53 protein-coding genes and 1 pseudogene (2 of these 54 running past the window's edge) are annotated in these 56,410 nt (G+C 57.3%); 31 read left to right on the plus strand and 23 right to left on the minus strand.

The genetic code is table 11. From position 1 onward, the window contains the following. The 4 genes in view from AC559G_RS01430 to AC559G_RS01445 are tightly spaced (at most 55 nt apart) and all read left to right on the plus strand, a layout consistent with a single transcriptional unit that may run on beyond the window. Positions 1–95, plus strand: partial view of a fimbrial protein gene (locus AC559G_RS01430; RefSeq protein ID WP_498910719.1) — the 3' portion only. It extends 502 nt beyond the left edge of the window; only the last 95 of its 597 coding nucleotides appear in the window; its start codon lies off the left edge, out of view; it ends in the stop codon at positions 93–95. Positions 96–150: 55 nt separating this feature from the next. Further along, a complete protein-coding gene (locus AC559G_RS01435; protein ID WP_498910721.1) occupies positions 151–846 on the plus strand; it encodes a fimbrial biogenesis chaperone in 696 nt (231 codons plus the stop codon). A 4-nt stretch (positions 847–850) separates the two neighbouring features. Continuing rightward, entirely contained in the window at positions 851–3,283 is a 2,433-nt protein-coding gene (locus AC559G_RS01440; protein WP_498910723.1) for a fimbria/pilus outer membrane usher protein, read from the plus strand. A 2-nt stretch (positions 3,284–3,285) separates the two neighbouring features. After that, complete coding sequence (locus AC559G_RS01445) at positions 3,286–4,353, plus strand: fimbrial protein (RefSeq protein ID WP_498910725.1); 1,068 nt, start codon at positions 3,286–3,288, stop codon at positions 4,351–4,353. A 36-nt stretch (positions 4,354–4,389) separates the two neighbouring features. Here the strand turns inward: AC559G_RS01445 and AC559G_RS01450 are convergent, their stop codons facing one another. From AC559G_RS01450 to AC559G_RS01470, 5 genes are all read right to left on the minus strand, one after another. Next, positions 4,390–5,595, minus strand: coding sequence for a multidrug effflux MFS transporter (locus tag AC559G_RS01450; protein ID WP_498910727.1), 1,206 nt, complete (start codon positions 5,593–5,595; stop codon positions 4,390–4,392). 326 nt (positions 5,596–5,921) lie between these two features. Continuing rightward, positions 5,922–6,890 (minus strand): serine O-acetyltransferase, encoded by a 969-nt coding sequence (gene epsC / locus AC559G_RS01455; RefSeq protein ID WP_498910729.1) that lies wholly within the window; start codon positions 6,888–6,890, stop codon positions 5,922–5,924. A gap of 221 nt (positions 6,891–7,111) precedes the next feature. Then, positions 7,112–7,840, minus strand: coding sequence for an ABC transporter ATP-binding protein (locus AC559G_RS01460; RefSeq protein WP_498910731.1), 729 nt, complete (start codon positions 7,838–7,840; stop codon positions 7,112–7,114). Positions 7,841–7,842: 2 nt separating this feature from the next. After that, on the minus strand, positions 7,843–8,685 hold the full coding sequence (locus tag AC559G_RS01465) for an ABC transporter permease (protein WP_498910733.1): 843 nt from the start codon (positions 8,683–8,685) through the stop codon (positions 7,843–7,845). 1 nt (position 8,686) lies between these two features. Continuing rightward, positions 8,687–9,664, minus strand: a complete 978-nt coding sequence (locus AC559G_RS01470; protein ID WP_498910735.1) for a type 2 periplasmic-binding domain-containing protein — start codon at positions 9,662–9,664, stop codon at positions 8,687–8,689. Between the two features lie 709 nt (positions 9,665–10,373). Between AC559G_RS01470 and AC559G_RS01475 the strand changes: the two genes are divergently transcribed. From AC559G_RS01475 to AC559G_RS01495, 5 genes are all read left to right on the plus strand, one after another. After that, entirely contained in the window at positions 10,374–11,243 is an 870-nt protein-coding gene (locus AC559G_RS01475) for an ABC transporter substrate-binding protein (protein WP_498910737.1), read from the plus strand. Positions 11,244–11,299: 56 nt separating this feature from the next. Beyond that, positions 11,300–12,007, plus strand: a complete 708-nt coding sequence (locus tag AC559G_RS01480; RefSeq protein ID WP_498910739.1) for a M24 family metallopeptidase — start codon at positions 11,300–11,302, stop codon at positions 12,005–12,007. A 40-nt stretch (positions 12,008–12,047) separates the two neighbouring features. After that, positions 12,048–12,818, plus strand: coding sequence for an ABC transporter ATP-binding protein (locus tag AC559G_RS01485; RefSeq protein WP_498910741.1), 771 nt, complete (start codon positions 12,048–12,050; stop codon positions 12,816–12,818). Then, complete coding sequence (locus AC559G_RS01490; protein WP_498910743.1) at positions 12,811–13,608, plus strand: ABC transporter permease; 798 nt, start codon at positions 12,811–12,813, stop codon at positions 13,606–13,608. Before AC559G_RS01485 ends, AC559G_RS01490 begins: the two co-directional genes overlap by 8 nt. A 102-nt stretch (positions 13,609–13,710) precedes the next feature. After that, on the plus strand, positions 13,711–14,763 hold the full coding sequence (locus tag AC559G_RS01495; protein ID WP_498910745.1) for a LacI family DNA-binding transcriptional regulator: 1,053 nt from the start codon (positions 13,711–13,713) through the stop codon (positions 14,761–14,763). 368 nt (positions 14,764–15,131) lie between these two features. Here the strand turns inward: AC559G_RS01495 and AC559G_RS01500 are convergent, their stop codons facing one another. Continuing rightward, positions 15,132–19,328, minus strand: coding sequence for a bifunctional nitrate reductase/sulfite reductase flavoprotein subunit alpha (locus tag AC559G_RS01500; protein ID WP_498910747.1), 4,197 nt, complete (start codon positions 19,326–19,328; stop codon positions 15,132–15,134). Positions 19,329–19,652: 324 nt separating this feature from the next. Between AC559G_RS01500 and AC559G_RS01505 the strand changes: the two genes are divergently transcribed. Next, on the plus strand, positions 19,653–20,174 hold the full coding sequence (locus tag AC559G_RS01505; protein ID WP_498910749.1) for an Exc2 family lipoprotein: 522 nt from the start codon (positions 19,653–19,655) through the stop codon (positions 20,172–20,174). Positions 20,175–20,280: 106 nt separating this feature from the next. Here the strand turns inward: AC559G_RS01505 and AC559G_RS01510 are convergent, their stop codons facing one another. Next, positions 20,281–21,264, minus strand: a complete 984-nt coding sequence (locus tag AC559G_RS01510) for a LysR family transcriptional regulator (RefSeq protein WP_498910751.1) — start codon at positions 21,262–21,264, stop codon at positions 20,281–20,283. Positions 21,265–21,436: 172 nt separating this feature from the next. On the opposite strand from AC559G_RS01510, the gene argH reads away from it, so the two are divergent. The 8 genes from argH to AC559G_RS01550 all read left to right on the plus strand — a co-directional run bounded on the left by argH (position 21,437) and on the right by AC559G_RS01550 (position 28,808). Continuing rightward, positions 21,437–22,879 (plus strand): argininosuccinate lyase, encoded by a 1,443-nt coding sequence (gene argH / locus AC559G_RS01515; protein ID WP_498910753.1) that lies wholly within the window; start codon positions 21,437–21,439, stop codon positions 22,877–22,879. A 15-nt stretch (positions 22,880–22,894) separates the two neighbouring features. After that, positions 22,895–23,761 (plus strand): amino acid ABC transporter permease, encoded by an 867-nt coding sequence (locus AC559G_RS01520; protein WP_498910755.1) that lies wholly within the window; start codon positions 22,895–22,897, stop codon positions 23,759–23,761. A gap of 15 nt (positions 23,762–23,776) precedes the next feature. Further along, positions 23,777–24,541: an amino acid ABC transporter ATP-binding protein gene (locus tag AC559G_RS01525; protein WP_498910757.1), complete on the plus strand. Its 765-nt coding sequence runs from the start codon at positions 23,777–23,779 to the stop codon at positions 24,539–24,541. Between the two features lie 25 nt (positions 24,542–24,566). Continuing rightward, entirely contained in the window at positions 24,567–25,394 is an 828-nt protein-coding gene (locus AC559G_RS01530) for an ABC transporter substrate-binding protein (protein ID WP_498910759.1), read from the plus strand. 63 nt (positions 25,395–25,457) lie between these two features. Further along, on the plus strand, positions 25,458–26,306 hold the full coding sequence (locus tag AC559G_RS01535) for a polysaccharide deacetylase family protein (protein WP_498910761.1): 849 nt from the start codon (positions 25,458–25,460) through the stop codon (positions 26,304–26,306). After that, a complete protein-coding gene (locus AC559G_RS01540; RefSeq protein ID WP_498910763.1) occupies positions 26,296–27,252 on the plus strand; it encodes a polysaccharide deacetylase family protein in 957 nt (318 codons plus the stop codon). Before AC559G_RS01535 ends, AC559G_RS01540 begins: the two co-directional genes overlap by 11 nt. Next, positions 27,245–28,648, plus strand: a complete 1,404-nt coding sequence (locus AC559G_RS01545) for an MmgE/PrpD family protein (protein ID WP_498910765.1) — start codon at positions 27,245–27,247, stop codon at positions 28,646–28,648. The genes AC559G_RS01540 and AC559G_RS01545 overlap by 8 nt, the downstream gene beginning before the upstream one ends. 10 nt (positions 28,649–28,658) lie before the next feature. Continuing rightward, positions 28,659–28,808, plus strand: a complete 150-nt coding sequence (locus tag AC559G_RS01550) for a hypothetical protein (protein ID WP_498910767.1) — start codon at positions 28,659–28,661, stop codon at positions 28,806–28,808. Here the strand turns inward: AC559G_RS01550 and AC559G_RS01555 are convergent. Beyond that, entirely contained in the window at positions 28,805–29,698 is an 894-nt protein-coding gene (locus AC559G_RS01555) for an alpha/beta hydrolase family protein (protein ID WP_498910769.1), read from the minus strand. The two genes, AC559G_RS01550 and AC559G_RS01555, sit on opposite strands and share 4 nt — an antisense overlap. Before the next feature lie 80 nt (positions 29,699–29,778). Continuing rightward, on the minus strand, positions 29,779–30,534 hold the full coding sequence (locus AC559G_RS01560; RefSeq protein WP_413541348.1) for a helix-turn-helix transcriptional regulator: 756 nt from the start codon (positions 30,532–30,534) through the stop codon (positions 29,779–29,781). A 317-nt stretch (positions 30,535–30,851) separates the two neighbouring features. On the opposite strand from AC559G_RS01560, the pseudogene AC559G_RS01565 reads away from it, so the two are divergent. The 5 genes and pseudogenes from AC559G_RS01565 to AC559G_RS01585 form a co-directional block, all read left to right on the plus strand. Continuing rightward, positions 30,852–31,580 (plus strand): annotated as a pseudogene (locus AC559G_RS01565) (ABC transporter permease); the annotation flags it as partial. A gap of 38 nt (positions 31,581–31,618) precedes the next feature. After that, entirely contained in the window at positions 31,619–32,464 is an 846-nt protein-coding gene (locus tag AC559G_RS01570) for an ABC transporter permease (RefSeq protein ID WP_498910772.1), read from the plus strand. After that, complete coding sequence (locus AC559G_RS01575; RefSeq protein WP_498910774.1) at positions 32,461–33,447, plus strand: ABC transporter ATP-binding protein; 987 nt, start codon at positions 32,461–32,463, stop codon at positions 33,445–33,447. The genes AC559G_RS01570 and AC559G_RS01575 overlap by 4 nt, the downstream gene beginning before the upstream one ends. Further along, positions 33,441–34,445: an ABC transporter ATP-binding protein gene (locus AC559G_RS01580; RefSeq protein ID WP_498910776.1), complete on the plus strand. Its 1,005-nt coding sequence runs from the start codon at positions 33,441–33,443 to the stop codon at positions 34,443–34,445. The genes AC559G_RS01575 and AC559G_RS01580 overlap by 7 nt, the downstream gene beginning before the upstream one ends. Positions 34,446–34,456: 11 nt before the next feature. Next, positions 34,457–35,971 (plus strand): ABC transporter substrate-binding protein, encoded by a 1,515-nt coding sequence (locus tag AC559G_RS01585; RefSeq protein ID WP_498910778.1) that lies wholly within the window; start codon positions 34,457–34,459, stop codon positions 35,969–35,971. A 34-nt stretch (positions 35,972–36,005) separates the two neighbouring features. Here AC559G_RS01585 and AC559G_RS01590 read toward each other — a convergent pair whose 3' ends face one another. Together AC559G_RS01590 and pxpB are read right to left on the minus strand one after the other, a co-directional pair. After that, a complete protein-coding gene (locus tag AC559G_RS01590) occupies positions 36,006–36,965 on the minus strand; it encodes a 5-oxoprolinase subunit C family protein (protein WP_498910780.1) in 960 nt (319 codons plus the stop codon). After that, positions 36,962–37,693, minus strand: a complete 732-nt coding sequence (pxpB, locus tag AC559G_RS01595; protein ID WP_498910782.1) for a 5-oxoprolinase subunit B family protein — start codon at positions 37,691–37,693, stop codon at positions 36,962–36,964. Before pxpB ends, AC559G_RS01590 begins: the two co-directional genes overlap by 4 nt. Positions 37,694–37,843: 150 nt before the next feature. Between pxpB and AC559G_RS01600 the strand changes: the two genes are divergently transcribed. Beyond that, the gene (locus AC559G_RS01600) at positions 37,844–38,623 is read left to right on the plus strand and encodes a LamB/YcsF family protein (RefSeq protein ID WP_498910784.1); all 780 of its coding nucleotides are present in this window, start codon (positions 37,844–37,846) and stop codon (positions 38,621–38,623) included. 29 nt (positions 38,624–38,652) lie between these two features. Here the strand turns inward: AC559G_RS01600 and AC559G_RS01605 are convergent, their stop codons facing one another. Then, a complete protein-coding gene (locus AC559G_RS01605; RefSeq protein ID WP_498910786.1) occupies positions 38,653–39,618 on the minus strand; it encodes a hydroxyacid dehydrogenase in 966 nt (321 codons plus the stop codon). A gap of 108 nt (positions 39,619–39,726) precedes the next feature. Here AC559G_RS01605 and AC559G_RS01610 point away from each other — a divergent pair, with 108 nt between their 5' ends. The 6 genes from AC559G_RS01610 (at position 39,727) to AC559G_RS01635 (ending at position 44,455) form a co-directional block, all read left to right on the plus strand. After that, on the plus strand, positions 39,727–40,374 hold the full coding sequence (locus tag AC559G_RS01610; RefSeq protein ID WP_498910788.1) for a DUF1989 domain-containing protein: 648 nt from the start codon (positions 39,727–39,729) through the stop codon (positions 40,372–40,374). Continuing rightward, positions 40,371–41,177: an amino acid ABC transporter ATP-binding protein gene (locus tag AC559G_RS01615; RefSeq protein ID WP_498910790.1), complete on the plus strand. Its 807-nt coding sequence runs from the start codon at positions 40,371–40,373 to the stop codon at positions 41,175–41,177. The genes AC559G_RS01610 and AC559G_RS01615 overlap by 4 nt, the downstream gene beginning before the upstream one ends. Then, positions 41,174–41,830 carry an amino acid ABC transporter permease gene (locus tag AC559G_RS01620; RefSeq protein WP_498910792.1) on the plus strand — a complete coding sequence of 219 codons (657 nt, stop codon included), beginning with the start codon at positions 41,174–41,176 and terminating at the stop codon, positions 41,828–41,830. The genes AC559G_RS01615 and AC559G_RS01620 overlap by 4 nt, the downstream gene beginning before the upstream one ends. Positions 41,831–41,844: 14 nt before the next feature. Continuing rightward, positions 41,845–42,792, plus strand: coding sequence for an agmatinase (locus AC559G_RS01625; protein WP_498910794.1), 948 nt, complete (start codon positions 41,845–41,847; stop codon positions 42,790–42,792). A gap of 39 nt (positions 42,793–42,831) precedes the next feature. After that, positions 42,832–43,629 carry a type 2 periplasmic-binding domain-containing protein gene (locus AC559G_RS01630; protein WP_498910796.1) on the plus strand — a complete coding sequence of 266 codons (798 nt, stop codon included), beginning with the start codon at positions 42,832–42,834 and terminating at the stop codon, positions 43,627–43,629. A 163-nt stretch (positions 43,630–43,792) separates the two neighbouring features. Beyond that, a complete protein-coding gene (locus AC559G_RS01635; RefSeq protein ID WP_438597313.1) occupies positions 43,793–44,455 on the plus strand; it encodes a GntR family transcriptional regulator in 663 nt (220 codons plus the stop codon). Between the two features lie 29 nt (positions 44,456–44,484). On the opposite strand, the gene alsK is transcribed toward AC559G_RS01635, so the two are convergent. The 6 genes from alsK to AC559G_RS01665 all read right to left on the minus strand — a co-directional run bounded on the left by alsK (position 44,485) and on the right by AC559G_RS01665 (position 50,642). Then, positions 44,485–45,393: an allose kinase gene (alsK, locus tag AC559G_RS01640; RefSeq protein WP_498910798.1), complete on the minus strand. Its 909-nt coding sequence runs from the start codon at positions 45,391–45,393 to the stop codon at positions 44,485–44,487. Further along, positions 45,386–46,072: a D-allulose 6-phosphate 3-epimerase gene (alsE, locus tag AC559G_RS01645; RefSeq protein WP_095845699.1), complete on the minus strand. Its 687-nt coding sequence runs from the start codon at positions 46,070–46,072 to the stop codon at positions 45,386–45,388. Before alsE ends, alsK begins: the two co-directional genes overlap by 8 nt. A gap of 10 nt (positions 46,073–46,082) precedes the next feature. Continuing rightward, complete coding sequence (gene alsC, locus AC559G_RS01650; protein ID WP_498910800.1) at positions 46,083–47,063, minus strand: ABC transporter permease; 981 nt, start codon at positions 47,061–47,063, stop codon at positions 46,083–46,085. Then, positions 47,042–48,574, minus strand: a complete 1,533-nt coding sequence (gene alsA / locus AC559G_RS01655) for a D-allose ABC transporter ATP-binding protein AlsA (RefSeq protein ID WP_498910802.1) — start codon at positions 48,572–48,574, stop codon at positions 47,042–47,044. The genes alsC and alsA overlap by 22 nt, the downstream gene beginning before the upstream one ends. A 139-nt stretch (positions 48,575–48,713) precedes the next feature. Then, the gene (gene alsB / locus AC559G_RS01660) at positions 48,714–49,649 is read right to left on the minus strand and encodes a D-allose transporter substrate-binding protein (RefSeq protein WP_095845696.1); all 936 of its coding nucleotides are present in this window, start codon (positions 49,647–49,649) and stop codon (positions 48,714–48,716) included. A 108-nt stretch (positions 49,650–49,757) separates the two neighbouring features. Beyond that, positions 49,758–50,642 carry a MurR/RpiR family transcriptional regulator gene (locus AC559G_RS01665; RefSeq protein ID WP_095845695.1) on the minus strand — a complete coding sequence of 295 codons (885 nt, stop codon included), beginning with the start codon at positions 50,640–50,642 and terminating at the stop codon, positions 49,758–49,760. A 373-nt stretch (positions 50,643–51,015) separates the two neighbouring features. Here AC559G_RS01665 and rpiB point away from each other — a divergent pair, with 373 nt between their 5' ends. Further along, positions 51,016–51,489: an RpiB/LacA/LacB family sugar-phosphate isomerase gene (gene rpiB / locus AC559G_RS01670; RefSeq protein ID WP_498910805.1), complete on the plus strand. Its 474-nt coding sequence runs from the start codon at positions 51,016–51,018 to the stop codon at positions 51,487–51,489. A 740-nt stretch (positions 51,490–52,229) separates the two neighbouring features. Here the strand turns inward: rpiB and AC559G_RS01675 are convergent. The 5 genes from AC559G_RS01675 to AC559G_RS01695 form a co-directional block, all read right to left on the minus strand. Further along, a complete protein-coding gene (locus AC559G_RS01675) occupies positions 52,230–53,669 on the minus strand; it encodes an N-acyl-D-amino-acid deacylase family protein (RefSeq protein WP_498910807.1) in 1,440 nt (479 codons plus the stop codon). 12 nt (positions 53,670–53,681) lie between these two features. Continuing rightward, positions 53,682–54,467, minus strand: coding sequence for a Rossmann-fold NAD(P)-binding domain-containing protein (locus AC559G_RS01680; RefSeq protein ID WP_498910809.1), 786 nt, complete (start codon positions 54,465–54,467; stop codon positions 53,682–53,684). Continuing rightward, positions 54,467–55,405 carry a dihydrodipicolinate synthase family protein gene (locus AC559G_RS01685; RefSeq protein ID WP_498910811.1) on the minus strand — a complete coding sequence of 313 codons (939 nt, stop codon included), beginning with the start codon at positions 55,403–55,405 and terminating at the stop codon, positions 54,467–54,469. Before AC559G_RS01685 ends, AC559G_RS01680 begins: the two co-directional genes overlap by 1 nt. Continuing rightward, positions 55,393–56,100: a GntR family transcriptional regulator gene (locus tag AC559G_RS01690; protein ID WP_498910813.1), complete on the minus strand. Its 708-nt coding sequence runs from the start codon at positions 56,098–56,100 to the stop codon at positions 55,393–55,395. The genes AC559G_RS01685 and AC559G_RS01690 overlap by 13 nt, the downstream gene beginning before the upstream one ends. 65 nt (positions 56,101–56,165) lie before the next feature. Next, positions 56,166–56,410, minus strand: the end of a protein-coding gene (locus AC559G_RS01695; RefSeq protein WP_498910815.1) for an ABC transporter ATP-binding protein. Its footprint extends 757 nt past the window's final position; 245 of the gene's 1,002 nt are visible here — the last part of the coding sequence; its start codon lies off the right edge, out of view; it ends in the stop codon at positions 56,166–56,168.

The raw sequence follows: 56,410 nt of genomic DNA on the forward strand, positions 1-56,410 counted from the left end.
TGAGCTACTACGCCAACTATTACAATTATGGCGGAAGTTCTGTCACCACCGGTTCTGTGATCACCACGGCAACCTATACCTTTGAATACGAGTAATCGTTAACGCTATTTGGATGAAATAACAGGACAAGGATGTCCTCCCAGGAAAAACATGATCAGTAAGATAACTTTGCTGTGCTCTTTATTGCTGACGAGCACATTTTATGCCCATGCCAGCGTAGTGGTGAATAACACCCGGGTCATTTTTGATGGTGGGAAGAAAAGCACCAATGTGCAGTTAATGAATAAATCGTCAGAAGCGCATCTGGTGCAATCATGGATTGATGACGGCAATCCGGAGGCCAGACCTGAGAATTTGAAATTAGCGTTGGCGGTCGTACCGGCGGTGGTCCGTATTGATGCGGATAACGGCCAGGTACTGAATATCGTTAAAAATGATCTGGCAGCGAGTCTGCCAATCGATCGTGAAAGTGTGTTTTGGCTGAATATTATTGATGTTCCCCCCGTTCCGCAGAACAAAAGCGGTAACTATTTACAATTTGCGGTGCGGAGCCGCTTAAAAGTGTTCTATCGCCCAGCAGGATTAGCGATAAGCCCAAACAGCATCAATCAGCATATCCGTGTTCAGGGCGCTTGCATTAAAAATGAGACGCCCTATTTCGTTACCGTGATAGGCATTGAGGATAAGAAAAGCAAAGGAGGCAATCTCCTTGATAAGACGTTGTTATTAAGGCCATTCTCTTGTCATGAGTATGATAAACGCTATCTGCTGAGCGAGCGGAAATCCTACACTTTTAAAATTATTGATGATTTTGGCACGCAAAGAGACATCGATATCAGCAACTGAGATTATGAAAATTTGCAATCGATTGACCATCATCCTGTTGCTATCTGGCGCTACATTTTCATGCTCCGTTTTAGCCGCTGCTGAATTTGACCAAAGCTTCATGGTTGGCACCAGCGCCAAAGCGCTCTCACAGGCACAAAAGAGCACCATCAGTCCTGGCATTTATTCCGCTGATGTTTTTGTCAATAAAGAGTGGAAAGGGAAATATGATGTAAAAATCGATGCTGATGGCGCGGTTTATGTCAATGCAGGCTATCTGAATAATCTTGATATTAAAACGCTGTTGCTGGCGGAACAGCGCAACGCGGCGGAGTGGGTTTTGCTGGTGCAATATCTCGAGCAGCGCGCCGTTGTGTTCCACCACGATAGTCTGCGCCTCGAGATTACCGTACCGCAGGCGGATATCATCGCGCATGATAAAAATTGGTTGCCCCCCGAACTCTGGGATAAGGGGATCAGTGGCCTGTATACCAACTACAATATGCTCTATTCACAGAGTCGCTACCGTAATAGCGGTGACGACCAATCTTATTTATATCTGTCGCTCAATAGCGGCCTGAATCTGGCTGACTGGCATTTCCGTGATAACTCTTACTACTATCGTCGCCAAAATGCCGAAGCGAAGTGGGTGAACCGTAGCCGTTATCTGGAGAAATCGCTACCGGCGATCAACGCGATCGCAACATTGGGTGACAATTCCAGCAATGCCGACTGGTTCGATAGCTTCGATTTTCGCGGTCTGGGCGTGAAAAAAGATCTGACGATGCTGCCGGACAGTTATCGCACCTATATGCCGGTAATTAAAGGTACTGCTGACAGCAACGCAGTCATTAAGGTACTGCAGGCCGGCAAAATTATTTACCAGCAGAGTGTGCCTGCCGGGCCGTTTATCGTCGCCGATCTGATGCCAACCGGCTCACGCTCCGATCTCAACCTGGTGATTGAGAATGCGAATGGCACCACCAGTTCGTCTTTTATCCCTTATTCAGCGGCTTCGAGCATGTTGCGTAGCGGTTCTTCCGACTGGTTGTTTAACGCCGGTCAGTTACGCACCGACTCACTGTTGGATAAAAGCTATTTCTCACAGGCGGAGTATTCGTTGGGGGTGAATAACTACCTGACGCTGGCGGCCGGTTCGATTTTGAGCAGCAGATACAAATCGGGTTTGATCGGTGCATCGGTGTTGGTGCCCTATGCCGGAACCCTTTCAGCCAGCGTTGAACAGGCCGCCCTGCAAGCTGCGCAGAACAAAGCCAGCGGCAGCAAAAGTAGAATTGCCTGGAACCGCTATTTTAGTGCCAATACCAATGTTACTGTCAGCCTGACACATAAAAAACCGGATTATCTGACGCTGAATGAATCCGACTCCATCAGCCAATACATCAGCAACAAGATCGGTTATCAGGCGCAGGAAAAAAACAGTCTGAGCATTTCGGTGGATCAGCGTTTGCCTGAAGGTTACGGCACGCTGTCGGCCAGCATTTATACCGTTGACTACTGGAATACCCAAGATAAATCGAAGCAATATTCATTGGGGTGGAGTAATAGCTATAATAATATTTCCTGGACATTGAATGCCGGAAGACGTCTGTATAGTCAGGGCTATACTGTCGGCCTGGACGATGCTCAGGATATAGACGTAAAATATTATGACGAATCGTACGCTAGCCTGTCTTTAAGTATTCCGATCTCCATTTTTGAGCGTGCAAGCAGTATTAGTTCCTCTCTGACGACGGAGGGAAAAGAATACAGTTCATCATCTTTGAGCTGGAACCACCAATATGCAGACAACCTGCGCTATAATCTGTCGGTGAAAAATAGCCAGCAAGAAAAAACCACGGCAGGCGGTTATGTTTCCTATGATTCGCCGTTCGCCAATCTTACCGGTAATGTCACTAAAGGCAGTAACTACAGCCAGTATGGCGTTGGGGCCACCGGCAGCATTTTGGCTTCACAGTATGGCGTGTTGACATCGCCAAGAACGGGCAGCAACTTCGTTATCATTGATGCGCCAGGTGTTTCCGGTGCGAAAGTGAACGGCAGTGAAAGTTTTACCACCAACAGTTCTGGTAAAACGCTTATTCCTTATGCTAAAGCCTGGCGGAAAAACAGCTACTATCTACGTTCCGAAGCCGGCAATGATGTGCTAGGTAATATCAAACAAATTGCCCCATGGAAGGGCAGTATTTCCTATGTTAAATATATTACTGATACACGACAGACGTTTTCTTTACGTGCCGTTGATAGCAGAGGGGAACCATTGTCTTTTGGTTCATCTATTTTTGACAAGAAAGGGCGTGAGCTCGGATATGTAGCACAAGGGAGCCTGATTTATATAAAGGCGAACACGTTGCCTGATTATATTTTAATTAAAGCAGAAGATGATTCTTGTGTTGTAAGGAACGCGACTATTACAGGCAAAAACATATGCAAATAATCATGTTTAAAAAGTATTTACTCAATGTGCTCTTGGCATTCTTTGGGCTTTTTTCTGGGGGGCAGGTACATGCTGCCTGGTGTGATCCATATGGCATTTTGATCGGTGACCGTTCAATGGCGGTCACCAGTAACGGTTCCACTGATATTAGCGATATGCTTTCGTTAAGTACTAGCTATTCTTACACCCAAAGCTCAAATTTTTCAAATTATACGTTACAGTGCTGGTCCGGTTCGACAACGTTGTATTATCGTAATGGTATAGATGGCGGTTACACGGTTAAATTCACTAATGGAGATCTGGATACCTATATCAAATTTACCGCATCGCTATCAAAAAGCAGCCAAACGTTTACGGGCTTTGTAAACACGGCTATTGCGGCAAGTACTTTTGATGCCGATATGACGCTTAACGCCGAGGTCGTGAACGGTACTACCTATGATGCCACGACCACGGGTTCCAGCATAGAGCTACCGGTCTTGTACTTGGTGACCTCAAGCGGCAATTCCACCTATGCAACCGCAAGCGCTTTGCGCAATGTTGTCTCTACTTCTGCTCAGGCAGCCTCAGCCTCATTCAGTTATGTCAAAGCATTTGCGTCGATGACGGTGAATTTCTTGCCGACCACTACGACCTGCGTCATTGAGAACCTTGCGTTTTCCTTGCCCAACACTACTGTTTTTGCGTTGAAATCCGGTGATTATTCGGACAGCCAGTTCACGATCCCGGTGAGCTGTAGCGGCAGCGTGAATAGCTTCGCCACGAAGACGTTTAATTTACGCGCCTACAGTAACGATCTGGTCGATACCGGCAATTACATAATCAGAAATCCCTCCTCAACTTCATCCGGCATTGGTTTTCAGTTATTTAACAGTGCTGCGGATCCCATCAAAATGAGCTCAACGTTTGATTCCAGCGCCACCTCGTTGGCCTCAATGACCAAAAGCAGTAGTTTGGTCTCGTCACTCACCGGCATAGATATCGGCGCACGCTACAAGATTTACGACAGCAGTAATCTCTCGGCTGGCTCGGTGGTTGGCACTATGGTGATTTATATGGAATATGAGTAGATATCGATGCTGGCCGCTCTGCTAATTAGCCGTTCTTCATATTCCGCTGCCGGAAGATGTTCGGCCAAATGACCAGAGTATCAGCGCAGCAAGGGCTGGGATCAGTATCCCGAGCGCCAAAGGCAAAGCGCTTGAGCTGATCGCTGAAGCCACCACGGCTGAACAGATGAAGGCGACGCCGAATTGCATGGCGCCGACCAAGGCCGAGCCCACACCTGATTGCCCCCGTGCCGCCTCCATGGCAATGGAGGTGGCGTTCGCGCTTAGCAAACCTACCATGGCGATTGAGAACCAGAGTGGGGCGATCAGCACCCAAAGCCGATGTGTTTGCGAAACCAGCAGCAGTACGAAGCTAATAGCCACAAACAGCGGCAGCACGATGCTGATAACCGTTTGTACCTGCAACTTTACCAACAACCGATTGTTGACGAACGAGGCGACGACCAACCCGAGCGCGACAAAACCGAAGGCCAGACCATATTCAATCTTACCGAGGCCGAGCACGCCCTGGAAAACGCTGGATGAGGCCGTGATAAAGGAGAACATGGCCGCCTGGACCAATGAACTGACCAAGGCCGGGATGACGAACGGGCGGGAAGCCAACAACTGCCAGTAATCGCTGAATACGCCTGTCAGCGGCGTCTTGAGCCGTTTTGAGGCAGGTAAGGTTTCTGGCAGCAGCAAGGATGCCAGCGCCAGTGCGAGAGCACCGATCGCCAACATAGTGATAAAGACCATTTTCCAGCCGAACTGCGTTACGATAACACCGCCCAGCAGTGGCGATACGACGGGCCCGAGCGTCATCAACATGACCAGTAGCGTCATGGTCCGTGCCGCTGCGGTACCCTCATAGAGATCTGAGACCACCGCGCGCCCCACCACCATGCCGCCACAGGCGCCAAGCGCCTGGATGAACCGCAGGCCGACGAATATCGAGGTTGAGCGGGTCATAAGCAATAGCACAGTTGCAACGCAGAACAGCGCGGCTCCGACCAGCAGCGGCCCCTTGCGGCCGAAGCGGTCGATTAAGGGGCCGAACACCAGTTGGCCGGCGCATAGGCCAAGGAAGAATACCGACAGCGACAGCTCTAGCGCGCCATCCGGGGCATTGAGATAAGCCTGGATGTCGCCGAAGGCCGACAGATACATGTCGGTAGCCAGCGGCGGAAAGATCGAAAGAACAGAGAGCACCATGATGATCGTCAGCGTGTTTGATCCGGCGGGGGTAACTCCTGTGCTCATTCGCACTCTCCTTTGTTTCGCCACGTCACTATGGATGAATGGTTAGCCTTCATATCTGCGCTTTTGTGTACCTTCGTCTGGGCATCAAGGGCGTGGTTGAGGTTCCCGTCCCCGCAAAGGCGCATAACAATTTGTTCAATCGCAGCATGAATAAATATTGTTGATTATGGCAAAAAAAACGGGGTTTGAAACCGGTTTCTGCTTTGGTTTTGATGGGTATCAAACATGATGAAAAATCATACGATGGCTTACTGAGCGTATGCTCACTGAGCTGGGCGAGCGAGCGTGCTGCCTAATAATAACCAGAAAGAGAATAAGCCGTTAGGTTAAATGCCATCGCCATCTTTAAATTGGCTTTGTAATAAACTAGCCTGCCGAATATTACTGTCCGGCGGCGTGTCTCGGGTTAGCCAGACGTTACCGCCGATGCTTGAACGGGCGCCGATGGTAATGCGCCCCAGCAGCGTTGCCCCGGCATAGATCACAACATCGTCTTCAACAATCGGGTGGCGCGGATAGCGTTTTTGCAGATTGCCGTCGGCATCGGTGATAAAGCGCTTGGCGCCCAGCGTGACGGCCTGGTAAATGCGCACGTGCTTGCCAATGATCGCCGTTTCGCCAATCACCACACCGGTGCCGTGATCGATGAAGAAGCCTTCGTCAATCTGCGCGCCGGGGTGAATGTCGATACCGGTCTGGCTATGCGCCTTTTCCGTCATCAACCGCGCCAGCAGCGGCAGTTCCAGCCGGTATAATTCGTGGGCCAGGCGGTAATGGATAACGGCGTGAATGCCGGGGTAGCACAGCAGCACTTCGTCCATGCTGCGGGCGGAAGGGTCACCTTGATAGGCGGCCAGAATATCGCTGTCCAACAGTTTGCGTATCGTTGGCAGCCGTGCGGCGAACTGCTTGATGCGGTTGATGGCCTCTTGCGCTTCGGGCGTTTCATCGCCAGGATGGGGTTGTTCGCCGGTGCTATAGCGCAATTCCAGTGTGGCTTCTTCCGCCAGGCGCTCCAGCGCGTTGCCCAGCAGGTATCCCACATAATAATCTTCGTTCTCTTTTTTGATATCGGTGGCGCCTAAGCGCATGGGATACAAGACTTTGGATAGCGTATCGGCGATATCACCGACGTTCTCTTTCGACGGGAGCAAACGTTTATTTTGATAATTACCCTGCTGGTATTTATCACGCCACTGCTGACGAACATTTTTTAATTCGTTGACGATGCTGTCCAAATGCCAGTTGGTATTCTTCGGCGGGATATAAAACAATTCACCCAATTTCTTCGGCATCGTGGCTTACCTCTTAAAACAGCATTGCAATATAGCCCTTTCATACTTCAGGTTGCAGGTGTGTGGTAGGTGAAACAACTTTAAGTACAACGGGTATATAAGTTTGGATGAATTCATTAGGTTATAACTATGATAGTGTGCTCCCGCGTTGCCCGAATCAAATACTTTTAAAAGCTTTAGATAGTCACTCTGTGAATATACCCGCCGTCGCTCCAGAGGTGTCAGGCGTGGATTTTAATCAGCTCCGTGAGCGCTCCGGCTTTCAGATGGGCTAATTGATCGTCGCGCCGATCGCGCGGCCTGGCGACGGCCACGTTGACCTCCTGGATGATATGGCCGGGGGTACCGCCCAGGATCAGCACGCGATCGCTCAGGTAAAAGGCTTCATCCAGATCGTGCGTGACCAGCAACAGAGCAATGTGGTACTGGCGGGCCAGTTTTTCCACCAGTTCTTGCAGATGCATGCGGGTGAAGGCATCGACGGCGCTAAAAGGCTCATCCATCAGCAGTACCTGCGGCTTGCTGTAAAGGCCGCGGGCAATCGCCACCCGCTGGGCCTGGCCGCCGGAAAGCTGTTTGGGCAGGGCATGCTCATGCCCGGCCAGGCCGACGTCGGCAATCAGCTGGTTTACCCAGTGGCTATCGGCGTTGTTGCCGTCTTCAAACCCGACGTTTTGCGCCACCGTCAGCCACGGCATCAGGCGCGGCTCCTGGAACACCACGCCGATGGTGTTTTTGGCGTTTCCTGCCGTGCTATGGGCAATGTTCAGGCTGTCGTGAAAGGCGCGATCCAACCCGGCGGCAATCCGTAGCAGGGTGCTTTTGCCGCAGCCGCTGGGGCCGATCAGGCTGATCACTTCCCCTGCCCGCAGTTCAATGCTGACGTTGCTCAATACGGTGCGCTGGTTGTAGGTTTTTTTGATGTTTTCAAGGCGCAACAAGGTACTCATGATCACTCCTCACCGGCGTAGCCGTCGCGCCAGGACAGGGCCTTGGTTTCTAATGATTTGAGCAGGCTGTCGGTTATCTTGCCCATCAGGGCCAGGGTAATAATAGCGACCAGCACCAGATCAGGCCGGGAGGTTTCCCGCCCGTCGGTGAGCAGGTAGCCGATGCCCTGGGTGGCCGCCAACAGTTCCGCCGCCACCACGCACAGCCAGGCCATAGACAGCCCCGCCCGCAGGCCGGTGAAGAGGTACGGCTGGGCGGCAGGGATAATGATCCGGCGCACTAGCCTGATTTTGGAAAAACCGTACAGGGTGCCCACTTCAACCAGCTTGCGATCCACATTGCGCACGCCGGCGACCAGGTTCAGATAGACCGGAAAGAACGAACCGATGGCGATCAGGGTGATCTTGGCGCCTTCGTCTATCCCGAGCCAGATCAGCAACAGCGGCACCCACGCCAGGCTCGGCACCGCCCGCAGCGCCTGGAACATTGGGTCCAGATAGGCTTCCAGCACTTTGCTTAACCCGACCAGCGCACCGAGTAACAGCGCCAGGCTGGCGCCCAGCGTAAAGCCGATGAGCACACGCAGGGAACTGGCCAGAATATGCTGCCAAAGCGGGCCTTGGGCCAGTTCGGCAAAGCTCAACCAGATTTCGCTTGGCGGCGGCATCACATAGGCCGGCACCCAGCCAATGCGCACAATGCCTTCCACCGCCAACAGCAAAGCAATCGGCAGTAAGAACCCGCGCAGATGGCGATAATAGCCTCTGGGCCGCTGCAGGGGGGCGCCCAGTTTTACGGCGGCGCCAGTCACTGTTCTTTCATTGGGGGTGATATCGCAGGTCATGCTATTTTTCCTCAACGATCGGCTTGGCCAGGGCGCTGTCGATCAGGGTATTTAGCGCCGTATCGGTGTCTGCGCCGGTGCGTATCACCCGATCGGCCTGCAGCAGCGGGATCACTGCCTTGATGGCATCCAGGTGCTTTTGCCCCGGCAAGGGCTGGGTAAAGTCATATCGGCCCAGTTGCAGCGCAATCACGTCTTCCGGTAGTTGGGTTTCAGCGGCAATCAGTTTTACAGCTGCATCCGGGTTGGCGATGATCCAGCGGCGCGCCTTGTCATAGGCCTGAATAACGGCCGAAACCGCATCGGGGTGTGCTTTCAGGAAGGCTTCCTGGGTATTCAGGAAAGCGGCAACGCCAAAGGCCGGGTTTTCATACAGCGTTTTCGCCCCGGCAAGCTGGGCCGCCGCCAGGTGGGGATCCAGCCCGGCCCAGGCGTCAACGCGCCCTTGTTCCAACGCCGTGCGCCCATCAGGGTGTTGCAGGTGAACAATGCTCACGTCACTGGGCTTCAGGTGGTTGGCGTCCAGCGCGCGCAGCAGGAAAAAGTAAGGGTCGGTGCCTTTGGTGGCGGCAATTTTCTTTCCTTTCAGATCCGTAACCGTTTTCAGCGGTGAATCCTTCTGCACCAGCAAAATGCTGGGCACGTACCAGAGGTAACTGTAAATCGCTTTCACCGGTTGCCCATTGGCGCGGCTGACAAACGCGGAGATGCTGGAAGTTAGCGCAAAGTCGGTCGAGCCGCTGTTGAGGAACTCTAGGGAATTGTTGGAGCCGCGGGAAAGTACCCAGCGCACCTGGGTGCCCTTGGGGTTGAAGGTATCTTCAAGCCAGTGGTTCTTCTTCACCACCAGGCTTTCCGGCGAATAATAGGCAAAGTCCAGCCGGATTTCTTTCAGATTTTCCGCCAGCGTCTGCAGCGGCGCCAGCACAAAAAGCAGCGCAGCCAGTGAGATAGGGTATAGCCGGTGCATGAATCGCATATTTTTCCCCGAGGTTGATTAAAGCAAAGTCAGTATTTTTCGTCGGTCTTAGAGGTTTTCCGCCGCCCGCCTGCGTAGCCGGTTTTTGTTATTGGTGTGGTGCAGCCAGGATCGTCGTCGAATTGTTAAAATTAATGCGCGTTAGTTAAACAACACAAATAACTATTAATTATTTGTTTATATTTTAACTGGAATAGGCAATGGCCGCTGACCGGCGCAGTGTGAATGGGGGGCATAAACGGATTGGCGCTGTGAGTGAGCGCATCCGTGTTAGCGGCTGCGCCGTGAATGTTATAAAGCAGTTAATAGATGAGAGGTATTGAAGGGTTATCTGACGCATTTCCCGCTTATATTCACCATTTTTATCTGTGGAGTGCGCTTTTGGCCGGAAAAATTCCTAGCTGACGGGGAGGCAGGCGTAAATATACAAAATGAACCGTTTCAATTAAAACTATCAATGAATTTATTATTGATATTCAATGGATAGGGTGTGGGGTAAATATATTTGACATGAACGGTTGAACCGGTTCAATATTGCCGGGTTCAGCAGTTTTATCAACAGAAAAACAGGATTGCAAGGATGAAAGGGCGTTTATGGTTGTGCGGTATCGCTGTGATAGGAAGTGTTATTTTTTCTAATGTCACTGTGCCGATGGTATCGGCAGCCCCCCGCACATTGGCGCCGGTTACCTTCGTTCAGGAATGGCCGGTGGCGGACGGATTCTGGATCCCTTGGATCCTGGGGAAAGACAAAGGTTTCTACGCGGATGAAGGCATCGATCTGAACATCGTCACGCCACCGACGGTTGCCGATACCATGAAGTATCTGGGCACCGGCCGGGCGGACGTCGCCTTTACCACCGTGATGGACATCGTTTTCGCCAAAGAGCAGGGCGCGCCGGTCGTCTCCATCGCTCGCTACGGCAAAAACAATAACTGGGGCATCATCACGCCGCAGGGGAAAAAGTACACCGTGGCGGCGCTGAAAGGTAAAACCATCGGCGCTTACAACGATGCCTGGACGCAGGCGCAACTGGCGATGATGTTGCAGCACGCCGGGCTGAGCCTGAACGATGTCAAGATCGTGATCGCGTCTGATGATACCGTGCCGCTGCTGCTGCAAAAACGGGTGGACGCCATTACCGGCCTGACCAACGCCGAAGGCACCGGTATGGTTACCGCGGGCAATATGCAAACGGAGTTCATCCCGGCCATTGATAATGGCGTGCCGAACGCACCGGTGCTGATGCTGGCCGGCAACCAAAAGTGGCTTGAGCAAAACCCGCAGTTGGCCAAGGCGTTTATGCGCGCCACGTTAAAAAGCATCGCTTACGCTGTCGATCATCCAGATGAGGCCGTTAACGCCTTCACTAAAACCTACAGCAAAGCGTATGACGAAGCGTTTATCCGGCAACAGTGGCACGACACCACGCCGCTGCTGTCACCGGTCAATAGCGCTGCGCTGGCGCAAAATATTAATAGCTGGAATGCATTGTTAACTGCCGTACAGGCACAAAAAATCGTGAAAGAAACGCTGCCGGCAGAGCAGTACTTCACGAATAAGTATTTACCAGAATAATTAATTAGATTTATTACGTTTAAAACACCAAATACACCAACACCAGGGAACCCTTTATGGCCGCTTCGTTTTCGATGAAACCCGCCTGGGCCTATCGGCCGGGGCCGGATGTCGCGCCCAGCGCGCCGCCGGGCTTGTGCCGAGCACAGGCGTTGGCGCGGGCGGCGGCACAGTTCGGCGTCAGCGTGGCTAAAGTGGGGATCAGCGAAGCGGAAATAGAACAACAGGTGCATGAGTATCTGCACCGGCACGGCGCAACCGGGGTCTGGACTATCACCACCGTCGGCGCCGGGGAAAACGCCAGGGTTTGTTTCCCCACGCAAGGCCCCGGCAAACAGATCGCCGCCGAGCAGGATATTGTGATTATCGATGTCCACCCGATTACGCAAGAGGGTTTTTGGGGGGACTGCACGCGCACGGCCATCGTCGGCGATGCGCCGCAGGCACAGGCCGCGTTGCACGATTTGCAAGCGATTCATCATGCCATGCTTAGCCGTTGCCGGCCGGGCATGCCGGCCAATGAACTGTTTGCCATGACCGCAGAACGCCTGGCCGCCGAAGGCTTTATCTTACTGGATTTACTGGGCAACATCGGCCACTCCCTTAGCGCCGGGGCCGCCTATACCCACGGTTTTATCGATGCCGACAACGCCAGCCCAATGTGGGGCGCCTGGGCCATCGAGCCGTTTGCGCTGCGTGATGAGATGGCGGTTAAAGTGGAAGACGTCGTGTGGTTTGGCCGGGATTGCTGCACCGTTCTGTAGGCCCGAAGACTTCACCACACGGTGCATGATGAGGAAAGCTATGCCTGCGCCTAAGCTGTCAATTCGGCAGGTGACCAAACGTTTCGGCACGATGACGGCGCTGGCGCCCACAGATTTGGACGTCGGCACCGGTGAGTTTATTTGTATTGTCGGCCCTTCCGGCTGCGGAAAAAGCACCTTGTTTAACCTGATCTCCGGCGTGCTGGCGCCGGATGACGGGCAGATCTTGATTGATAATCAGAACATCACCGGGCAGGCGGGGCACGTGGGCTATATGCTGCAAAAAGATCTGCTGCTGCCCTGGATGACGGTGCTCGAGAACATTGTACTCGGCGCGACGCTGAAAGGCGGCGCCAGCCGCGCGCAGCGGGCCGAAGGCGCTCGGTTGGCGCAACGCTACGGCCTGGGCGAGTTCATCAACCACTACCCGGCCGCCCTGTCCGGCGGTATGCGCCAGCGCGTCGCTCTGATGCGCACCCTCGCCATGCAGTACGACGTGATCCTGTTGGATGAACCCTTTGGCGCGCTTGATTCGCAAACACGGCTGTCGATGCAGCAATGGTTGCTGCAGGTTTGGCAGGAACAGCGTCGCACGGTGATTTTCGTCACTCACGATATCGACGAAGCCATTTACCTGGCCGATCGCGTGGTGGTGATGTCGCCGCGGCCGGGCAAAATACACAGCGTGTTGCCGGTCGGTATTGCACGGCCAAGAACCATGGCCAGCCTGACCAGCAGTAGATTCAGCGCGTTGAAAAAAGAGATTCTGCAACTTATCTTCGCCGGGCAGGGGGCCAGCGCCGATGCGTAGTCCAAAAAAACTGCTGCTGGCTGTTCTGGGGCCCTGCGTCGCACTGGTTTTGGTGCTGCTGGTTTGGGGCGCGCTAGTGCGTTTTTATGCTATCCCAGCGTATGTGCTGCCCTCGCCGGCCATGACCTGGCAGCATATTTGGGCTGATTGGGCTGTGCTCTGGCAGGGTTTCGTCGGTACCTTCACCACGTTTATGCTCGGCTTTTGCCTTGGCGCCGGCGCCGGTTTCCTGTTCGCCGTTTTGATGGACAGCAGCCGGGCGGTGCGCAGCGTGCTGTACCCGATCCTGATCGCCAGCCAGGCGGTGCCGGTGATCGCCATTGCCGCCGCGCTCACCATTTGGCTGGGCTTTGGCCTGGCGCCCAAATTGGTGATCGTGGCGCTGGTGGTCTTCTTTCCCGTGGTGGTTAACGTGCTGGACGGCCTGAGTTCGGTCGATCGCGATATGCTGAATCTGGTGAAATCCATGGGCGGTTCGCGCCTGGCGGTGTTCCGCTACGTTAAGCTGCCGGCAACCTACACGCCGCTGTTTTCGGCGCTGAAGCTGTCCGCTACCTTCAGCGTTACCGGCGCGGTGATCGGCGAGTGGACGGCGTCTACCAGCGGCGGGTTGGGGGCGTATCTTCTGCAGGCTAACTCGCGGCTGAATACGGCGGGTACGTTCGCCGCTATTGCCTTTTTGGCGCTGCTTGGCGTGTTCAGCTTTATGCTGGTGATGCTGCTGGAATACCTCATTACGCCATGGCGCACTTCGTCACGGGCCCGCTTCTGGGCGCGATATCGCGATTAACCTCCCCGCGCCGGCGAACCACACCAACCCCAGGTCAGTCCTGCCCCACGCCGTGCGCTGTGTATAATGTCGCCTTTCAACTGACCGCACACAGGATTTTTCATGACAAAGGAAGTGACCCCGCAACCCAAGGCAAAGTGCACCATACGTGACGTGGCGCGTTTGGCTGGGGTTTCCGTCGGTACCGTCAGCGCCGTAATCAATAACAGCCAACGGCCGGTTGCGCCGGCCACCCGCGAGCGCGTGCTGCGTTGCATCGCCGAACTCAACTTCGAACCGAACAGCGCCGCCCGCGGGTTGAAGTATCAGCGTATCTCCTCCATTGGTTTTATCGTGCCCGATCTGAGCAACGCCTTTTTTACCGATATCGCCGAAGGGATACAGAGCGTGCTGGATAATATCGATTGCCTGTTGGTGATGTGCATCACCTGGTCGGATAAGCAGCGGGAAGCGTATTACGCCAAGGTGCTGCGTACCCAAAGGCTGAACGGTGTGATCTATTTATCCGGCACCGGGTTGCCCAGCCCTTCGCTGCTGGAGTTGGCGGATAAAAACGTCGTGGTGTTCGTCGATGAATGCCTGCCCGGCGTTGATATCCCGTTTGTCAGCTCGCAGAACCTGATCGGCGCGCGCGAGTTGGCGCGCTATGTGTTGGCGCAGGGGCACCGGCGGTTGTTTATGGTCAGCGGCCCACAGGGGCTGTGGACCAGCGAGCAACGGCAGGCCGGGTTCCGCGAGGCGTTTTTCGAGGCGAATATCGCGCCGGATTCGGTGCCGTTTATCCGTGGCGATTATACCGAAGCCGCCGGTCGGTATGCGGCGCAAACCCTGCTGGCGATGCCGGTGGAACAGCGCCCCACCGTGGTGATGTGCGCTAACGATCTGATGGCGATTGGTTTTATCCGCTATTGCGAGCAGCAGTATGTGCGCGTTCCAGAGGATATTAGCGTCACGGGGTTCGATGATATTGCCCAGGCCAGCCATATGCATCCGCCGTTGACGACGGTGCGCCAACCTGGGCGGGAGATGGGCCGCGCGGCGGCGACGTTGTTGTTGCGGCGTATTGGGGTGAATATTGAGGCGACGGATTCGTATGATTTTGCCACGGAGTTGCGTATTCGCGATTCGGTTAGCAATTTGAATGGATTGGACTAAGTTTTTCGCTGGTGGTAGCGGGGTGGGGCGGCAACGTTTTTTGCCCTAACCGAGAGGGTTTCGGTCGCTATAACTCGGTCGTTTTTTGTGGCACTGTAGCCCGCGCCCGAGTTAGGGGCCGGGGCGCGGCCCCTAACGACCCCGCGCCTACGCCATATCAGGCGGCCGCTGCGCGGCTACCCTCACTGTGTCACTGCGCATTAACGGCCGGCTACGACAGGCGTCCCTGCCTGTCTCGCCTGAAACCGTCGTCCTGGCGGTTTCGCCTATGCTACGTTCCGCCGTTCGGCGCCTTCAATGGCTTCCACACCCGTGCTCCACTCACCAATGGCATTGTCTTCCATCAAATAATGAATGAGGGGCACCGTCTAATAAACATCCCGCACGTAGCGCTTTTCCTGCGCCAGCCGAGTAACCCACTCCGCGGCGGCTTCCGCCTTCATGCCGCCGTGTTCCTGCACCACCTGGCGCAGCGCGGCGTCCACGTCTTTGGCCATACGCCCGGCATCGCCGCAGACATAAAAATACGCCCCCTGTTGCAGCCATGCCCACAGCTCGGCGCCGTGCTCCAGCATCCGATGTTGAACATAGATTTTTTCCTGCTGATCGCGTGAGAACGCCGTCTCCAGCCGGTGCAGATAACCGTTTTGCTGCAGTGCGGTAAACTCCTCCTGGTAGTAGAAATCCGTTTTGGCGCGCTGTTCGCCAAAAAACAGCCAGTTTTTGCCGGTTGCGCCGGTGGCCTGGCGCTCCTGCAGGAAGGCGCGGAATGGGGCGACACCGGTACCGGGGCCGACCATGATCATCGGCGCATCCAGGGCGGCGGGCGGTTTAAAATGCGCAGACTTCTGCACGAAGATGGGGATCTCGGCCTGCGCCGCACGGTCGGCCAGGAAAGTGGAGCATACCCCGCCGCGGCGTTTATCCCCCTGGCCGTAACGGACGGTCGAAACGGTTAAATGCACCTGATCCGGCGTCGCTTTGGGGCTGGAGGCAATCGAATACAGCCGCGGTTGCAGCCGTTTCAGCACCGTCAGCCACTCGGTGGCGCTGGCCTGTATCGGGCAGGCCTGGAGCAGATCGACGATCTGCCGCCCCCACAGCCACTGCTTCAGCGCCTCTTTTTGCTCGTCGTGCAGCAGCGCGGCCAGCCAATCGCTGCCGGCGCGTTCATTAACGAACTGCAGGATATCGGGGGTGATGCGCACGATATCCAGATGATTTTCCAGCGCTTGCGCCAGCGGCATCTCGCCGCGATCCGCCACGTTGACCAGCGCGTCGGGGGCAAGGCGCATGGTAGTCAGCAGTTCGTCGACCAGCGCCGGGCAGTTGCGTGGCAAAACGCCCAGTGCGTCGCCCGCTTCGTAGCGCAGGCCGCTACCGGCTAAATCGAAGGCGTATTGACGGGTTTCTTTTTCTGCGCCGGGCGCGTTCAGCAGGCGGTTTGTCATCAACCGGCTATGCAGCGGGGCGTTGCGGTTGAACCCGGCGACCGGTGCCGCCGTATCCGACGCTGGGGCGCAATCTACAACAGTGGCTGTGGCGAGCGCCATTTCGTCGTGGGTGACGTTCGCTAACACCGGCAACAGGCTAGCCAGCCAGGCGTTGGCTGTAGCCTGATAGTCTGGTTCGCAATCGGTGCGGGCCAGCAGGCGTTGTGCCCCCAGTGCGGCCAACCGCTCATCCAGTTTGCGGCCAAAGCCGCAGAACTGATCGTAACTTGAGTCGCCAAATGCCAGTACGGCGAAAGCCGTGTTTTCCAGCCGTGGGGCGTTGTCGGCCTGTAAGGCAGCCCAAAGCGCGCTGCCGTTGTCCGGTGGATCGCCATCGCCAAAGGTACTGGTGATCAGCAGCAGTTGCGAAGCGGCGGCCAGATCGCCCGGCTGTACGTCGCCCATGTCGGCTAAGGTCACCTGGTGGCCCGCCGCTTTGAGTTTCGCTGCGCATTGCCCGGCAAATTCTTCCGCATTGCCGGTTTGCGAAGCCCAAAGCAGGGTGACGGCCGGTGTGCTGTCGGGGGCGCTGTCCACGGGGGACGGCAAGGCTGCTGTGCCGGCGTTGCTGCCTTCAGCCAGCCAGGTGCGGGCGAACAGGCCGGCCAACATGCCGTCGATCAATAACCGCCTGGTGGGTTCAAACGGTGCGGTCGCCGGCAACACCGGCACGCCGCCGGCCTGGCGTGCGGCATCGGTGCGCAGCGCGGCCAGGTAACCCTGGAGATAGATTTTTTCATGCGCCTCAAGCGAGACGGCAGGCGCGGTATCAAGGCCGAGAAGCGTGGCCAGCGCGTCGATGTGTTTCATATCGAGGACTCTGGTTTGATTCTCCGATGTGCCCGCGCTGGCACTTGCCTGGTGGTTGGCCGCAAGAACGCCATTGTTCTCGCTGTCCGGATAGGGGGTTGATGGTTTTTCTGCAACGCGCGTGAGGGAGACGGCGCAGAATTTGAATTCAGGCTGGAGCGACAGGGGATCGATGGCATCGCTGGTTACCGCATTGATCGCCAGCTCCTTACCAAAGACATCGTTCCAGTGAAAGGGGGCAAAACAGTTGCCGGGGCGTACCCGGTCGGTGACGACGGCGGGCAGCACCGCCCGCCCGCGGCGCGAAGTAATCGCCACCGGATCTTTATTGTGAATGCCGAGCGCCGTGGCGTCTTCAGGGTGAATCTCAACGAACGGGCCGGGGTTGAGCTTGTTCAGCGTGGGGATTTTCCCGGTTTTGGTCAGCGTGTGCCACTGGTGCTGCAGGCGGCCGGTGTTCAGTACGAAGGTAAAATCCGCATCCGGCATTTCCGCCGGCGGCATGTGGGGGCGCGGCAGAAAAACGCCTTTGCCGCTGGCGGTGGCGAACACGATGTTTGGGCGTTCGCCCGTTTCACTCACCTTCAGCGTTTGGCTGACGCCGGTATTCAGATAGCGTATCGGGTGCCGGTCCTGCTCGTCATTCGGCGGGCAGGGCCATTGCAACGGGGTTTCGCGCAGTCTGGCGTAGCTGGCGCCGCGAATGTCATAGCCGGTTTTCGGGTTCCGGGTGCGTTTGATTTCCTCGAAAACCGCGGATGAATCGGCATAGCTAAACGCGGTGCGGTAACCCATTTCACAGGCGATCTCGGCGATGATTTGCCAGTCCGGCATGGCGTCGCCGGGCGGTTCGATGGCTTTTTGCATCAGCGTCAGGTTGCGTTCGGAGTTGATCATCACACCTTCGGCTTCGGCCCACAGCGCGCCAGGCAGCAAGATATCGGCGTAGCGGTTGGTTTCGGTATCAAGAAACGCGTCTTGGGTGATGACCAACTCCGCAGCCTGCAGGCCGGCGATGACGTTTTTCCGGTTGGGCACGGTGGCGACGGGGTTGGTGCAGATGATCCAGCAGGCCTTGATTTTGCCCTGTTGCATATCCTGGAACAGGGTGATGGTGCCGCCGCCGTTGTCGGTGCGCAGCGTTCCGCTGGGGATGCCCCACAGTTCTTCGATAAAAGAGCGATCCTGCTCGGCCAATACTGAACGCTGGCCGGGCAAGCCCGGCCCCATATAGCCCATTTCCCGCCCGCCCATGGCGTTGGGCTGCCCGGTGAGCGAAAAGGGGCCGCTGCCGGGGCGGCATATGGCACCGGTGGCAAGGTGCAGGTTACAGATGGCGTTGGTATTCCAGGTGCCGTGGGTGCTTTGGTTCAACCCCATGGTCCAGCAGCTCATCCATTCCGGCGCCGTACCGATCCACGCCGCGGCTTGGCGGATATTGGCTTCCGCCAGGCCAGTGATCGCAGCCACTTTATCCGGTGAGTAGTCTTCCAGGAAAGCGGGCATCGCTTCCCAACCTTCGGTATAGCGGGCGATAAAATCATCATCGGTATGGCCGTTCTTCACCAGCAGGTGCAGCAGGCCGTTGAGCAGGGCCAGATCGGTGCCGGGATTGATCTGCAAAAAGAGGTGGGCTTTGTCTGCCGTCGCGTTGCGGCGTGGATCCACTACGATCAGTTTTGCACCGGCCTTCACCCTGTCCATCATCCGCAGGAACAGGATAGGGTGGCAGTCGGCCATGTTGGCGCCAATCACGAAGAACACATCGGCCCGATCGAAATCCTGGTAGGAACCCGGCGGCCCGTCTGCGCCTAACGAAAGTTTATAGCCGCTGCCGGCGCTGGCCATGCACAGGCGCGAATTGGATTCAATGTTGTTGGTGCCGATAAAGCCTTTGATCAGCTTATTAGCCAGATACTGGGCTTCCAACGACATTTGGCCAGAGACATACATTGCCACCGCGTCCGGGCCGTGGGTATCAATAATGGCGCGCAGACGGCGGGCGGTTTCCGTGATGGCGTGGCGCATCGCCACTTTCACCGGCTCATGCTGGTGCTCGTTGCGCAGATAGGCGTGTTCAAGCCGCCCGCTGCCCGCAATGGCCTGGATGCAGGTGCTGCCTTTGGTGCACAGCCGGCCAAAATTAGTGGGATGCTGCTTATTGCCCGTGACCTTGATGGCCCGGTTGTCTGCGACGTCGATAATAATGCCGCAGCCTACCCCACAGTAAGGGCAGACGCTCTTGATCGTGTTTGGCGGCATGGTCTGCGATACACCCCATGGCAATGAAATCGGTCATGCCACAGTGCAGCAATATCCGTGCCAGCCTGCTATGCGGGTGTACCAAGGGGTTTTGTGGCAAAGCTCGGCAGAATGCACCGTGGCGGCGCATTCTGCCGTTTGAGCGCTTCATGATGATTCCTGCCGGTTTGTTTTCGGCTTACGTTAAAATAATCAAAAAAGGGATTAACTCAGTATTCGTTGTTTGGCGATATGTATATAATATTTCCCAAGTGGAATTTTATTTTCCTTGATGAGCGAATATTTTCCACTTGTGCTGAAATATAAAGCCGCATCACTGGGGATGTGGTTTTTCATATCAAAGGTATCTCTGACGTTGTTGAGTTACAGGCGGTTAGCCTGCGCAGTAAAACGTATGTTCCAGGAGATAATGGTTTTTATTTAGGGATAAAAATGAATAACACAAGTTATAACCTCACCTTGTTACTGGCAGCAGCATTGCTGTGTGCCTGCACCACGCAAACCAGCAGCCCGGAGCGGCATGCAAAACATGCCATCTATCAGATAGATAGCGATCATTTTGATCCCAACTCCAGGACGCTAATTACGGATACGATCCGCATGAGCGTGCCGTTTTTTGATCAGTTTTACCAGGAGGGTAAAAAAGACCGCGCCAACGGATTAACGCCGCAGCAGGCAAAGGCGAAAGAAAATTATTTCCGCAGCCCTGAGTTTGCCAAAACGTGGGAAAGAAAACAGCGCTTTATCAATACCGAATACAGCTCCAGCGATTCACAAAAGCAAAAGAATGTCCTGATGAATGAAGCCATCGCGGCCTACTACGATGGTTACGAAGGGCGCGCCTGACAGTACTGCTCACCTTGCCCCAGCGGGAAGCTGGGGGATACGGGGTTGCACTGTTTTGCATCGGATGTTTATTCACGGTGCACCTGTTGGTGCGCCGTGAGGCAAGTCAGTGATTCGCTTCCACTGGTGCAGCGGTTGATGGCCTATCTTTCAATGCATTGAGGAATAATTTAACCACCGAATTTAGTGCTGTACCGCGTTTTACCACAAGATTAATGGGGGTCTTAACGCTAATGGCATCTGGTAGCAAAGCTTTAATTTCCCCATCGGCAGCGAAACCATTAATATAGTGATCGGGTAAGAAACCGATATAATTCCCTGTCAGGATTAGCATGGTCACGGCTTCGACCTGAACGGCAATCGCATTGGATGAGGAAAAATGTAAAGCAGGATTCTTATGGCTGTGGTTGGTATAAAAATGATTGACCAGGCTAGCGTTTTCGATGCGTTCAAAGGTTAATTCATCCGGCGTCAGCGAGAACAGTTCATGCTGATTTGAACAACACAGGTACGCGATTTCATCATAAAGGAAAAAGTAATCTAAATCTGGTTTTTCCTGGTAGACAGGAATAATGCCACAGGTAAATCGGCCATCGATCACGCCGCGTTCGATCTCCTCCAGTTGCGTAGCATGTAGGCGCACACTAACCTTGGGCGCCTGGCCGTGTATGGTGCGCAGGGCGCTAACGACGGGCGATCGCCGGTCGGTAATGGTGTTATCAATAATGCCGATATTTAATTCGCCGAACAACTCATGCCGTGCATTGTTTAATTTGTCGCGGAATTGATTAATCGATGAGAACAAATCAAGGCATGCGCTGTAGGTTATTTTACCGTGATCGGTTAGGTAAAATCCCTCGCGCCCACGCGTGCAAAGTTTCATGCCGAAACGCACTTCTAAATCAGAAATTTGCTTACTGATAGCCGCTAGGCCGATATTTAGCTCACCGCAGGCTGCGGTAAATCCTCCGGCCTCGAATACCGTTTTGAATACCTTAAGAAGCTTTAAATCTGCGACGCCTATGGTCTGCTGATTAATATCACCTCGGCATGATGATGTGTTTCCGGATTTGGAAAGTTGACTTTCCATAATAAATATTTACCCCCGCATATACGTTCTCCATTATTAATTTAACCGCATCATCTTTTTTGTCCCGTTATTGCGTGATCGCTTGGGTGCCTTATTTGCTGCCGCTAAATATTAACCCGGTTGTCACCAGTGAAAGGTTGCAACATCCATGCCATAAGAGAAGGAATATGTTATGTCACATCCGGTAGATCGCCTTTGGGGGGCGCGTTTTAAACACGGCCCATCTGCAGCGCTAAGCGCATTGTCCCGCAGCCCCGAGGCCTATTTTTCTCTCGCCGCCTATGATCTGGAAGGTTGCCGTGCCCATGCGTATGAGCTGCAGCGCGCAGGGTTATTGGACGAACATGAGACGGGGCTGATGGTATCGGCCATCGGTCAACTGGCACAGGATTATCAGCAGGGCACGCTGCAACCCAGCCCGGACGATGAAGATGTGCATACTTTTGTTGAACGTGTGTTGACCGAACGGCTGGGGGAATTGGGTGGCAAATTGCGCGCTGGCCGCTCGCGCAACGATCAGACCGCCAACGATTTGCGGCTTTACCTGCGTGACAACGCACGCAAAATCGTTGCTGCACTGCTGGCATTGCAAACGGCGTTAGTGGCGCAGGCGGAACGGCACACTGAAAGCATTGCGCCTGGCTTTACGCATTTACAGCAGGCTCAACCTATCGTATTCGGCCACCAGTTGATGGCTCACGCCCAGTCTTTTGCCCGGGATGTGGAGCGTATTCAGGATTGGGATAAACGCTGTGCCTTTTCCCCATTGGGTGCGGCTGCTATGGCGGGATCGGCTATCGCTATGCATCCTGAATTGGCGGCGAAAGATCTGGGGTATGACGGCGTTTGTGAAAACTCAATCGATGCCGTCGCCAGCCGCGATCACGTGGCGGAGTTTCTGTTTGCCGGCGGGATGCTGGCCGTCAATCTTTCTCGCTTGTGTGAAGAAGTGTGCCTGTGGGCATCCCGCCAGTTTCGCTGGGTGGCGCTTGATGACGGCTACGCCACCGGCAGCTCGATTATGCCGCAAAAGAAAAACCCGGATATTGCCGAATTAACGCGTGGTAAAAGCGGTCGATTGATCGGCAACGTGACGGCCATGTTGAGCACCATGAAAGGGTTGCCGCTCTCTTACAACCGCGATCTGATTGAGGATAAACGTAATGCCATGGATACCGTCGAGCAGCTGTTGCTGGTTCTGCCTGCCATGGCCGGCATGATTGACACCATGAGCGTCAACGTTGCCCGGTTGCGCGAGCAAGCGCCGCAAGGATTTACCCTGGCGACGGAAGTTGCGGACTGGCTGTCACGCCGCGGCGTACCGTTCAAAGAAGCTCATGAAATCACTGGCCGGTTGGTGCAAATTTGCGAGCAGCACCAACTGGCGCTGCATCAGCTTAGCGATCGGCAATTGTCCGAGGTTGATCCCCGCCTGACGGGCGATGTGCGTGAATGTTTGACGCTTGAAGCGGCGATTAACGCCCGCAGCGCCTGGGGCGGTACCGCACCTGCGCGGGTCAGAGAACAAATCGTTCGTTTGCGGGGCAAGCTGGCGGCGCAGGCAGCCTGGGTAGCGGAATATACCGGCCTGACGATAACTACCGCATGTTCATAACGGGGGAAGCAACGTATGACCCATCTTCGTCATCCGGGCGGTGAGCAGCCCATCAACAGCGATTTAAGTGAGTACCATCATGTGCCCCGGCGTTATTACGGGCGGATTACCGCGTCAGCGATCATTCTGGTGCTGTTGGCGTTGTTGGTTAACGCCTTTGCCCACGGGAAAATCGAGTGGAGCTATGTCGGACAATTCCTGACCGCGAAGGCCATTCTGTTTGGCCTGGTGAATACCATCGTGATGTCGATTTTAGCGATGCTGTTGGGCGTTATCTTCGGCGTGATCATTGCGGTGATGCGTATGTCGCAAAACCCAGTGCTAAGTGCCGTGGCGGTGGGATATACCTGGATATTTCGCGGCACTCCGCTGATTTTGCAGCTATTGCTTTGGTTTAACCTGGCGCTGATTTTCCCGGTGTTGGGCATACCCGGCGTATTCAGTATCAACACCGTCGATCTGATGACGCCATTTACCGCGGCGCTACTGGGGCTGAGCATCAATCAGGGGGCTTATACCTCGGAGGTGGTGCGCGCCGGCCTGCTGTCGGTGGATCTGGGGCAGTACGAAGCGGCGAAAGCCATCGGTATGACCCGCCTGCATGCCCTGCGGCGCATTATTTTACCGCAGTCGATGAAGGTCATTATTCCCCCTATCGGTAACGAATTTATCAGCATGGTCAAGACCACCAGCCTGGCCAGCATGATCCAATATTCCGAACTGCTCTATAACGCCCAAACCATTTATTTCGCGAATGCGCGAGTGATGGAACTGCTGTTTGTCGCCGGCATTTGGTATCTGGCGGTAGTCACTCTGTTGTCGCTTGGGCAAGGGCAATTGGAGCGTCATTTCGGGCGTGGCACTCAGCGCCGCAGTCATTAACCGGAGGAGCTGTGGATGAAAAGCATTATCAAAGCGGTCAACGTGAATAAGTATTTTGACGATTTCCAGGCGCTGAAAAACATCAACCTGGACGTGAAATACGGTGAAGTGATGTGCGTCATTGGCCCGTCCGGTTCAGGCAAAAGTACCTTTTTGCGTTGTGTTAACCAGCTGGAACGCATCGATAGCGGTGGTATCTGGGTGGACGACGAACTGATCGGTTTTCGCATCGAAGGGAAAAAACTCTACCCCCTCAACGATCGGCAAATCTCACGCCAGCGGCTCAAGACCGGCATGGTATTCCAGCGCTTCAACCTGTTTCCCGATAAAACCGCACTGGAAAACATTATTGAAGGGCCAACCCAGGTGCTTTTGCGCCCTCTGAAAGAAGCAAAAGAAGAAGCGATGGCCCTGCTTGAGCGGGTGGGGTTGGCCCATAAGGCTGATGCTTACCCCCTTGAACTGTCCGGCGGGCAGCAGCAGCGGGTTGCCATCGCCCGGGCGCTGGCGATGAAGCCTAAGCTGATGTTGTTTGACGAGCCGACTTCCGCTCTCGATCCCGAGATGGTGGGTGAAGTTCTGGCGGTGATGCGCAGCCTGGCCGCAGAAGGCATGACGATGATTGTGGTGACGCATGAGCTGGGCTTTGCCCGCGAAGTGGCCAATCGCGTGGTATTTATGGACGAGGGCAGCATCATTGAAAGCGGTAATCCCGAAGACGTTCTACTCCAGCCACAGAATCCGCGGACGAAGAATTTTATTTCTGCCGTCCTGATTTAATCACCTTAACGATGAGAAAACGACGATGAAAAAAACGCTGTTGTCCGTATTCACCGCTGGCATTGTGCTCAGCACATTGGCTGGTGTCCAGACGGTTTGCGCCGCGGAGTTAACGCAGAAAGATGAAATCAAAGTTGCCATGATGCCTAATTACCCGCCGCTGGAATTTAAAGATCCGGCGACCGGCCAGCTTACCGGCATGGATTACGATCTTGGCATGGAGATTGGTAAACGCCTGAACCGTAAAATCAGCTGGCATGAAATCGGCTTTGAACAGATGGTCAACGCGGTGGCCACCAAACGTATTGATATGATCCTCTCCGGCATGACCGACACCAAAGCCCGGCAGTCAGTCGTCACGTTTGTCGATTACTACCACAGCGGCCCGCAGTTCTATACCACCGTTGCCCATAAAGAAATTAACCAAATGCTGGATTTATGTGGCAAGAAAGTCGGTACCAGCCGGCGCACCACCTTTCCGGCTGAAATTGCCACCTGGAGTAAGGCCCATTGTGAAGCGGCAGGCAAGCCGGCCATCGTGGTGGTAGGTGCTGAAGGGACGGCCGATGCGCGCACGCAACTGCGCCAGGGCCGTATTGACGGCGTGGTGCAGGGCAGTGAAACCCTGCCTTACATCATGAACCTGGAGAAAGATACCTATAAACCACTGGGTAAGGCATTCGCCTATCAGGTGACGGGCATCGGTATCGGCAAAGACGACACGGCGTTAATTGACGGCGTGAAAGGCGCACTGACCGCGATGATTGCCGATGGCACCTATCTCCAGATCCTGACCAAATGGGGCATGCAGGACGGTGCGGTGAGTGACGTCACCATCAACAGCGGTAAATAACCGCAAACCGAGGTTGCCGCATAAGCTGCCCGGCTGTGCGGCCCACACAACGGGAAACTCATCATGTCTGCAATATCAACCCTCTGGCCAGAGGGGAAAATGGGCTGCATGGCGTTGGCGTTTGATCTTGATGGCCCTACCGGCGACGCGATGCTCAATGGCAGCATCTGGCAAAAAGCGGACTATTTCACTTTCGGCGGCTACGGCCCGTTCCGGGCATTGGGGCGTATTCTGGATTTGCTGCGCGCCTATCAGTTGCCCGCCACCTTTTTTGTGCCGGCCTGGATAGTGGAAAACTGGCCGCAGGAATGCCGGGCGATTGTCGAACAAGGGCATGAAGTGGCCTATCACGGCTACCGGCATGAATCTTTTTACGCATTGAGCGCCAGCGAGCAGCGCTGGGTGATGGAAAAGTCACGGGATATTTTTTGGCAGGTGCTGGGCATTCATGCCGAAGGTTTTCGCACCCCTTCAGGCGATTGGCACCCGGATACGCCAGCCATGTTATTGGAGGCCGGGGTAACTTATTCCAGTAGTATGCGCGGCGACGATCGGCCTTATCTGATCGGCGTCGCCGGAAAGGAACGGCAACTGGTGGAAATCCCCGGCCGTTGGGAGATGGATGATTATGCCTCGTTGGCCTATACCCGCGAGCCCAACTTTCCCTCCGGGCTGGATCGTACGGCCAGCTATGCATTAACGCTGGATAACTGGTGCCGTGAGTTTGACGGCGCCATGAATGAAGGGTTGAGCCTGACGACCCTGTTTCATCCAAAAATATCCGGCAAACCGGGCCGCATTATGTTGCTCGACCAATTTTTTAATCACCTGTGCACGCGGAACGACGTGTGGTTTGCCCATTGCAGAGACGTGGCGCGCTGGTGGCTGCAGGAGCATGGCGATGCATATTGAACATCCCCTATCGGAAAGCCACTGGCCGCAGGGCAAGCGCTGTGCGGTGGTGGTCACCATTGATTTCAATGATATCCACGGCATTCTTAGCCAGGTTCCGGCGGTGGCCGGGCGTGAAAAAACCTTGTCGGTATGGCGCTACGGTACGCTGCGCGGCATCGATCGTCTGTTGGCCTTGCTGGCGGAGAAAAACATCACGGCCAGTTGGTGCCTGCCGGGCATTGTCGCCCATGAGCATCCTGAACGCGTTCGCCAGATCCACCAGGCTGGGCATGAACTGGCCGGCTGTGGCTACCAATTTGAGCGTTTTGATGAACTGACGCTGAATGAGCAAATTCACAGTGTCGTGCGCGGCGGGGAAACGATCGGTGAGATAACCGGCTTAATGCCCCAAGGTTTCCGCCTGCCCGCCGGCAACTGGGCCCCAGGCCTGCCGGATGCCTTGCTTGCCAATGGCGTGCGTTGGACCTCTGGCTGGCGCGGTGACGATCTCCCGTATTTTCACACGGTTACCACCGCCGATAGGCCCGATCGGCTGGTGGAACTGCCGTTGCACTACGAGCTTGAAGACGAGCCCTATTTCGCTTTTAACCTTAGCCCTGCCGTACCACCGGCCCAGTCGCGCATCGCCTCTTATAGCCAGACACTGGGCAATATGAAAATGGATTTTGACGGCTTCTATCGCTTTGGCTTGTGCTATGTGTTGCGTCTGCATCCTGAAATTATCGGTACCGCTGGGCGTATCGGCGTGCTGGCGGCGTTGCTGGATTACATCGCCTTGCGGCCTGACGTGTGGATCACCACTGCCGGGGAAGTGGCTGACTGGTGGCGGCAAAGCCAGCCGGATAACAGCCCTTCACACCCGGCGGAAGTCTGGCGGCGACATACCGGCCCAGGGGGCGACGCCATGCACGCCGCCAACCGTAAGGAGGCGCCACATGCCTGATGTTTCCCTGTGCAGTGAACACTCCCCCCTTGCCAATCCGCAGCAAACGCTGGTGGATTTTATTTTCGGTGTGCAATACGGCGATTTACCTCCAGCGCTGGTCGCACGCTGCAAACGGCATATTCTCGATACGCTCGGCGCGGCGCTGGCCGGGATAACCAGCGACGTTGCGCAGGATATGGCCCGGCTTATCGCCAGCGAAGGCGCGGCGCCCACCGCGTTGGTTTGGGGAACCGGGAACGCCACCTCGCCGCGTAATGCGGCCCTGCTTAACGGTGTCGCTGCCCATGCGCTGGAGCTGGACGATACCGGCGGTTGCGATCATTCGGGGGCGGTCGTGATCCCGGCGCTGTTGGCCGTATTACCCTTGTGTGAACAACCGGTTAGCGGCAGGCAGTTTATTCTGGCGACGGTGATTGGCTACGATATCGCGCGGCGTGTACTGGAGGCCTGTGGCGGCTATGCGGCGCATAACGGTGCGGGCTGGCATTCTACCGCCACCTGCGGGGTGTTCGGCGCTGCTGCTGCTGCTGCCCGGTTGCTGGGGCTGGATAAGCAGCAGATCAGCTCGGCTCTGGGGATTGCCGGCAGTTTTAGCGGCGGCCTATGGGGGTTCATCCATGACGGTGCGCAGAGCAAAAAATTGCATGCCGGGCGCGCCGCTGAAGGCGGTGTCCTGGCCGTGCTCTGCGCCAGACAGGGGATCTCCGGGCCAAGTGCATTGTTTAATGATGGCTGGGGCTGCTTTTTTTCCACGCTGGCGGCGAAGAGTGCCGTACCTGCTGCATTGACCGATGGGTTGGGCCAGGTATGGAAACTGTTGCGTTGTTCGATTAAGCCCTATGCCTCCTGCCGTGGCACACATGCGGCGATCGATGCCGCAGGGCTGCTGTTTGAGCAATTGCAGGTCGATCTCGACCAGATTGAAAAAATAGAAGTTCGTCTTTGCCCGTTCCTCAATGATATGTGCGGTAATACGCATATCCAGACGCTGGCGGCGGCGCAAATGAGCCTGCCATATGCGGTAGCGGCGCGTTTGCTGCTGGGGCATGCCGGGCTGGATGCCTTTGAGGAGGCGAACCGGCGGGATCCTGCGCTGCTGGCCGTCATGAACCGGATAACACTGCGGGTAGATCCTGCACTGTCCAGCGACGGTGAGCCGGTGGTCACCTTGCAGACCCGCCATGGTGCCCGTGTGTCGCGGTGCGTGGAGGTGGCGTGGGGTAACCCGGCTAATCCGATTGGCGATCGTGAACTTTGCGACAAGTTCTTGTCGCTGGCATCCAGGCCGTTACCGCTGCAACAGGCCCAGGCGTTATGGGCGTGTGGTATGGACATGGAAAATAACGCGGATATCAGCGCATGGGTCAGCTTGCTGAACCGTGCTCGTGACTGAAGAGGATGACATGCAAACACAAGCTATTATTTTCCCGGCCCACATTCTGCGCGGGGCGGGCACATTGTTAAGTTTGGGCGAAATCTGCGGCAATATTGGGCAGCGCGCGTTGTTGATCGGCGACAAGGCGCTGGATGCTGCAGTGAGCGCGCTTTCCTAACAATGGCGCGCCAGAAACGCGCTAACGGTTTGCATACAGGCTTGCCGCTCTTCGACGTGCGGCATATGGCTGGAAGCCTCGAAGATCACCCATTGGTTATCTGGAATCAGATCGGCGTAGGGTTGCACCACCTCTGGCGCCGCTTCATCAAAGCGGCCGGAAATCAACAACACCGGCACGGCGATCGCCGGCAGGCGATCGATAATGCTCCAGTCTTTCATTGATCCGATCACATGGAATTCCGTCGGGCCGTTCATCGCATGATACACGGTGGGATCGGCATCCATCGCAGCAAAGGTACGTGTGACTTCAGGCGGCCACGGATCGAGCCGGCAAACATGGCGCTGATAAAAAACCTGGCTGGCGGCGCGGTAGGCTTCGCTGGTCAAGGTGCCGGCGGCTTCGTGGGTGAGCAGGCACTGTTGCACCTCCGGCGGCAATGCGGCCCGCAGGCGCGCCGCCGCCTGCAGCCACAGCGCCATTGATGCCGGGGAGTTGGCGATCACCGCCGCCTTCAGGCCCGCGGGCCGCGTCACCGCATGCTCGGCCGTCAGCATGCCGCCCCAGGATTGCCCGAGCAGCGCGTAGTTATCGGCAATGCCCAAATGGTGCAGCAGGTTGTTCAATTCCTCAAGAAACAGCGCCACCTGCCAAAAGCTGGCGGGTTTGCCCGGCAAGTGGGTCGAGCGGCCGTTGCCTAACTGATCGTAGTGGATGACGGCGCGGCCGCTGGCGGCGATATCCCGGAAAGCATCGACATAGTCATGGGTGCAGCCGGGGCCGCCGTGGGCCACTACCAGCGGCGCCAGGCCGCTGTGCAAATCGCCGCAGATACGATACCAGGTCTGGTAATCCCGGAATGGAGCATAGCCTTCGCGGATGCTGGACATAACGTTTTCCCTGTGCGTGGAGATGGCGACAAGGTAAAACAGCGCAGCCCGATCGAACAGCTAGCAAAATAGATAGATTTTCAGCTATCGAGCAGCCGATAGTGCATGGCGCGCACCACCGCCTGAACTCGGTTACTGGCGCCCAGCTTATGGGCAGCAGTATTCAGATGCAGGCAGACGGTGGCCACCGAACGGTGCAGCTTGCGGGCGATCTCCTTGGCCGTCAGGCCTTCTGCCGCCCAGGAGAGGCATTCGCGCTCACGTTTGCTCAGGCGCACGTATTGGCAGGTGAGCAGCTCTTTATCAAACAGCGGGAACACCGATTCCTGGAACGCATGGGCGATAAAGCTCAACTCGGCCAGCGTTTCATTCAGCGCCTGTTCCTGCTGGGCGCCGCTGGTAATGCCGGTGATGGTGACAAAACCGCCGTGCGGCAGATGCAGCGGCACCGTGGCGCCGCAGGGCATCTGGTTGTCGCGCATATAGTCCTGCACCGGCTGGTGCTGTTTCTCCAGCACAATCTGGAGCGCGGTTTGCTCCGGGTGTTGATAAGACCAGACAAACGGCGCGCAGGTTTTCAGCGCATAAACCTGCACCGGATCGGCCTGGTAATACCCCTGTTCACACCACAGCGCACGCATATCGTCCGGCACATTGTGCATTTGCAGCAATGCCGGCGTGATCAGATCGCCCTCCAGAGAGCGCGGCACCGGCGTAAAGTCATAAATCATCGCGTCAAACCCCAACCGCAACGTCTGTTGATACAGCCCGGCAAAGGCCTGGGCCAGCGTATCGCCGTGGGCGGTGGGGGATGGGGTAATTTTGATGCTCATCATAACCCTCCAAAAAACGCATCGTCTGCCACGTTTTGGGAACGGATCGTGCAAACGTGTTCCCCTGACCCATGCAATTCAGGTGCCACGTGGCAACGGCATGGGGCCTGAAAACTAGCATTTTTACTAACTACCCGCTGCGGCGTTACGCGGGTAGCGTAAGAATAGGTCCAGTGCCGCCGTGTGCGGCCGTTATCCGCAGGGGGAATGATGTGGCATGAGATCCAGCCTGATAAACCACAGGCTATCGCCGATGATGGCTATTGTGCGGCGTTGCACCATCAGGAAGCACGGCGCCGGCGTGCGGTAAGGGGGTGAGCATGCACCGTTATCGTTTTCTGCTGTTCCGGCCGTTGCAACTGCTGCCGGTGCTGTTTGGCATTAGTGTGCTGACCTTTGTGATGGTGCGCAGCATCCCCGGCGATCCGGCGCGCATTCTGCTCGGCGTGCGCAGCACCCCGGCCGCGCTGGCGCGCGTGCGCGCGCAGTTCGGCCTCGATCAGCCGCTGTGGCTGCAGTATTTTTATTTCCTGCGTAATTTGCTCAACGGTGAGTTGGGGCGATCGATCGTTTACCGGGTGGATACCCTGAAGCTGATCGTTTCCCGCATGGAACCCACCCTGTGGCTGATCGGCGGCAGCGTGCTGCTGGCGTTGCTGTTGACGGTGCCGTTGGCGGCCACCGCGGCACGACGGCAGGGGCGGCTGGCCGATCAATTGATCCGCCTGTTCTCCACCGGCGGGTTGGGGTTCCCGGCCTTTTGGCTTGGGATCATGATGATCCTGCTGTTCAGCGTCACCCTCGGCTGGTTCCCGGTTTCCGGCTATGGCGCAGATTGGCTTGAGCAATTGCATCACATGGTGTTGCCGTGCATGACGGTTGCGTTGGCGCTGTCTGCGGTGCTCACGCGCAACCTGCGGGCCAGCTTGATCATGGAAATGCGCAGCGATTACGTTACCGCCGCCCAGGCGCGCGGCCAGCCGGGCGCACGGATTTTCTGGCGGCACGTGATGCCCAACTCATTGATCCCCACCATCAACCTGCTGGCCGATCTGATCACCGTGGCGCTGGATCCGAGGGTCAAGCTATGAGCCTGATCCGCGTATTGCCGCGCGTTGCGGGGCGTTGGCTGCCGCGCCAGCATACGTTGAGCTGCGGCCTGGCGATTATCCTGCTGTGGGGGCTATTGGCGTGTTTGGCCCCGTGGATCGCCCCGTTCGATCCTACGGCGTTGGATCCGGCCGCCAGCCTGCTGCCGCCCAGCGTTGCCCACCCGTTCGGCACCGACAACTTTGGCCGGGATATTTTTTCGCGCGTGCTGTGGGGCGCGCGGGTGGATCTGCAGATCTGCCTGATCGGGGTGATCTTCCCCTTTATCCTCGGCACCACGTTGGGCGCGTTTTCCGGCTACGCCGGTGGGCTGATCGATACGGTGCTGATGCGGGTTATCGATATTGTTTTGGCCTTCCCGTTTTTGGTGCTGATGCTGGCGATTATCGCCATTTTCGGCCCCGGCCTGCTCAGCTTTTACATTGCCATGGCGATGGTGGGGTGGGTGTCGTATGCGCGCCTGGTGCGCTCGCAGGTCCTGACGCTGAAACACCAGGATTTCATCCTGGCGGCGCGCAGCCTGGGTTACAGCCACCCACGCATTCTGTTCGTGCATCTGTTGCCTAACGCGCTCACCAGCACGCTGGTGTTTTCCATGTCCGACTGCGTGCTGGTGCTGCTCAACGGTGCGGCCATCAGCTATCTCGGCCTGGGCGTGCAACCGCCCACCGCAGAGTGGGGCGTGATGGTGGCGGAAGGGCAAAGTTTTATCACCACGGCCTGGTGGATCACTACTTTCCCCGGGCTGGCCATTGTGACGCTGGCGATGGGTTTTAGCCTGCTGGCCGATGGCCTGGGCGATAAGTTGGGGGAACGCCGATGACGTTGTTACAGGTTTCACACCTGCGGGTGACCAACCGGCAGGGGAGCGCGCTGGTGGACGACGTTTCTTTCCAGGTTGCCGCCGGTGAGATGCTGGGGCTGGTTGGCGAGAGCGGATCGGGCAAGACGGTGACGTGCCGTGCCCTGATGCGCCTGCTGCCCGATGCGCTGACCATCAGCGGCGGAGAGGTGCGTTTGCACGGGCAGGATCTGTTGGCGTTGCATGAACGCCAAATGGCGACGATCCGCGGGCGCGAGATCGGCATGATCTTCCAAAACCCCTCCAGCCACCTGAACCCGATCATGACCATCGGTGAACACATTGCGGAAAGCCGCCGCCTGCATATGGGCGCCAGCCGGCGCGAGGCGCGGGCGGATGCCGTGGAACTGCTGCGCCAGGTGGGCATTCCCGATCCGTCGCAGCGGGTGAACAACTATCCCCACGAGTTTTCAGGCGGCATGCGCCAGCGCGCGATGATCGCGGTGGCGTTGGCGCCGGCGCCTAACGTGCTGATCGCCGATGAACCCACCACGGCGCTGGACGTCACGGTGCAACTGCAGATTTTGCGTTTGTTGGCCGAACTGCGCGATAGCCTGGGTGTGGCGATCGTCATGATTACGCACGATCTTGGCGTGGTGGCGCAAACCTGCGATCGCATCGCTGTGATGTACGGCGGGCGCCTGTGCGAAATCGGCGGCAAGCGCCAGGTGCTGGCGGGGGCGCTGCATCCTTACACTCAGGGGCTGATTGACTGCCAGCCGTCCAGCGAAGGGGGCCACGGCCGGCTGCTGACCATCGACGGCCAGCCGCCGGTGGTCGAGCATTTCCCCACCGGGTGCCGGTTTCATCCGCGCTGTCGCCATGCAACGCCGGGCTGTGGGGAACGGCAACCGCCGATGCGCGCAGCACTGAGCGGCGGCGGCCATCTGGCGGCCTGCCACCACCCGTTGGGGCGATTGTCTATACCGGAGGAAGCATGTTGAATGCGAACTGGCCATTGTTGGAGATAGACGCGCTGTCGGTGAGTTTCCCGATCGCTGGCGGCCTTGGCGTGAAAACGCGCCGGCTGCATGCGGTGAGCGAAGTGAGCCTGCAACTGCGGGCCGGTGAAACGCTGGGCCTGGTGGGGGAATCCGGCAGCGGAAAAAGCACGCTGGGGCGCGCCATTTTGCAGTTGGAGCCGGCCAGCGCCGGCCGCGTATATTTCGACGGCCACGTGATCAGCGGCGGTTTGCGCAGTGATATCGCGCGCCTGCGCCAGCAAACGGCAATGATTTTTCAGGATCCCTTCGCCTCGCTCAATCCCCGGCAAACCATTGCCGAAAGCCTGGCCGAGGTGCTGCGCGTGCACCGCAAAGCGCTGAAAAGCGAGATACCCGCGCGGGTTGATCAACTGTTGATCGAGGTGGGGCTGCGGCCGGAGCATGGCAACCGGCGGCCCCACGCCCTGAGCGGCGGCCAGTGCCAGCGGGCGGGGATCGCCCGGGCGCTGGCGATCGAACCGCGGCTGATCGTGGCCGACGAGTGCGTGGCGGCGCTGGATGTGTCTATTCAGGGGCAGATCATCAATCTGCTGATGACGCTGCGCGAGAAAATGGGCCTGGCGATTTTGTTCATCGCTCACGATTTGGCGATTGTCCGCCGGCTGTGCGATCGCGTGGCGGTGATGTACCTGGGCCGCATCGTTGAGCAGGGGCCGGTGGAGGCGGTGTTTCGCCAACCGCGCCATCCGTACACCGCTGCGCTGATTGCTGCCATTCCCGAGATCGATCCCGATCGCCCCCTGCCGGCCCGGCCGCTGAGCGGGGAACCGCCAAGCCCGATCGCCCGCCCGGCGGGATGCGCCTTCCACCCCCGTTGCCCCTTCGCCCTGGCGGCGTGCCGCAGCGGGGGCGCCCCTGAAACCCGGCATATTGCCGATCATGCCTACGCCTGCGTGCTTAATCGCAACGGTGGCGAAAGTGCGAATTCGTTTGACTGAGGAGTGGTGAAATGAAGCGAAAGCCGTATCAAACCGTAGCCGCCGGCCTGTTGTTAGCGCTGTACCTGGCAAGTGAGGCGGCGCAGGCCGCCGGTATCCTGGGCATTGGCCGCCGGGATGACAGTACCACCTTTGATCCGATCAAATCTGCGCAAAACGCCGATAACTGGGTGTTTTCCAACGTGTTTGATCCGTTGGTGCGGGTGGATAAGATGGGCACCAAACTGGAGCCGGGGCTGGCGGAGAGCTGGAGCATCTCGGACGACGGCAAGGTATACACCTTCAAGATCCGCGATGCCAAATTCTCTGACGGTAGCCCGGTCACCGCCAGCGATGCGGCCTTTAGCCTGCTGCGCATTCGCGATAACGAGGAGTCGCTATGGCGGGATTCCTACAGCATTATCGCCACGGCGCAGGCGAAGGATCCGCACACGTTGGTGATCACCCTGAAGTCGCCATCGGCGCCGTTCCTGTCGCAGCTGGCGCTGCCCAATTCGTCCGTGATTTCGGAAAAGGCGATGAAGGCCGAGGGGGAGGAAGCGTTTGCGGAAAAACCGCTCGGCTCCGGCGCGTTCAGCGTGAAGGAGTGGGTGCGCGGCGAAAGGGTCAGCCTGGTGAAAAACCCGTACTTCTGGCAGGCCGATCGGGTGAGCCTGGATGGCGTCGAGTGGCTGACGCTGCCGGACGACAATACCCGTATGCTGAAAGTGCAGGCCGGCGAGCTGGATGCGGCGCTGAACGTGCCGTTCTCGCGCATTGCTTCGCTGCAGAAGGATGCCAATCTGACGGTGGAACTGAACCCCTCAACCCGGGAAGATCACCTGCTGATCAACCATTCCCATGGCGCGCTGGGTAAAGTGGAAGTGCGCCAGGCGCTGGATTTTGCCATTGATAAAGACGCCATCGTGAAAACCGTCACCTTCGGCTATGGCCAAGTCGCCAACTCCTATATCCCGGCCGGGGCGCTGTATCATTATGCCGATAATCTGCGCCGCCCTTATGATCCTGAAAAGGCGCGCCAGATGTTGGCCGCTGCAGGCGCCAGCGATCTGACGCTGAAATACCTTGTTAACGCCGGCGACGAGGTGGACGAGCAGATCGCGGTTCTGCTTCAGCAGCAGTTGGCGAAGGCGGGCGTGAAGGTGAACCTGCAAAAGGTGGATCCAAGCCAGAGTTGGGACATGCTGATCGCTGGCGATTATGATATTTCCGTGATGTACTGGACCAATGACATTCTCGATCCGGATCAGAAAACCACCTTTACGCTGGGGCACGACGCCAACATGAACTACATGACGCGTTATCATAACGATCAAGTTAAAGCCCTGGTCAGCGCCGCGCGGGTGGAAATGGATGCGAAAAAGCGTGAGCAGATGTATATCGATCTGCAAAAAATGGCCAAGGCCGATGTGAACTGGATCGATCTCTACTACAGCCCTTATCGCAACGTCAGCCGTAAGAATATCAAAGGTTTTTATCAAAACCCGCTTGGGCGTTTCTTCCTGGAAGATACCGTCAAAGAATAACCCACAACCTGTGGCCCCCGGCACTGGGGGCCGTTCAGGCACCGGCCGAGCCACCGCGCAATTTTGCCAGCCACTGGGCCAGCGCCTGCTGGCGCCCGCACCACAGCGTTTCCGCTTTTTCAACGCTCACTGGTTCAAACTGCAGCCTGTCGCCGGGCTTCAACTGCCCCAGCCGGGCCAAATCAGCGCGGATGACGGTGGCGATTTTCGGGTAGCCACCGGTGGTTTGGCGATCGCTCATCGCCACGATCGGCAGGCCGTTGCCGGGGATCTGAATGCTGCCGCGGGCGATGGCGTCAGAGACGATATTGAACCCTTTACTGTGCGCGATCGGCCGGCCCTGCAAACGGTAGCCCATGCGATCGCTCTGATTGGACAGGGTGTAGCGTTGCTCAATGAAGTCTGCTTTGGCCGCTGCATCGAAGTGCGTATCCTGCGGCCCCCAGATAATACGGATCGGCCGCTTTTCCATCTGCGGCATGATGCGCTCTGCCACGCCCTGATACGGGGGCGACGTGGGGGCGTCAACCAGCGGTAGATGGTCATTTTTTTGCAACGGGCGCCCGGCAAACCCGCCCAGGCCGGCCCGCATCAGGGTTGAAACGCTGCCCAGCACCGGCGCCACGGCAAAGCCGCCGGCGACCGCCAGATAGCCACGGGCGCCGCTGATGACGCGCCCCAGCGCCAGCACGCTGCCCGGCTGCATTTCATGGCACCGATAAGGCGCGCACGGGCGGCCGTTGAGCGTGGCCGCCAGGTTGCCGGTCACCGCGAAATGGCATGGGCGATCGCCGGCCAGGCGCAGCGTGGGACCGAGCAGGGTGATTTCCAGTGCGCCGGTGTTGGCCGGGTTGCCGACCAGCGCGTTGGCAACGGCAAAGCTGAGTTCGTCCATCGCACCGGAAGGCGGCACGCCCTGGTCTTCAAAGCCGAAGCGGCCTTCATCTTGCAAAGTGGTAAAAAGCCCGGGGGAAAGCACCTCAAAATGCATCATGCCTGCCAGCTCCATTCGGGCAGATAGTGGCGCGCTGCCGCGAGTTGTTCGAATTGGCGCTCACTGATGGTAAAAAAGCGGACGTTGTCGCCGGCCTGCAGCAGAAAGGGGGATTCGCGCGTGGGATCAAAGCTACGCACCGGCGTGCGCCCCAGCAGGTGCCAGCCGCTGGGGGCGGCGACGGAACCGACCGCCGTTTGCATGCCGCCGATGCTGATGCTGCCGGCGGGCACCTTCAGGCGTGGCTCCACCCGCCGCGGGGTGTGCAAACGCGCATCCAGCCCGCCAAGATAGGCAAAGCCGGGCATAAAGCCGATCATATAAACGCGGTAGCGGGTTGCGCTGTGGATGGCGATGGTTTCTTGCTCGCTTAGCCCGTGCGTGGCGGCAAGTTCCGGCAAATCGATGCCGTACTGCCCGCCGTAGCACACCGGAATATGCCAGCATTTGCTGGGCGCATCGGCCTCCGCCGTCTCGGCCAGCAACTGCTCAAGTTGCTGGATTAATGCCTGCTGTCGCACCTGGGTAGAGTCGTAATTCACCGTCAGTGAACGGTAGGTGGGGATCAGCGAGGTGATCCCGGCCGGCGCCGCCGCCTTCAGGCGCGCCGCTAACGCGGTGACGCGCCGGTTGATCTGTTCGTCGATCACCTCGCCAAAATCGATGTAAATCGCGTGATCGGCAACCGGGAGTAATTGCCACGCGGGGGCTGCTGCGGGCTGGTCCACGTCATTTTTCCCACATGTCTGAAAGTGATGGTCGTATGAAATACGTTTGGCATACCAATGAGATGCTGTCAATATACAAGATAGAGATTTATTTTCGCGCCGCGCTGTGCAACTGTGATGGGCAATCAAAATAACCAAGGGGAATGCGCCATGTTGATCGATCTCAACTGCGATATGGGGGAAAGTTTCGGGGCCTGGACGATGGGGCAGGATGAAGAGATGTTGCGCATCGTAACCTCGGCCAACATCGCCTGCGGTTTCCACGCCGGGGATCCGGACGTGATGGCGGCAACGCTGGCCGCGGCGCAGCAGCAGGGGGTCAAGGTGGGGGCGCATCCCAGCTTTTTTGATCTGCAGGGCTTTGGCCGCCGCCAGATCCTGGGCGACAGCCCGGCGCAGATCGAACGGCAGATCATCTATCAGATCGGTGCATTGAAAGCGTTGGCGGAAAGCCAGGGGATGCGTTTGCAGCATGTGAAAACCCACGGCGCGCTCGGCAATATGGCGGCGGAAGACGATGCGCTGGCGATGGCAGTGGCCAGGGCGATTTATGCGGTGGACAAGTCCTTGATTATGGTGACCATGCCGGGCTTGTGCACGGAAAAAGCGGCGCTGGAAGTGGGCTTGCCGCTGGTGCGCGAGATTTACGTCGATCGCGCTTATGCTGAAAACGGCAACCTGGTGTCGCGCAAGCTGCCGGGCGCGGTGTTGCACGATGCCAAACAGGCCAGCGAGCGGATCCTGCGGATGCTGGAGGATCAGGCGCTGATCACCTTGCAGGGAACGCGCATACCGGTGACGATTGATACCATTTGCGTGCACGGCGACACGCCGGGCGCGGTTGAGATGGCGGCGCAGGTGCGCACGCTGTTGGAAAGCAAAGGCGTGGCCTTCGCCCCGATGAGTGAAATCATTGCTGCCCGTGGCTGATGGCCGCTGAACGCCTGGCGCCGCCGTTCTTACCGGCGCCGGGTTGGCCATACCGCCGGGTTAACCAGAGAATCCGGTTTTTCATCCCGCAACACGCGTAAAATGCCTTCAACTGCCGCGCCTGCCATATTGATTAACGCCTGCTCCGTCGATGCCGCAATGTGCGGCGAAACCACCAGATTGCGGGCGGTCAGCAAGGCGGCGCCGGCAGGCAACGGTTCCTGCTCGAAAACGTCCAGCCCGGCCCCCGCCAGCGCACCGTTATTGAGTGCGCGGATGAGCGCCGCTTCATCGATCAGCGCGCCGCGGCTGGTGTTGATCAGGTAGGCCGAAGGTTTCATTTGCGCTAACTGCCGCGCACCGATCAGGTGCCGGGTTGCCGGCAGGGAAGGGACATGCAGCGAAACGATGTCGCTTTGGCGCAGCAATGCGGCCAGATCGGCGGCCTTACGGTACCCTGCGGCCCGGATAACCGCATCCGGCTGGCTGCTGTAAACCACGACCTGCATCCCCAGAGCGTTGGCTAACGCCGCCGTGCAGCGGCCGATGGCGCCCAGCCCGACAATCCCCAGCACCGCATGCTGCAGCTCCCGCAGCCCGCTTTGATATTTGAAGGCCTGATAGGCGCCCTGCCGGACCGCGTTGTCTGCCGCTACCTGCTGTTTTGCCAGGGCGAACATCAGCCCGATGGCATGTTCGGCGACCGAGCGCGTATTCATGCCTGGCGTATTGATCACCACGATGCCTTTCTCTGTTGCCGCCTGCAGATCAATGCCGTCGGTCCCTACGCCGTGGACGGCAATCACTCTAAGATGCGGCAGTTGCGCCATCATGGTGCGTGAAAATTCGCCGCTGCGGAAGATTACCGCGACCACACCCGCCTGCGCCGCCGTATCCAAATCTTCGCTTTGTTCCAAAGGTGACAGATTGGCATTTTTTAACCTGTTGATTCCGAACTGGTGTATCGGCTTGGGTATCCAGCAACTATTTTTCATTGGGCGCGCTCCGTGTTTGGAATACTTTTGGCATTTTCTTTGCTTTTTATACAAGTGCCAATAAAAAACAAAGATGAATTTTTACGCATACAGCAATAGGGGGTTCAGATGATGGCCCAACCTTGTTTCACTGGGCAGGATATGATTCTCGCGGCCACAGAAGGCATTGCGGTCGCGCTGGGCAAAGGGCAGGCGCTGGCGATCGAGAATATTCGCGGCAATCAGGTGGTGGATGCCTGGGCAATTAGCCAACGCGATCCTTTCGAGTACGCCTCTATGGAACATACGCGTTCGGTGAACAGCAATCTGTTTCTGCAGCTAGGGATGACGGTGGTCAGCAACTATCGCGCGGCCATGTTTACGCTGGTTCACGACGCCTCGCCCGGCCGGCATGACACGCTGCTGTGCCCCTGCAATGCCGAGATTTATCGGGAACTGGGCTGCACGCAATACCACCGTAGCTGCACCGATAATTTCCACGCCGCCTTGAATCATCTGGGCATCACGCTGCCGTTTACCCCGGCGTCATTGAACCTATTTATGAATGTGCCGTTTCAGCCGGACGGTGCGCTCGATCGCGCCCCGCCGCGCGCCAAAGCGGGGGATACCTTGGTGTTAAAGGCCGAGCAGGATATCTGGCTGGTGCTTTCCGCCTGCCCACAGGATATCACGCCGATTAACGGTGCTAGCCGCCGGCCTGCCGATATCGGTTTGCACTTAATTGAGAGTTTTCAATGTGAAGGAGGGGCCGTATGACGCACAGTGAGCCGTCTTTATTACGGATCAAAGAGCTGAATAAGCGCTATGGCGAACTGCATGTGTTGAAAAATGTGGCGTTGAACGTCAACCGCGGCGAGGTGGTTTCGATTATCGGCGCCAGCGGCTCCGGGAAAAGTACGTTTTTGCGCTGTCTGAACGTGCTGGAAATGCCGCAGAGCGGCTTTATGGAATTTGGTGAATTCTCGTTTGATTTCCGTGACGGCGCCAGAGCCCAGCCGACCACCGAACAGTTGCAACAACTGCGTACGCAAATTGGCATGGTGTTCCAGAGCTACCATTTATGGCCGCATATGACGGTGCTGGAAAATGTGATTGAAGCGCCATTGCGGGTGAAAAAAATGTCGCGCAAGTCGGCGGTAGAGGTGGCCGACGCCTTATTGAACCGCGTCGGAATGTATGAAAAGCGCGATCAGTACCCCGGCCGGCTCTCCGGCGGGCAACAGCAGCGGGTGGCGATAGCCCGGGCACTGGCGATGAAGCCGCGCATGATGCTGTTCGATGAGGCCACCTCGGCGCTCGATCCGGAGCTGGTGGGCGAAGTGCTCGCCCTGATCGCTGCCCTGGCGGAAGAGGGCATGACCATGCTGCTGGTGACCCATGAAATCGCCTTTGCCCGGGATGTTTCTTCACGCGTACTGTTTTTTGATCAGGGCGTGGTGGCCGAGGACGGCCCGCCGCAACGGGTACTGGCCGATCCGGAAAGCCCCCGGTTACGGCAATTTCTCAGCCGCATTCTGCATCAGGATATTTCCCCCGCCGCGAAAAGGAATGTGCCATGAATCAATTATTGAGTGATTTCCAGGCCTATGGCGCCGGTTTTTTCTATGCTGCTCTGACGGTGTTGACCATCACGGTGCTGACGATTCTGCTCAGTTGGGCGTTTGGGCTGGCGGCGGCGCTGGGCAAGCTTTCGCCGGTGGCGCTATTTAGCCGGGCCAGCCGGTTTTACATTTGGTTTGTGCGCGGCACGCCAGCGTTGATCCAGGTGTTTATTGTCTATTTCGGTTTGCCGCAGTTGGGGATCCGGTTTTCGCCGTTCGCCGCCGGCGTGATTGCGTTGGCGCTAAACAGCGGCGCTTATATCGCTGAAATTATCCGTTCAGGGTTAAACGCCATTCCGCGCAGCCAGATGGAGTCAGCCTATGCGCTGGGGCTGTCTAAACGTGAAGTGATGCGCCGCATCATCTTGCCGCAAGTGTTCCGCATCATCTTGCCACCGATGACCAACGAGGCAATTTCCGCGTTGAAAAACACCTCGTTGCTTTCCACCATTACGGTGATCGACATCACTCTGTATGCCCAGACCATTATCTCCGCCACTTTCCGTCCGTTTGAATTCTATATTGCCGCCTCGGTGATTTATTTGCTGTTGACGTCGATGCTGACGGAGTTTGCCGCCTGGCTTGAACGCCGCCAGGAACGTTACAGCTAACCAAGGAGTTTGCCATGAGTTCTCAGCCTGCCGATTCGCTGGCCAGCCCACGCTTTTGCGGCCTGCCGACCTTTATGCGTTTGCCGCTGGCCAACGATCCCGGCGATCTTGATGCGGCGATCGTCGGCATACCGTCGGATTCCGGCGCGCCTTTTCGCAGCGGCGCGCGCTTTGCGCCCAATGCCGTGCGCGCCATGTCGGTGATGCTGCGCCCGATCAATCCCTATCGCGGCAATGTCAATATCTTTGAAAAACTGCGCATTGCCGATGTGGGGGATTCGGTGGTGGTGCCCGGTTATGAAATCGAATCGTTGCGGTTGATAGAAGAAACCATTCACCGCATTGCTGCCGCGGGAGCCGTGCCGTGCGCCATCGGCGGCGACCATTCCGTAACCCTGGCGGAGCTGCGGGCGATTGCCAGAGTACACGGCCCGCTGGCGCTGGTGCAGTTCGATTCACACAGCGACACCTGGGATAAATACTTTGCCGATCTGCAATACAGCGCTGGCACACCGTTCCGCCGGGCGGTGGAAGAAAACATTGTCGATCCGCGCTATTCGATACAGGTGGGCCTGCGTGGCTCCTTGTTTAAAACCAGCGATATCACCCAGTCGCTGGATTTGGGCTATGAGGTGGTCACCACCGATGAGATGTTCGACATTGGGTTGCCGGCGCTGGCAGAGCGCATTAGCGCCAGAACGGCGGGGCGGCCGACGTTTATTACCTTCGATATGGACTTTGTCGACCCGGCTTCGGCTCCCGCAGTGCAAACCCCGGAATCCGGCGGGCCGAGCACGCGGGAAGCGCTGTTGCTGCTACGCGCGTTAAACAAGATCAACATTGTGGGCTGCGACGTGACGGAAATCAGCCCGCCGTATGACGGGCCGGGGCAAATCACCGCGCTGCTCGGGGCGACCGTCATGCTGGAATTGTTATCACTATTGGCAACCACAATGCCTTGATTTTCCTATTGCTATTCAACATATCGGGAGTCATGCCACATGAAACTAAAATTTGTTTTTAGTCTTGCCGTACTGGTGTCAGCGTTGATGTCCTTTTTTGCCGCGGCGGCGGGCGATGGGCAACTTGAGTTGCTCAAGCAAGGGGAATTACGCGTTGCCACCGAAGGGACCAACCCGCCGTACAGCATGCGGATGGCAAATGGTCAATTGGACGGCCTGGAAATCAGCATAATGAAAGAGATCGCCCGGCGCCTTGATCTGAAATACATGCCGATTGTGACGAAATGGGACTCTATTTTAATCGGCCTGCAGGCCGATCAGTTTGATATCAGTAGCGCCGCGATGGATATTACTCCGGAGCGGCAAAAAGCGATTATCTTTGCCGACGGTTGGATCGAATCCGGCGGCCGGATTATTATTCCGCAAGATTCAGCTATTCAATCCGCACAGGATCTGAAAGGTAAACGCATCGGCGCGCAGGTTTCTTCCACCTATGCACAGTTAGCGGTGGGGCACGGCGCGATATTGAAAAGCTACGTTGACGTTACGGCTGCCGTGCAGGATATGGCGAACGGGAATATCGATGGGGTGATTAATGACTCGATTGGTAATGCCTACCTGATTAAAGACATGAAGCTGCCTTTCAAACAGACGCCGGACTATGTGAACCAGATCCAGAAAGGCTTTGCGGTGAAAAAGGGCAAGCCGAATTTGGTTGCTGCCGTCAATAAAGCCCTGGCCGACATGAAGGCCGATGGCACTTACGCCAGGCTGGTAACCCCGCTGGTGGGTTATGATCCTGCGCCGAAAGACCCAGTGCGCAGCTTGCCGCAGTAATGTGGCGCCCGTTTAGCGGGGCCTGCTGCTGTATCTTTAGGATGAAAATGCTAGGCTGTGTTCGGCAATCCCTGCCGGGCGCCGCCGTGGCCGCTAGCTGCCGGGGTTGCAGACGGGTTAGCCTGCTTAACGGTTTATCCAGTGTGAAAATACGATGGTTTCTATGAGCACAAGCTACTGTATGAATGATGATAACGAACGCAATTTAAGCAGGAAGGCTTACGATATCATTTTGCAAATGATCATCAACCGCGAACTGCCGGTGAATACCGTATTGCAGGAACGGCGCCTGGCGGAAATGATGGATATTTCCCGCACGCCGGTAAGGAATGCGCTCAACAGGCTGGAAAACGAAGGCTTCATTGTGCGTAACGGCGGCAGAACGCCGGTAGTTAAAGAGTTCTCTATCCAGGAACTGATCGAAACGCTGCATGTGCGTCGCACCCTGGAAGGTGAAGCGGCCCGACTTGCAGCCGGCCGTATTCCCGGCGATGAGCTGGATGCCATCGCCAGGCAGATTAAACGCCTGCTCAGCCAGGACCGGCCGGATCCCAAAGAGGATTGGGCGGTGGATACCCGCCTGCATGACGCGATCGCCCATTACAGCGGCAACCGCTTATTGAAAGGCTATATTCAGACCCTGCGCTTAAAAACCAGCATGTTCAATTTGCGCCAGGTGCCGGAACGCTTTGTTATCGGCCATAACGAACATCTGGCGATCATTGAAGCGCTGCGCAACGGGCAGGCCGAACAGGCGCGGGATCTGCTTATCACGCACATTGATAACGTGCGGGAAAGCATCATCAAACGCCTGAGCCAATTCTGAAGCCCCTCCGCCGGGCCGCGCAGGGCCGGCTAATTCAGCCAGCGGCGGCGGGCAAGGCCGGCGGCCCCGCAGGCGCCGTTAAAGTCTGAAGAAGAAGCGGGGATAAAGCGCACCGCGTCATGGGGCAGCGGGCGGCGCAGATGTGTACGCACGCCGGCAATCAGCTCGCATAGCGGGAATCCCGGCATGTCCATCACCCCGCCGCCGAGGATCACGCTGTGCGGATCAAACAGGTTGATGCTGGTGGCGATGGCGCGCGCCGCGTGCGCCAGCAATGCAACAATAAAGGCATCGTTGCGGCTGTGTAAAAACAGTTCGCCCAGCGTATAGGCGCGCGGCGTTTGTTCATACCAGTGGCGCAGCGCCACGCCGGAACAGACCGTTTCCAGGCAGCCGAGATTGCCGCAGCCGCAGCGCATGCGGCTGTCGCCCTGCGGAATATGGCCAAGCTCGCCCGCCACGCCGTGGGCGCCGGTCCAAGGCGCGCCGTTGAGCCAGATGGCGAACCCCATGCCGGTGCCGAGGTAGGCGGCCAGCACCACCTCGTTCTCCAACGCGTTTTCATGCACATCATAAGAGAGTTGCAGATTGACATCGCGCGCAAACTGCACCGGGCACGCGAGTTGGTGTTCCAGGCATTCGGCCAGGCCGGCGAACTCGCTGGCCGTCAACGGCAGGTTGGGGGTTGATATAATGGTGCGCCGATCGCTGCCTACCAGCGCCGGGAACCCGATCATCACGCCCAGGCCGCGTGCACGGTGCCGCTCAAACAGCTGGCGCAGTTGCCCGCTAAGCCCGGCGGCCAGACCGGGCGCAATGACCTCCGCGGTGGGTAATTTCTTGCAGACGATCTCCACCCCCTCGGCGTTTTGCAGGCAGAAGCGGGTATGGGTGGCGCCCATATCCACCCCGGCCACCACGGGAAGCGGTTCAGACATGGCGGGCCTCCGCGCTTTTGGCTTGCACAATCTGCTGTGCCATGATGTTCCAGGCTTCGGCAACATCCGGCGAATGGCTGAACAGGCCGGAGGAGCCGACGATCAGCACATCCGCACCCGCCTCAATCAGGCGCTGATAGGTGCCTTGGTTACAGGAGCCATCGATCTCGATTTCATAAGACAGCCCTTCGCGCGTGCGCCATTCTTTCAGTTCGGCGATCTTTTCCAGCATTTCCGGGATGAAGGGCTGCCCGGCAAAGCCGGGATCAACCGTCATCACGGTGATCTTGTCGGCCTTGTGAATGTAATACTTCATCGTATCGACCGCGGTTTCCGGGTTGAGGATCAGGCCGACTTTCATGCCGTGCCGGCGGATCTCATCGAACAGGCGAAACGCCTGGCCGTTGATGGTTTCCGGGTGCAGGGTAATGAAATCGGCGCCGGCGGCCGCTAGCGAGGCGATGTAGTCCTGCGGCCGGGTCACCATCAGGTGACAGTCAAGCGGTTTACTCGCCAGGCGGCGCACCTGGCTGACGAAAAACGGTGAGAGTGTCAGGTTCGGTACGAAGTGGCCGTCCATAATGTCGATATGAAAATAGTCCGCATGGCGATCGATAAACTCGATCTGCTCTTTGAACTTCAATAGATCCATACACATCAGAGAGGGGGATATTTTCATCATTGGCTCCTTACTTACTGATCAGCCGATCCAGTGCGACAGCGGCGATAATCAGCCCGCCCATCACCACCAGTTGGTAGTAGGTTTGTACTTGCAGAATATTCAGGCCGTTATTGATGGTGCCGATGATCAGGCCGCCGATCACCACCGAGAAAATGCGCCCCTTGCCGCCGAAGAAGCTGGTGCCGCCGATAATGGCGCTGGCGATGGCGTAGGTTTCAAACCCCATGCCGGCTAACGGCTCGGCGGCGCCGAGGCGAGCGGTGGACACCACGCCCGCCAGCCCGGCGCAAATGCCGGAGATGATGAACACCACCAACATATGGAACTTCACATCAATGCCGGAATAGAAGGCGGAGTTTTTGTTGCCGCCCAGAGCATAGATGTTGCGCCCCAGCCGGGTGCGGGTGGTGAGGAACCACAGCACAATGGCGATCAGCAGCGAGAAGATGACCGGTACCGGTATGCCGATAACGCTGGCGGCGAAGAAATTGACGAAGTCGAAAGAGAAGCCGTACACCGAGTTTGCGTCGGAAATCACCAGCGTAATGCCGCGGAAGATGGCATTGGTGCCCAGCGTAATGATAAACGGGTGCAGCCCCGTCCAGTTCACCAGGCAGCCGTTGATGGCGCCGAGCGCGCCGCCGACCACCACGCCGCCAATCAGCGCGGCGGAAACGGGATCAAAGCCGGCCAGCATCAGTTTGGCGGTGACCATGCCCGACAGTGCCAGGATCGCGCCGACCGAAAGATCGATCCCCGCCACCAGAATGGCGAAGAATTCCCCCATGCCGATCAGCACGGTTACCGAACTTTGCACGAAAATCTGCCTGATGTTGTTGGCGGTGAGGAAATACTCCGCCGACAGCGTGCCGAAGATCGCCACGATAATCGCGAGGATGAAAAACGTGCCGTATTTATCCCAGAACAGGGCAAAGTTAAACGGCGTCTTCTCTGGCGGCTCGCCTTTTACTCTTGAGGTAATGCCCATGCCATAATCTCCTCTTCGCTGATATCGTCGCGATTGTTCAAAATTTTCGTCAGGCGCCCTGCGCAAAACACCGCAATACGGTCACAGACGGTAATAATTTCCGGCAGCTCGGAAGACACCATCAGGATCACTTTCCCTTCGTCCGCCAGCCGGCGCATCACTTTGTAAATTTCAGCCTTGGCCCCCACATCGATGCCGCGGGTCGGCTCATCGAAAATAATCACTTCCGGGTGGCAGCAGAGCCATTTGGAAATCAGCACCTTTTGCTGGTTGCCGCCCGACAGCTCAGTGATGTTTTGATTCACCGACTGGCACTTAAGCGCGAGCAGGGCGCGTTGCTGTTCGGCGATTTCATGCTCTTGCTGCGGCTTGAATAACCCGATGGCGCCTTTGTAGCCGCCGTCTTTCAGGCTGCGGCTGATGGCGATGTTTTCAGCAATGGAAAAGTTGGCGAAAAAGCCGTTCTCGCGCCGGCTTTCGGTGATGTATGCCATGCCTTTTTTCAACGCGTCGAGCGGCGAACGGGGCGTGATCGGCTTGCCATGCAGCAGGATCTCCCCCTGGCTGCGTTTTTCGGCGCCGAACAGGCAGTTCATCAGTTCAGTGCGGCCGGAGCCCACCAGCCCGGCGAAACCGAGGATTTCGCCCCGGCTGACCATAAAAGAGATATCGCGGACTTTCTTTTTGTCGCGGCTGGTGACGTGTTTCACTTCGAACACCGTATCCGGCTCCACGTTGCCGGCATTCTCTTTCAGCGCCATAAAGCGGTTTTGCAGCTCGCGGCCCACCATCATGCGCACGATGTCGTCGTTGCTGACGTCGCTCACCATGCCGCTGCTGACGCTGCTGCCGTCTTTCATCACCGTGTAGCGATCGCAGATTTGGCGGATCTCATTGAGCTTGTGCGAGATATACACGATCGCACAGCCCTCTTTGCGCAACTGCTGCATGATCAGGAACAGGTAATCCACTTCTTTGCTGGTTAGCGAAGAGGTTGGCTCATCCATGATGATCACTTTGGCGTTGAGCATCAGTGTCCTGGCGATTTCCAACATTTGTTTATGGCTGATGGATAAATTCGCCACTTTTTCATCAAGGTCCACTTTTAGGCCGACGCGTAATAACATCATGGCGGCGCGCAGGCGCATTTCTTTCCAGTCAATAATCGTGATGCCGCAGACTTTTTTGGTCAGGTGCCGGCCAATATAAAGATTTTCCAGCACCGTTAATTCGTCTATGACGCTTAACTCCTGGTAAATAATGCCCACGCCTAATTGCGAGGCGAGTTTATGATCCAGTTTGTTATAGTCGGTGTGATCAATGGTGATTGTCCCTTTAGTGGGTTCATAGATACCCGACAATATTTTCATCAGGGTTGATTTACCGGCGCCGTTTTCACCTAATAACGCATGTATTTCATGAGTGTAAATGGCTAAATCAACCGATTTTAATGCGTGAACCGGGCCAAAAGATTTGCCGATCCCCGCCATGCTGATATAAGGCGTGACCATTTAATTACCTCTATTCCGCCATGCTCCTGGTATCCGCGATATTTGCGCTTGCGGTGTGGCGCGTTTATGCTGCAACTCGAATTATTTTGGGTATATATTTCGCCATGGCCCCCGGTTTGCGCCACCGGGGGCCGGGTGGCTATTGGGTAATCAGTACCGAATCGACCAGTTTGAATTCCGGCTGTTTATCCAGCGGGATCACCTGGCCAGTCTTGGCTTTTTCCACCAGCAGACGCAGGCCGGTTGCACCGATATCCGCCGGGTTCTGGGCGACGGTGGCGGTCATTTGCCCGCCAGCCACCATTTTGCGCGCTTCAGGAATACCATCGGTGCCCACGACCAGGACCTTGCCGGTTTTTCCGGCGTTGATCACCGCCTGGGCTACGCCCATCGCCATGGTATCGTTGGCGCAGTAGAAGGCTTTCAGATTCGGGTTACGCTGCAATACGTTGGTGGCAACATCCAGCGCTTTGATGCGATCCCAGTCGGCGGGCTGGCTGGCAACCAGTTTGATCGCGCCGGCTTTTTGGAAGGCTGCGGTCGCGCCCTGGCGGCGCGCCTCGCCGGAGGCGTTGCCGGCTTTGCCTTCGATAATCGCCACCTCGCCGCCTTCGGCGCCCAGCCGCTGAATGATGTAGTCGGCCGCTTTGCCACCCACGGCGACGTTGTCGGTGGTGACGAACGCTTCCACGTTGCCGCCCGCTTTTTTCAGGTTATCCATGTCGATTTTTTCATCGAGATTGACCAGGAAAATCCCTTTTTTCCAGGCGCGGGTGACCGGCATCACCAGGTTTACCGAAGAGAGCGGCGCAAAGGCGATGCCTTTGTAATTTTTATTACTAAGATCTTCGAAGAGCTGCAGCTGCGACTGGAAATCCCCCTCCGAAGGCGAAGCGAAAATATCAACGCTAACGCCACTGGCTTTCGCCTGATCCTCAATGCCTTTTTTCATATCGACCCAAAACGGGTTGGATAGCGTTTTTAAGACCACGGCATAATCGGCGGCGGCGAAAGCACTGGTGGATAACATCACACCGACAGCAGCGCTACTGAATAACTTCAGAAGTTTGTTCATTGTATTATTCTCACTGTAGGGTAACTATTATATATACCGGATTATTTCAGACCGCAGGGGCCTGAATTAATCTGGTATCGTTTTCAACTGTGGCCTGAAAATTTCTGGTTATTTATCCCGGCGGAAAAAGTTAACGATAGCGCCGGTTTTTTCCATATTTAACGTTGCCTGTTCAATATTCTGTTGTGCGACGGAAACAAAAAAAGCGTCTAATAAGGTCAGTTGTAAAATACGTGCCGAGGCGTTGCGCCCTAATAATGGCGTTTCCGGCGCCGGCGAACAGATAATAAAGTCTGCCAGTTTGGCGATCGGCGAGTTATAGCTGTGGGTGATACAAATAATCTTCGCCCCGTTGCTCTTCGCCAATTCTACCGCTTCTTGCAGATCGCTGGTGCGCCCGGAGTGAGAGACCACCAGCACTACATCCCCTTCTTGCAGCAACGCGGCGGACATCATCATGATGTGCGCGTCCTGGTAGGCGTGGCAACGCACGCCGATGCGCAGCAGCTTATGCTCGATATCGGCGCAGATCGCGTTTGAGCCGCCGACGCCGTACAGATCGCGCTGTTTGGCGTGGTAAAAATAACGCGCCGCACGGTGGATCTCATCCACATTGACGATCGACTGGCCTTCCATAATGGTGCGTAGAGTGATGTTGAACACCTTGTTCACCACATCTTGCGGCGCTTCATCGAAAGACAGTTCAGCCGGCAGCACCTGTTCGGACTGTGAAAAGTAGTCGATCAGCGAACTGCGCAGGTTGCGAAAACCGCTAAACCCCAGCAGCTTCGACACTTTGACAATCATCGCCTCCGACACCATCAGCGCTTCGGCAACGTCTTTTATCGACGGCGCCCCGCTTAAATTACCCGGTGCCAAAAACCATTCCACGATTCGGCTTTCGTTTTCCGTCATGCCTTCCTGCTTCATGCGCAGGTAAGGGGCGATGCCGATCCCGTTCGGGATGCCCTGATCAAATTCTGATTGGCTCATTTGCTTCTCGCGTCCATAAACTGAAGACGCCACTATATCACCACAGGCTGTTGATAAAATATGCAACAAACTTCACAAAATTATAAAACTTATAAAGTTAATCTTTATGTGAAGTTTGCTCAGGTGCGGAAGATAGGAGTGGTTTTGTCTTTTTGTTTTATATTCAGTTTATTACATTAATTTATGCCCGGGAATGGTTTGCGTTACGTGATTCCGTTAATCTTAATAAAGCACATTTTTATGAAATAAAGCGCAGCGATAAGGGTGATAACCGCCGAGTTTAGCGGGTTTTTATCGGCTTATTTGGCTTTATTTCACAAATTAAACAACTTTTGTAAAGTTAGAGCGATAACCCAATCAACGAGAGGTTGTAATGAAGAACATAGCCCTTGGCTGCGATCATGTCGGTTTTGAACTGAAGGCGGCCATTGTCGCGCACCTGCAACAGCGTGGCGTGACGGTGGTAGATAAAGGCACCTGGTCCAGTGAACGCACGGATTACCCGTGCTACGCCGGTGCGGTGGCGGAAGCGGTGTTGGCGGGGGAAGTGGAGGGCGGCATTCTGATTTGCGGCACCGGCGTGGGCATTTCCATCACGGCCAATAAATACCCCGGCATCCGGGCCGTGGTGTGCAGCGAACCTTATTCCGCCCAACTGTCGCGGCAGCACAATAACACCAATATTCTGGCGTTCGGCGCACGGGTGGTGGGGCAAGAGCTGGCGAAAATGATCGTGGATGCCTGGTTTGATGCCCAGTTTGAAGGTGGGCGCCATCAGGCGCGGATTGATGCAATTAGCGAGATTGAAACGCGCGTTGGTCATGTGCCCGGCGCAGCCTGCGGTTAACCTGATTCGAATCCGCACTTTGTAACCCTCGGTGTAAAGGGAATTGCCTTATCACTCCGAGTTTCTTTGCGGCAATAGTGGCAGGCAATTGTCAGGGCCGAAGGCCCGGCCCCGACACCCCGGCCTGCGCTTAACATGGCCTGCCCGCTGCGCGGGTGCCCTCGCGGCGTCCCCGTCGCCGGGCGGGTCGGCTACGACAAACATCCCTGTTTGTCTCGCCTCAATCGGCCGTCCGTGGCCGATTGCCCCTGGCAACGGTGCCTTGCTCAGCAGGCCAAGATGCGCGCGGAAGGTCAACACCCCAATCTATTGCCACCGGGCAACCTAACCTCCGGTTTTGACATAACTTAATGAGTTAATAAGTTAATCTCAAAGACGATGTATTAGGTGAGTGGAGCACGGGGGTTGAAGCCATTGAAGGCGCCGAACGGCGGAACGGCGCATAGGCGAAACCGCCAGGACGGCGGTTTCAGGCGAGACAGGCAGGGACGCCTGTCGTAGCCGGCCGTGATGCGCAGTGACACAGTGAGGGTAGCCGCGCAGCGGCCGCCTGATATGGCGCAGGCGCGGGCTACGGTGCGACAAAAAACGACCGAGTTATAGCGACCGAAACCCTCCCCGACCTCAACAAAGAACATTGATGAAACCACACTCTGTAACCCACCGTGCAAGTGGAATTGCCTTAATCACCCCGAGTTTCTTTGCAGAAATTATCAGCGTCGAAGGCGTAACTCCCCAGCCTATTGGGGCGCCCGGCGAACAATTTGCCCCGCCTTATCATGTTGCACCTGCCTGTCGGCCCAGGCCAATTGCCCATTCACCCAAACATACTCAATCCCCGTTGCTCGGGTGCAAGGCTCCGCGAAAGTGGCGCTGTCTTGCACCGTCTCGGTGTTGAACAGCACCAGATCGGCAAAGTGGCCGGGCGCAATCCGGCCGCGCAGCGGGATGCCTAGCTCGGCGGCGGGTAAACCGCTCATCTTGTGGATGGCGGTGTGCAGCGGGAACAGGCCGAGTTCGCGACTATAGTGCCCCAATACCCGCGGGAAAGTGCCCCACAGCCGTGGATGTGGGTGCTCGTCGTGCGGCATGCCGTCAGAGCCGATCATCGTCGGCGGGAAGGCCAGAATGCGCTGCACATCCTGCTCGCCCATCATGAAGTAAATGGCGCCGGCCGGCATCAGCCGTTCCGCCGCCGCTTCATCACTCACGCCCCATTGGGCGGCGATATCGGCCAGCAACTGCCCGGCCAGATGTGGATGCGGGGTTGACCAGCTCACCAGCACCCGGGAAGCCCGCGCCACAAACGCCGGGTTTAGCGTGGTGGAGGACGCGTTATAAGGGTAGCAATCCAATGACAGCGGCTGCCGGGCGCGGGCGGCCTGAATGCTGGCCAGGGTTTCCAGCGAGCGGCCGTGGTTTTTTACCCCGGCGAGCTTGTGGTGTGAAATCAATACCCGCACGCCCAGGCGGCGGCCGATGGCGTAGCTCTCTTCCAACGAATCCAGCACCGCTTCCGCCTCATTGCGCATATGGGTGGCGTAAATGCCGCCATAGCGCGCCAACGGTTCGCCCACCGCCACGATCTCCTCCTGCGTGGCTGCCCGCGCGGCGGGGTAAAAGGTGCCGGTCGAGAAGCCGAAAGCGCCGTCGGCCAAGGCTTCCTCCAGCCGCACGCGCATGACGGCGCATTCCGCCGCGCTGGCCTCGCGCGTCAGGTCGCCGTGCATCACGCTGGCGCGCAGGGTGGTGTGCCCCACCATGCAGGCGGCGTTCACCATGATGCCCTGGGTCGCCATGGCCGCCAGGTAGTCGGCAAAGCGCGGGAAACGCAGCCAGGCCGGCGTGGCGATCAAATCCAGCGGCGCCGGTATCTGCGCCATGGACGCCGGCGCCAGGCTTAGGCCGCAGTTGCCGGTGATGACGGTGGTCACCCCCTGCGACAGCTTGGCGGTCATCATGCCGGGCTGCAGCAGGGCGCGATCGTCATGGGTATGCACATCAATAAAGCCCGGCGCCAGCGCCAGACCGCGCGCGTCGATCGTCTGGGTGCCGTGCAGGGTGCCCGGCGCGCCCACCGCCTGAATATGGCGGCCAGCGATCGCCACATCCGCTTTTTGCGGCGGGTTGCCGCTGCCGTCGTACAGCATGCCGCCGCGAATTACACAACTATTGCCCATGGGGAACCGGTCCTAGAGTGAAGGGATCATGCCGCCATCCACCCGCAAAATACTGCCGGTGATAAAGGAAGCCTGCTGGCTGGCGAGAAAGGCGGCCACCGCGCCGTACTCTTGTGGCTGGCCATAGCGCCCGGCGGGGATGGCGGCGCGGCTTTTGGCCTGTACATCCTCGACCGCCGTCTGTTCGCGCCCGGCGCGGGCGGCGTCCAACTGTGCGACGCGGTCGGTTGCGATGCGTCCCGGCACCAGAATATTGGCGGTGATGCCGTGCGGCGCCACTTCCGCCGCCAGCGTTTTAGACCAGCCCACCAGCGCCAGGCGCAGCGCGTTGGAAACCGCCAGATTGGCGATGGGCGCTACCACGCCGGAGGAGGTGCTGGTAATGATTCGCCCCCAGCCGGCGGCGATCATATCCGGCAGGATCTGATCGGTCAGTTGGATCAGCGCGCTGACCATGGCGTTGAACTGGTTTTGCCATACCTCGGCGGGCACGCCGGCGGCAGTCGAAGGCGCCGGGCCGCCGGAGTTATTCACCAGGATGGCAATCGCGCCGTGCGCCTGGCGTATTTGGCCGAGGGTGGCGGCAAAGCTTTCCGGCTGCGTGAGATCCAGCGCCCAGGCACTGGCCTTGCCGCCGGCCTGTTCGATAAGCTGCACCGTGTGCGCCAGTTTGTCCATGTTGCGCCCGGTCACCGCCACGGTCACGCCTTCGGCCGCCAGCGCAATGGCTATCGCACGGCCCAGGCCGCTGCCCGCGCCGCATACCAGCGCCACTTTATCTGCGATCATCAGATCCATTATTGCACTCCCCCTTGTTGTAATTTTTGCTTCAGCCTGTCAATCAGGCCGGTCAGTTCATCCAGATCGGTTTGGTCCAGCACCGGGCCGGCAGGGCGCACCCGCGCGTGCTGTATCGCACCACGGCGGCGCAGGGTTTCCTTGCGCAGCGCCAACCCAATGCCGTACTGGAACTCATGGCGCAGCAGCGGCAGATAGCGATCAAAAATATCTTCGCCGCGCGTTGCATCGCCTTCGGCATAGGCGCGGCAAACCTGCACCAGCATTTCCGGCCAGGCGAAGCCGGTCATTGCGCCGTCGGCGCCGCGCGCCAACTCTTGTGGCAAAAACAGCCCGCCGTTGCCGACCAAAATACTGATGCGGCGCAGCCCCTGTTCGGCGCTTTGCCGGCGCAGTCGGGTGAGCTTGCCCATGCCGGAAAGCTCTTCGTGCTTGAGCATCACCAACTGCGGCAGCGCTTCAATCAGCCGCAGCATGACCGGCACCGAGGTATAGACGCCGGTTGATTGCGGGTAGTCCTGCAGGCAGAGAGGAATGTCTGGGCCGAGCAGTTCGCCGATGGTGAGGAAATAGTTTTCCACCTGCGGATCGGTTTTCAGGTTGGGCGCCGGCGCCAGCATCACGCCCGCGGCGCCGCAGGCCATGGCCTTTTTAGCCAGGCGTTCCACGTGGCGATGCGACGGGTGGCTCACGCCGACGATCACCGGCACCCGGCCGTTAACCCGCGCCAGCACGCGTTGCATGAATTGCTCGGTTTCCTCTTCGCTCAGCTTGTGGGCTTCGCCGAGAATGCCGAGGATGGTGATGCCGTCCACTCCCTTTTCCAGGTAGAAATCGGTCAGGGTATCGGCGCTGGCCAAATCCAGTTCGCCGCTGTCGGTAAAGGGCGTGGCGGAGATGATGTACACCCCCTTGGCCTGTTCAGTCAGTTTTTGCATGCGGTGATGCTCCCCGGTAACAGTGAGGTAAACCGCGCCACGATGCTGGCGCGGACTTGGGTCAGGTGGTGCGCCATCGCCTGGCGGGCGCCGTTGGCATCGTTGGCGCGGATGCACTCCATCAGTTGGAGATGTTCGCGGCAGCCCGGCTCGAAGCGGGCGATGCTGCCGTTTTGATCGAACGTGCGCGCCTTGATGCGCAGATCGAAAATCAGGCTTTCCATTTGCGCGCTGCCGCAGTGGGCGGCAATGGTCAGGTGCACCAGGTTATCGATACGGTGGTTTTCTTCGGCGGAAAAGTCGCGCGCTTGCAGGTGGGTTTGCAGCGCCTGTATCACATTTTCCACCTGTGCCTGCGGGATGTTGCCCGTCGCCATAAAGGCCGCTTCGCCCTCCAGCAGCGCGCGCAGGTGCAGGATTTCCAGGTATTCGTGCAGCGTGGGCTCTTTCACCATCAGTTGCCCGCGCCCGATGCGGCTGGCAAAGCCGCCGCCGACCAGCCGGCTGAACGCCTCCCGCAGCGGGGTGCGCGAGACGCCGAGGGCGCTGGCCAACGCCCGCTCCTGCAGCGGCACGTTGGTGGGGATGCGGCCCAGTTGGATCATATTAAGCAGGCGCCGATAGGTCGCTTCGGTGAGATCCTGCCCCCGCGTAGCCAGAAGCAACTCGTTCAACGGCGTTTCTGTTGGCTGCATAGCGTTCCCCTTGCCGAAGGCGTGAAGGTTTGGCCGCGGTGCAGCGGCCGGTTGCGCTGATGGCTTCATGCGCTTTGCGCAAAGGCCATGGCGTGTTCCGCCAGAAAACCCAGCGCCAGCATTTGCCCCGGGATGTGCAGGGCGGCCGGCGCGTTGGCGGGCGCATAGGCCACCAGGGTTTTGCCCTGGAAATCGAACAGCAGTTTCCAGTGCAGGCCGCAGAAGGTCGCCATTTTAAGCGCCGCGTTGAAGCGTTGATCGGTGCCGAGGCTGGCCTCGCCGACCAACAGGTGCTCCGGGCGCACTCCCA

The organism is Gibbsiella greigii (assembly GCF_039540155.1).
Taxonomy (GTDB): Bacteria; Pseudomonadota; Gammaproteobacteria; order Enterobacterales; family Enterobacteriaceae; genus Gibbsiella; species Gibbsiella quercinecans.

Excerpts from the sequence above, each read along its gene's own strand:
- AC559G_RS01435 (WP_498910721.1), top strand. The coding sequence starts at position 151 with ATGATCAGTAAGATAACTTTGCTGTGCTCTTTATTGCTGACGAGCACA.
- AC559G_RS01440 (WP_498910723.1), top strand. The coding sequence starts at position 851 with ATGAAAATTTGCAATCGATTGACCATCATCCTGTTGCTATCTGGCGCT.
- AC559G_RS01445 (WP_498910725.1), top strand. The coding sequence starts at position 3,286 with ATGTTTAAAAAGTATTTACTCAATGTGCTCTTGGCATTCTTTGGGCTT.
- AC559G_RS01450 (WP_498910727.1), bottom strand. The coding sequence starts at position 5,595 with ATGAGCACAGGAGTTACCCCCGCCGGATCAAACACGCTGACGATCATC.
- epsC (WP_498910729.1), bottom strand. The coding sequence starts at position 6,890 with ATGCCGAAGAAATTGGGTGAATTGTTTTATATCCCGCCGAAGAATACC.
- AC559G_RS01460 (WP_498910731.1), bottom strand. The coding sequence starts at position 7,840 with ATGAGTACCTTGTTGCGCCTTGAAAACATCAAAAAAACCTACAACCAG.
- AC559G_RS01465 (WP_498910733.1), bottom strand. The coding sequence starts at position 8,685 with ATGACCTGCGATATCACCCCCAATGAAAGAACAGTGACTGGCGCCGCC.
- AC559G_RS01470 (WP_498910735.1), bottom strand. The coding sequence starts at position 9,664 with ATGCGATTCATGCACCGGCTATACCCTATCTCACTGGCTGCGCTGCTT.
- AC559G_RS01480 (WP_498910739.1), top strand. The coding sequence starts at position 11,300 with ATGGCCGCTTCGTTTTCGATGAAACCCGCCTGGGCCTATCGGCCGGGG.
- AC559G_RS01485 (WP_498910741.1), top strand. The coding sequence starts at position 12,048 with ATGCCTGCGCCTAAGCTGTCAATTCGGCAGGTGACCAAACGTTTCGGC.
- AC559G_RS01490 (WP_498910743.1), top strand. The coding sequence starts at position 12,811 with ATGCGTAGTCCAAAAAAACTGCTGCTGGCTGTTCTGGGGCCCTGCGTC.
- AC559G_RS01495 (WP_498910745.1), top strand. The coding sequence starts at position 13,711 with ATGACAAAGGAAGTGACCCCGCAACCCAAGGCAAAGTGCACCATACGT.
- AC559G_RS01500 (WP_498910747.1), bottom strand. The coding sequence starts at position 19,328 with ATGCCGCCAAACACGATCAAGAGCGTCTGCCCTTACTGTGGGGTAGGC.
- AC559G_RS01510 (WP_498910751.1), bottom strand. The coding sequence starts at position 21,264 with ATGGAAAGTCAACTTTCCAAATCCGGAAACACATCATCATGCCGAGGT.
- argH (WP_498910753.1), top strand. The coding sequence starts at position 21,437 with ATGTCACATCCGGTAGATCGCCTTTGGGGGGCGCGTTTTAAACACGGC.
- AC559G_RS01520 (WP_498910755.1), top strand. The coding sequence starts at position 22,895 with ATGACCCATCTTCGTCATCCGGGCGGTGAGCAGCCCATCAACAGCGAT.
- AC559G_RS01525 (WP_498910757.1), top strand. The coding sequence starts at position 23,777 with ATGAAAAGCATTATCAAAGCGGTCAACGTGAATAAGTATTTTGACGAT.
- AC559G_RS01530 (WP_498910759.1), top strand. The coding sequence starts at position 24,567 with ATGAAAAAAACGCTGTTGTCCGTATTCACCGCTGGCATTGTGCTCAGC.
- AC559G_RS01535 (WP_498910761.1), top strand. The coding sequence starts at position 25,458 with ATGTCTGCAATATCAACCCTCTGGCCAGAGGGGAAAATGGGCTGCATG.
- AC559G_RS01540 (WP_498910763.1), top strand. The coding sequence starts at position 26,296 with ATGCATATTGAACATCCCCTATCGGAAAGCCACTGGCCGCAGGGCAAG.
- AC559G_RS01545 (WP_498910765.1), top strand. The coding sequence starts at position 27,245 with ATGCCTGATGTTTCCCTGTGCAGTGAACACTCCCCCCTTGCCAATCCG.
- AC559G_RS01550 (WP_498910767.1), top strand. The coding sequence starts at position 28,659 with ATGCAAACACAAGCTATTATTTTCCCGGCCCACATTCTGCGCGGGGCG.
- AC559G_RS01555 (WP_498910769.1), bottom strand. The coding sequence starts at position 29,698 with ATGTCCAGCATCCGCGAAGGCTATGCTCCATTCCGGGATTACCAGACC.
- AC559G_RS01560 (WP_413541348.1), bottom strand. The coding sequence starts at position 30,534 with ATGATGAGCATCAAAATTACCCCATCCCCCACCGCCCACGGCGATACG.
- AC559G_RS01570 (WP_498910772.1), top strand. The coding sequence starts at position 31,619 with ATGAGCCTGATCCGCGTATTGCCGCGCGTTGCGGGGCGTTGGCTGCCG.
- AC559G_RS01575 (WP_498910774.1), top strand. The coding sequence starts at position 32,461 with ATGACGTTGTTACAGGTTTCACACCTGCGGGTGACCAACCGGCAGGGG.
- AC559G_RS01580 (WP_498910776.1), top strand. The coding sequence starts at position 33,441 with ATGTTGAATGCGAACTGGCCATTGTTGGAGATAGACGCGCTGTCGGTG.
- AC559G_RS01585 (WP_498910778.1), top strand. The coding sequence starts at position 34,457 with ATGAAGCGAAAGCCGTATCAAACCGTAGCCGCCGGCCTGTTGTTAGCG.
- AC559G_RS01590 (WP_498910780.1), bottom strand. The coding sequence starts at position 36,965 with ATGATGCATTTTGAGGTGCTTTCCCCCGGGCTTTTTACCACTTTGCAA.
- AC559G_RS01600 (WP_498910784.1), top strand. The coding sequence starts at position 37,844 with ATGTTGATCGATCTCAACTGCGATATGGGGGAAAGTTTCGGGGCCTGG.
- AC559G_RS01605 (WP_498910786.1), bottom strand. The coding sequence starts at position 39,618 with ATGAAAAATAGTTGCTGGATACCCAAGCCGATACACCAGTTCGGAATC.
- AC559G_RS01610 (WP_498910788.1), top strand. The coding sequence starts at position 39,727 with ATGATGGCCCAACCTTGTTTCACTGGGCAGGATATGATTCTCGCGGCC.
- AC559G_RS01615 (WP_498910790.1), top strand. The coding sequence starts at position 40,371 with ATGACGCACAGTGAGCCGTCTTTATTACGGATCAAAGAGCTGAATAAG.
- AC559G_RS01620 (WP_498910792.1), top strand. The coding sequence starts at position 41,174 with ATGAATCAATTATTGAGTGATTTCCAGGCCTATGGCGCCGGTTTTTTC.
- AC559G_RS01625 (WP_498910794.1), top strand. The coding sequence starts at position 41,845 with ATGAGTTCTCAGCCTGCCGATTCGCTGGCCAGCCCACGCTTTTGCGGC.
- AC559G_RS01630 (WP_498910796.1), top strand. The coding sequence starts at position 42,832 with ATGAAACTAAAATTTGTTTTTAGTCTTGCCGTACTGGTGTCAGCGTTG.
- AC559G_RS01635 (WP_438597313.1), top strand. The coding sequence starts at position 43,793 with ATGAGCACAAGCTACTGTATGAATGATGATAACGAACGCAATTTAAGC.
- alsK (WP_498910798.1), bottom strand. The coding sequence starts at position 45,393 with ATGTCTGAACCGCTTCCCGTGGTGGCCGGGGTGGATATGGGCGCCACC.
- alsE (WP_095845699.1), bottom strand. The coding sequence starts at position 46,072 with ATGAAAATATCCCCCTCTCTGATGTGTATGGATCTATTGAAGTTCAAA.
- alsC (WP_498910800.1), bottom strand. The coding sequence starts at position 47,063 with ATGGGCATTACCTCAAGAGTAAAAGGCGAGCCGCCAGAGAAGACGCCG.
- alsA (WP_498910802.1), bottom strand. The coding sequence starts at position 48,574 with ATGGTCACGCCTTATATCAGCATGGCGGGGATCGGCAAATCTTTTGGC.
- alsB (WP_095845696.1), bottom strand. The coding sequence starts at position 49,649 with ATGAACAAACTTCTGAAGTTATTCAGTAGCGCTGCTGTCGGTGTGATG.
- AC559G_RS01665 (WP_095845695.1), bottom strand. The coding sequence starts at position 50,642 with ATGAGCCAATCAGAATTTGATCAGGGCATCCCGAACGGGATCGGCATC.
- rpiB (WP_498910805.1), top strand. The coding sequence starts at position 51,016 with ATGAAGAACATAGCCCTTGGCTGCGATCATGTCGGTTTTGAACTGAAG.
- AC559G_RS01675 (WP_498910807.1), bottom strand. The coding sequence starts at position 53,669 with ATGGGCAATAGTTGTGTAATTCGCGGCGGCATGCTGTACGACGGCAGC.
- AC559G_RS01680 (WP_498910809.1), bottom strand. The coding sequence starts at position 54,467 with ATGGATCTGATGATCGCAGATAAAGTGGCGCTGGTATGCGGCGCGGGC.
- AC559G_RS01685 (WP_498910811.1), bottom strand. The coding sequence starts at position 55,405 with ATGCAAAAACTGACTGAACAGGCCAAGGGGGTGTACATCATCTCCGCC.
- AC559G_RS01690 (WP_498910813.1), bottom strand. The coding sequence starts at position 56,100 with ATGCAGCCAACAGAAACGCCGTTGAACGAGTTGCTTCTGGCTACGCGG.